Origin of the sequence: Streptomyces sp. APSN-46.1, from assembly GCF_022815725.1 — a bacterium.
Taxonomy (GTDB): Bacteria; Actinomycetota; Actinomycetes; order Streptomycetales; family Streptomycetaceae; genus Streptomyces.
The window spans coordinates 114,113-171,783 of the sequence record NZ_JALGRF010000013.1 but is presented as its reverse complement, the minus strand read 5'-3'; the positions used below and the strand labels follow the sequence as shown (position 1 = coordinate 171,783).

General features: G+C 71.4%; 44 protein-coding genes (1 of these 44 cut by a window edge). 21 read left to right on the top strand and 23 right to left on the bottom strand.

From position 1 onward, the window contains the following. On the top strand, positions 1 to 181 hold the 3' portion of the coding sequence (locus tag MTF65_RS26735) for a cytochrome P450 (RefSeq protein ID WP_243631519.1). It extends 1,073 nt beyond the left edge of the window; only the last 181 of its 1,254 coding nucleotides appear in the window; its start codon lies off the left edge, out of view; the stop codon is at positions 179 to 181. A gap of 86 nt (positions 182 to 267) precedes the next feature. Here the strand turns inward: MTF65_RS26735 and MTF65_RS26730 are convergent, their stop codons facing one another. The 6 genes from MTF65_RS26730 to MTF65_RS26705 all read right to left on the bottom strand — a co-directional run bounded on the left by MTF65_RS26730 (position 268) and on the right by MTF65_RS26705 (position 6,804). Next, entirely contained in the window at positions 268 to 1,455 is a 1,188-nt protein-coding gene (locus tag MTF65_RS26730; RefSeq protein WP_243631518.1) for a YncE family protein, read from the bottom strand. Beyond that, positions 1,452 to 2,228: a polysaccharide deacetylase family protein gene (locus MTF65_RS26725; protein WP_243631517.1), complete on the bottom strand. Its 777-nt coding sequence runs from the start codon at positions 2,226 to 2,228 to the stop codon at positions 1,452 to 1,454. Before MTF65_RS26725 ends, MTF65_RS26730 begins: the two co-directional genes overlap by 4 nt. Before the next feature lie 377 nt (positions 2,229 to 2,605). Beyond that, positions 2,606 to 3,109: an ATP-binding protein gene (locus tag MTF65_RS26720; protein WP_243631516.1), complete on the bottom strand. Its 504-nt coding sequence runs from the start codon at positions 3,107 to 3,109 to the stop codon at positions 2,606 to 2,608. Between the two features lie 258 nt (positions 3,110 to 3,367). After that, positions 3,368 to 4,135 carry an enoyl-CoA hydratase/isomerase family protein gene (locus MTF65_RS26715; RefSeq protein WP_243631515.1) on the bottom strand — a complete coding sequence of 256 codons (768 nt, stop codon included), beginning with the start codon at positions 4,133 to 4,135 and terminating at the stop codon, positions 3,368 to 3,370. A gap of 84 nt (positions 4,136 to 4,219) precedes the next feature. Continuing rightward, entirely contained in the window at positions 4,220 to 5,464 is a 1,245-nt protein-coding gene (locus tag MTF65_RS26710; RefSeq protein WP_374207303.1) for an Ig-like domain-containing protein, read from the bottom strand. A gap of 143 nt (positions 5,465 to 5,607) precedes the next feature. After that, positions 5,608 to 6,804: an Ig-like domain-containing protein gene (locus MTF65_RS26705; protein WP_279399551.1), complete on the bottom strand. Its 1,197-nt coding sequence runs from the start codon at positions 6,802 to 6,804 to the stop codon at positions 5,608 to 5,610. A gap of 384 nt (positions 6,805 to 7,188) precedes the next feature. Between MTF65_RS26705 and glgX the strand changes: the two genes are divergently transcribed. Continuing rightward, positions 7,189 to 9,393, top strand: coding sequence for a glycogen debranching protein GlgX (glgX, locus tag MTF65_RS26700; RefSeq protein WP_374207305.1), 2,205 nt, complete (start codon positions 7,189 to 7,191; stop codon positions 9,391 to 9,393). A 71-nt stretch (positions 9,394 to 9,464) separates the two neighbouring features. After that, positions 9,465 to 10,187, top strand: coding sequence for a CDP-alcohol phosphatidyltransferase family protein (locus MTF65_RS26695; RefSeq protein WP_243631513.1), 723 nt, complete (start codon positions 9,465 to 9,467; stop codon positions 10,185 to 10,187). On the opposite strand, the gene MTF65_RS26690 is transcribed toward MTF65_RS26695, so the two are convergent. After that, positions 10,168 to 10,665, bottom strand: coding sequence for an adenylyltransferase/cytidyltransferase family protein (locus MTF65_RS26690; RefSeq protein ID WP_243631512.1), 498 nt, complete (start codon positions 10,663 to 10,665; stop codon positions 10,168 to 10,170). The two genes, MTF65_RS26695 and MTF65_RS26690, sit on opposite strands and share 20 nt — an antisense overlap. 157 nt (positions 10,666 to 10,822) lie before the next feature. Between MTF65_RS26690 and MTF65_RS26685 the strand changes: the two genes are divergently transcribed. From MTF65_RS26685 to MTF65_RS26675, 3 genes are read left to right on the top strand one after another with little or no spacing between them, the layout of a single operon-like run. After that, positions 10,823 to 12,028: a glycosyltransferase family 4 protein gene (locus MTF65_RS26685; RefSeq protein WP_243631540.1), complete on the top strand. Its 1,206-nt coding sequence runs from the start codon at positions 10,823 to 10,825 to the stop codon at positions 12,026 to 12,028. Next, positions 12,025 to 13,782: a lipopolysaccharide biosynthesis protein gene (locus MTF65_RS26680; protein ID WP_243631511.1), complete on the top strand. Its 1,758-nt coding sequence runs from the start codon at positions 12,025 to 12,027 to the stop codon at positions 13,780 to 13,782. The genes MTF65_RS26685 and MTF65_RS26680 overlap by 4 nt, the downstream gene beginning before the upstream one ends. Beyond that, positions 13,779 to 14,990 carry a hypothetical protein gene (locus MTF65_RS26675; protein ID WP_243631510.1) on the top strand — a complete coding sequence of 404 codons (1,212 nt, stop codon included), beginning with the start codon at positions 13,779 to 13,781 and terminating at the stop codon, positions 14,988 to 14,990. Before MTF65_RS26680 ends, MTF65_RS26675 begins: the two co-directional genes overlap by 4 nt. A 181-nt stretch (positions 14,991 to 15,171) precedes the next feature. Here the strand turns inward: MTF65_RS26675 and MTF65_RS26670 are convergent, their stop codons facing one another. Beyond that, the gene (locus tag MTF65_RS26670; RefSeq protein ID WP_243631509.1) at positions 15,172 to 16,689 is read right to left on the bottom strand and encodes an O-antigen polysaccharide polymerase Wzy family protein; all 1,518 of its coding nucleotides are present in this window, start codon (positions 16,687 to 16,689) and stop codon (positions 15,172 to 15,174) included. 134 nt (positions 16,690 to 16,823) lie between these two features. Here MTF65_RS26670 and MTF65_RS26665 point away from each other — a divergent pair, with 134 nt between their 5' ends. Together MTF65_RS26665 and MTF65_RS26660 are read left to right on the top strand one after the other, a co-directional pair. Then, a complete protein-coding gene (locus MTF65_RS26665) occupies positions 16,824 to 17,375 on the top strand; it encodes a WcaF family extracellular polysaccharide biosynthesis acetyltransferase (RefSeq protein WP_243631508.1) in 552 nt (183 codons plus the stop codon). Further along, positions 17,372 to 18,499 carry a glycosyltransferase gene (locus tag MTF65_RS26660; RefSeq protein ID WP_243631507.1) on the top strand — a complete coding sequence of 376 codons (1,128 nt, stop codon included), beginning with the start codon at positions 17,372 to 17,374 and terminating at the stop codon, positions 18,497 to 18,499. The genes MTF65_RS26665 and MTF65_RS26660 overlap by 4 nt, the downstream gene beginning before the upstream one ends. 9 nt (positions 18,500 to 18,508) lie before the next feature. Here the strand turns inward: MTF65_RS26660 and MTF65_RS26655 are convergent, their stop codons facing one another. Beyond that, positions 18,509 to 19,852 carry a hypothetical protein gene (locus MTF65_RS26655; protein ID WP_243631506.1) on the bottom strand — a complete coding sequence of 448 codons (1,344 nt, stop codon included), beginning with the start codon at positions 19,850 to 19,852 and terminating at the stop codon, positions 18,509 to 18,511. 142 nt (positions 19,853 to 19,994) lie between these two features. On the opposite strand from MTF65_RS26655, the gene MTF65_RS26650 reads away from it, so the two are divergent. Then, positions 19,995 to 20,369 (top strand): DUF6415 family natural product biosynthesis protein, encoded by a 375-nt coding sequence (locus MTF65_RS26650; protein WP_243631505.1) that lies wholly within the window; start codon positions 19,995 to 19,997, stop codon positions 20,367 to 20,369. Between the two features lie 27 nt (positions 20,370 to 20,396). Here the strand turns inward: MTF65_RS26650 and MTF65_RS26645 are convergent, their stop codons facing one another. From MTF65_RS26645 to gmd, 3 genes are all read right to left on the bottom strand, one after another. Beyond that, positions 20,397 to 21,089 (bottom strand): hypothetical protein, encoded by a 693-nt coding sequence (locus MTF65_RS26645; protein ID WP_243631504.1) that lies wholly within the window; start codon positions 21,087 to 21,089, stop codon positions 20,397 to 20,399. Positions 21,090 to 21,184: 95 nt separating this feature from the next. Then, entirely contained in the window at positions 21,185 to 23,962 is a 2,778-nt protein-coding gene (locus MTF65_RS26640; RefSeq protein WP_243631503.1) for a LamG-like jellyroll fold domain-containing protein, read from the bottom strand. 254 nt (positions 23,963 to 24,216) lie between these two features. Further along, the gene (gene gmd, locus MTF65_RS26635) at positions 24,217 to 25,230 is read right to left on the bottom strand and encodes a GDP-mannose 4,6-dehydratase (protein ID WP_243631502.1); all 1,014 of its coding nucleotides are present in this window, start codon (positions 25,228 to 25,230) and stop codon (positions 24,217 to 24,219) included. A gap of 776 nt (positions 25,231 to 26,006) precedes the next feature. On the opposite strand from gmd, the gene MTF65_RS26630 reads away from it, so the two are divergent. Beyond that, positions 26,007 to 26,951 carry a GDP-L-fucose synthase gene (locus MTF65_RS26630; protein WP_243631501.1) on the top strand — a complete coding sequence of 315 codons (945 nt, stop codon included), beginning with the start codon at positions 26,007 to 26,009 and terminating at the stop codon, positions 26,949 to 26,951. A gap of 38 nt (positions 26,952 to 26,989) precedes the next feature. Here the strand turns inward: MTF65_RS26630 and MTF65_RS26625 are convergent, their stop codons facing one another. Beyond that, on the bottom strand, positions 26,990 to 28,477 hold the full coding sequence (locus MTF65_RS26625) for a sugar transferase (RefSeq protein WP_243631500.1): 1,488 nt from the start codon (positions 28,475 to 28,477) through the stop codon (positions 26,990 to 26,992). Positions 28,478 to 28,858: 381 nt separating this feature from the next. Here MTF65_RS26625 and MTF65_RS26620 point away from each other — a divergent pair, with 381 nt between their 5' ends. Next, positions 28,859 to 31,126 (top strand): M4 family metallopeptidase, encoded by a 2,268-nt coding sequence (locus MTF65_RS26620; protein ID WP_243631499.1) that lies wholly within the window; start codon positions 28,859 to 28,861, stop codon positions 31,124 to 31,126. A gap of 139 nt (positions 31,127 to 31,265) precedes the next feature. On the opposite strand, the gene MTF65_RS26615 is transcribed toward MTF65_RS26620, so the two are convergent. Together MTF65_RS26615 and glgP are read right to left on the bottom strand one after the other, a co-directional pair. Beyond that, positions 31,266 to 31,670 carry a hypothetical protein gene (locus MTF65_RS26615; protein ID WP_243631498.1) on the bottom strand — a complete coding sequence of 135 codons (405 nt, stop codon included), beginning with the start codon at positions 31,668 to 31,670 and terminating at the stop codon, positions 31,266 to 31,268. Between the two features lie 240 nt (positions 31,671 to 31,910). Further along, positions 31,911 to 34,553: an alpha-glucan family phosphorylase gene (glgP, locus tag MTF65_RS26610; protein WP_243631497.1), complete on the bottom strand. Its 2,643-nt coding sequence runs from the start codon at positions 34,551 to 34,553 to the stop codon at positions 31,911 to 31,913. Between the two features lie 625 nt (positions 34,554 to 35,178). Here glgP and MTF65_RS26605 point away from each other — a divergent pair. The 4 genes from MTF65_RS26605 to glgB all read left to right on the top strand — a co-directional run bounded on the left by MTF65_RS26605 (position 35,179) and on the right by glgB (position 42,845). After that, positions 35,179 to 37,173 carry an alpha-1,4-glucan--maltose-1-phosphate maltosyltransferase gene (locus MTF65_RS26605; protein ID WP_243631496.1) on the top strand — a complete coding sequence of 665 codons (1,995 nt, stop codon included), beginning with the start codon at positions 35,179 to 35,181 and terminating at the stop codon, positions 37,171 to 37,173. Next, positions 37,170 to 38,864: a maltose alpha-D-glucosyltransferase gene (treS, locus tag MTF65_RS26600; protein WP_243631495.1), complete on the top strand. Its 1,695-nt coding sequence runs from the start codon at positions 37,170 to 37,172 to the stop codon at positions 38,862 to 38,864. The genes MTF65_RS26605 and treS overlap by 4 nt, the downstream gene beginning before the upstream one ends. A 151-nt stretch (positions 38,865 to 39,015) precedes the next feature. Then, the gene (locus MTF65_RS26595; protein WP_243631494.1) at positions 39,016 to 40,494 is read left to right on the top strand and encodes a maltokinase N-terminal cap-like domain-containing protein; all 1,479 of its coding nucleotides are present in this window, start codon (positions 39,016 to 39,018) and stop codon (positions 40,492 to 40,494) included. After that, positions 40,491 to 42,845 carry a 1,4-alpha-glucan branching enzyme gene (glgB, locus tag MTF65_RS26590; RefSeq protein ID WP_243631493.1) on the top strand — a complete coding sequence of 785 codons (2,355 nt, stop codon included), beginning with the start codon at positions 40,491 to 40,493 and terminating at the stop codon, positions 42,843 to 42,845. Before MTF65_RS26595 ends, glgB begins: the two co-directional genes overlap by 4 nt. Here glgB and trxA read toward each other — a convergent pair. Together trxA and MTF65_RS26580 are read right to left on the bottom strand one after the other, a co-directional pair. Continuing rightward, on the bottom strand, positions 42,835 to 43,179 hold the full coding sequence (gene trxA / locus MTF65_RS26585) for a thioredoxin (protein WP_243631492.1): 345 nt from the start codon (positions 43,177 to 43,179) through the stop codon (positions 42,835 to 42,837). The two genes, glgB and trxA, sit on opposite strands and share 11 nt — an antisense overlap. A gap of 19 nt (positions 43,180 to 43,198) precedes the next feature. Continuing rightward, positions 43,199 to 43,591, bottom strand: coding sequence for a MerR family transcriptional regulator (locus MTF65_RS26580; protein WP_243631491.1), 393 nt, complete (start codon positions 43,589 to 43,591; stop codon positions 43,199 to 43,201). A 274-nt stretch (positions 43,592 to 43,865) separates the two neighbouring features. On the opposite strand from MTF65_RS26580, the gene MTF65_RS26575 reads away from it, so the two are divergent. After that, positions 43,866 to 44,555 (top strand): helix-turn-helix transcriptional regulator, encoded by a 690-nt coding sequence (locus MTF65_RS26575; RefSeq protein WP_243631490.1) that lies wholly within the window; start codon positions 43,866 to 43,868, stop codon positions 44,553 to 44,555. A gap of 34 nt (positions 44,556 to 44,589) precedes the next feature. On the opposite strand, the gene MTF65_RS26570 is transcribed toward MTF65_RS26575, so the two are convergent. After that, the gene (locus MTF65_RS26570) at positions 44,590 to 45,615 is read right to left on the bottom strand and encodes an ATP-dependent 6-phosphofructokinase (RefSeq protein WP_243631489.1); all 1,026 of its coding nucleotides are present in this window, start codon (positions 45,613 to 45,615) and stop codon (positions 44,590 to 44,592) included. Between the two features lie 233 nt (positions 45,616 to 45,848). On the opposite strand from MTF65_RS26570, the gene pta reads away from it, so the two are divergent. The 3 genes from pta (at position 45,849) to pyk (ending at position 50,710) form a co-directional block, all read left to right on the top strand. After that, the gene (gene pta, locus MTF65_RS26565) at positions 45,849 to 47,951 is read left to right on the top strand and encodes a phosphate acetyltransferase (RefSeq protein WP_243631488.1); all 2,103 of its coding nucleotides are present in this window, start codon (positions 45,849 to 45,851) and stop codon (positions 47,949 to 47,951) included. Positions 47,952 to 47,995: 44 nt separating this feature from the next. Beyond that, on the top strand, positions 47,996 to 49,210 hold the full coding sequence (locus MTF65_RS26560) for an acetate kinase (RefSeq protein ID WP_243631487.1): 1,215 nt from the start codon (positions 47,996 to 47,998) through the stop codon (positions 49,208 to 49,210). 63 nt (positions 49,211 to 49,273) lie between these two features. Further along, the gene (gene pyk / locus MTF65_RS26555; RefSeq protein WP_243631486.1) at positions 49,274 to 50,710 is read left to right on the top strand and encodes a pyruvate kinase; all 1,437 of its coding nucleotides are present in this window, start codon (positions 49,274 to 49,276) and stop codon (positions 50,708 to 50,710) included. Positions 50,711 to 50,807: 97 nt separating this feature from the next. Here the strand turns inward: pyk and MTF65_RS26550 are convergent, their stop codons facing one another. Together MTF65_RS26550 and MTF65_RS26545 are read right to left on the bottom strand one after the other, a co-directional pair. Continuing rightward, positions 50,808 to 51,479: a response regulator transcription factor gene (locus MTF65_RS26550; RefSeq protein ID WP_243631485.1), complete on the bottom strand. Its 672-nt coding sequence runs from the start codon at positions 51,477 to 51,479 to the stop codon at positions 50,808 to 50,810. Then, entirely contained in the window at positions 51,476 to 52,717 is a 1,242-nt protein-coding gene (locus MTF65_RS26545; protein ID WP_243631484.1) for a sensor histidine kinase, read from the bottom strand. The genes MTF65_RS26550 and MTF65_RS26545 overlap by 4 nt, the downstream gene beginning before the upstream one ends. A 131-nt stretch (positions 52,718 to 52,848) precedes the next feature. Between MTF65_RS26545 and MTF65_RS26540 the strand changes: the two genes are divergently transcribed. Further along, complete coding sequence (locus MTF65_RS26540; RefSeq protein ID WP_243631483.1) at positions 52,849 to 53,769, top strand: ABC transporter ATP-binding protein; 921 nt, start codon at positions 52,849 to 52,851, stop codon at positions 53,767 to 53,769. Then, the gene (locus MTF65_RS26535) at positions 53,766 to 54,557 is read left to right on the top strand and encodes an ABC transporter permease (RefSeq protein WP_243631482.1); all 792 of its coding nucleotides are present in this window, start codon (positions 53,766 to 53,768) and stop codon (positions 54,555 to 54,557) included. Before MTF65_RS26540 ends, MTF65_RS26535 begins: the two co-directional genes overlap by 4 nt. 60 nt (positions 54,558 to 54,617) lie before the next feature. Here MTF65_RS26535 and MTF65_RS26530 read toward each other — a convergent pair whose 3' ends face one another. The 3 genes from MTF65_RS26530 to MTF65_RS26520 all read right to left on the bottom strand — a co-directional run bounded on the left by MTF65_RS26530 (position 54,618) and on the right by MTF65_RS26520 (position 57,282). Further along, the gene (locus tag MTF65_RS26530) at positions 54,618 to 55,937 is read right to left on the bottom strand and encodes a hypothetical protein (protein WP_243631481.1); all 1,320 of its coding nucleotides are present in this window, start codon (positions 55,935 to 55,937) and stop codon (positions 54,618 to 54,620) included. Further along, positions 55,927 to 56,523 carry a DUF6114 domain-containing protein gene (locus tag MTF65_RS26525; RefSeq protein ID WP_243631480.1) on the bottom strand — a complete coding sequence of 199 codons (597 nt, stop codon included), beginning with the start codon at positions 56,521 to 56,523 and terminating at the stop codon, positions 55,927 to 55,929. Before MTF65_RS26525 ends, MTF65_RS26530 begins: the two co-directional genes overlap by 11 nt. A gap of 111 nt (positions 56,524 to 56,634) precedes the next feature. Continuing rightward, positions 56,635 to 57,282: a DUF6230 family protein gene (locus MTF65_RS26520; protein ID WP_243631479.1), complete on the bottom strand. Its 648-nt coding sequence runs from the start codon at positions 57,280 to 57,282 to the stop codon at positions 56,635 to 56,637. Positions 57,283 to 57,671 lie beyond the last annotated feature (389 nt).

Genomic DNA, 57,671 nt, shown 5'->3' with positions numbered 1-57,671 from the left:
CTTCGGCGCCGGCCGGCACTTCTGCCCGGCCTCCGCGCTGGGGCGGGCGCATGCCGAGATCGCGCTGGAGGTGCTGGTGGAGCGGCTGCCGGAGCTGCGGCTGGCGGTGCCGGCGGAGAATCTCGTCTGGCGCACGGGCTTCATCAAGCGGCTGCCGGAACGGCTCCCGGTCGCCTGGTAGGCGGTAGCCGGCAGGCGACAGGGCGACAGGCGGGCGAGTCCATGACGGTGTCCCGGGAGCTGTGCGAGCTCCCGGGGCACTCCGCCTTACCGGAAGATGCCGGTGTGCCCCAGCGAGTAGCGGCCGGGCTGCGGGTAGACGGCGAGCCCGTGGGGGCCGCCGCCCACCGGGATCCGGGCCAGTTGCTGACCGGAACGCGTGTCGATCGCGTAGACCTCGGAGTTGTAGCGGCCGGACAGCCACAGCACCTTGCCGTCGGCGGAGACCCCGCCCATGTCGGGGCTGCCTCCGCCCGGGAGTTCCCACTTCTTGGTGAGGTCCTTCGCCTTGAAGTCGAAGACCGAGATGGTGCCCTCGCCGCGGTTGGACACGTACATCTCCTTCGAGTCGCGGCTGATGTACAGGCCGTGGCAGCCCTTGCCGGTGGGCAGCAGCTTCGGGATGTCGAACTTCTCGCCGCTGAACACCCACATGCCGTGCGCCATCATGTCCGCGACGTAGAATGTCTTCCCGTCCGGGGAGATCTTGACGTCCTGCGGCATCGCGCCCTCGAACGGCAGTTTCTGCTGGCCGACGACCTCCATCCGCTCGGTGTCGACCTTGAGCAGTTCGCCGGAGAACTCGCAGCTCACGATGAAGTAACGGCCGTCGGCGGAGAAGTCCGCGTGATTGACGCCGAGGCAGGTCACCGGAACGGTCTTCACCCGGTCCATGGTGTGCGGATCGCGGAAGACCAGCTCGCGGTCCATGGAGGCCATCACGACGGCGTACTTGCCGTTCGGCGTGAAGTACAGGTTGTACGGGTCGTGCACCTCCACCGGCTCGCCGGCCTCGCCGGTGGCCGGGTCGATCGGGGTGAGCGTGTGGCCGCGGTTGTTGTTGACCCACAGGGTCTTCATGTCCCAGGACGGGACCACGTGCTGGGGCTGGACGCCGACCGGGATCGTGTCGATGACCTCGTACGTCGCCGGGTCGATGACGGACACCGTGTTGGAGGTGGTGTTCGGCACGTACACGCGGGAGGGGAAGTCCTTGACCACCGGGGAGAGTTTGTTCGGGCGGTCGGCCGCGTAGACGTCGTGGGGGTCGAGGAGGGGCGGCATCCCCGCCAGGCCGGGCGGCACGGCCGGGATCGCCTTGGCCGGCTCGGCCGGGCCCTTGGAGCCGAGCGCCTCGGTCATGTCCTTGTCGCCGGCTCCACAGCCGGCCAGGGCGGCGAGGACCAGTCCGGCGAGCAGCGCGGTGGCCTTCCGGGGAAGGCGGTTGGTCGTCATGAAGTCAGCAGCTCCGAGGTGGTCACCGCGCGCAGCTTGCGGCGCGCGAGTTCTTCGAGGAGGGGCGGCATCGCGGCGACCGTGTCCGCGTAGCCGAAGTGCAGGCTCACCACCGATCCGTTGCGGATCGTCCCGGTGACGGTGCGGACGACGGCCGCGGCGCCGGGCGAGGTGAAGTCGAGGGAGTCCACGTCGTACGAGAGGACGTGCGGGTAACCGGCCCGCTGGGCGAGGGTCCGCACGAGCGGGGTCGCGTACTGGGCCTGGGAGGGGCGGAACCAGGTGCCGATGGAGCCGGTGAGCCGCTTGAGCCGCTGCGCGCAGCCGGTGATCTCGGCGTAGGCCTCCGCCTCGGGCATGGTGTTGACGGCGAGGTGGCGCTGGGTGTGGTTGCCGAGTTCGTGGCCGCCGTCCAGGATCCGGCGGGCCATCTCCGGGTGGTCGTCGAGCCAGGCGCCGATGGCCAGGACGGTGACGCGCGCGCCCCCCTTCTCGGCCTCGGCGAGGACGGCCTTGGCGATGGCGGGGTCGCCGTTGCCGTGGAAGGTGAGGGCGACGCGGGGGCGGTCGCGGGGACCGTGCCCGATCTCCACGGGCTGCCCGGCGAAGCGGCGCGGGGCGGGGGCGGCGGCCGGCGCCTTGGCGGGTGCGGGGGCGGTGGCGGCGGGCGCGGGGGCGGTACGGCCGCCCGTGCCGCAGGCCGAGGTGAGGGCGCCGGCGGCGACCGCCGCCCCGGCGCGGAGAGCGGATCGTCGGTCCGGGTCACAGAGCACCTGCCCATTTAAGGGGGTGATGTCGCAAAAGATAACGATTGACCCAATTTAGAACCTTCGACGGATGCAGCCACACTGCCGGGCGTCCGCTATCCGATCAACGAATTACACCCAGCGGTCGATATTTATTCATCGATTACGAGGCGAGTGGCCCACCTCACCTAGGATTTAGGTGGAAACTCTTAGGGTATCCACACTTATGTCCGAGTTGAGACTTTTGGCATTTGAGGCCTCGTCTGCCATAGTCGGAACCACGGCTTCCCGTTGACCCGAGCGAAGTCTCCACGCCGAGGATCACACCCCCTTCGATCCTCGGCGCACCCATGAAACCCCCACAGCGCCCACCACGGCGACAGGGGGTTTCTGGCGTTCGAGGGCTAGCGGTCCGCGACCCGCATCTCGAACCAGGTGATCTTGCCGCGCGGCAGGAGGTCCGCACCCCAGCGGTCGGAGAGCTTGTCCACGAGGAACAGCCCCCGGCCGGTCGTGTCCAGTTCGTGGACCGGCATCAGGCAGGGCAGCCCGCGCGAGGGGTCGCGCACCTCGACGCGGATCCAGCCGCGCCGGCGCAGCATCCGTAACCCGAAGGACCGGGCCCCCGTATGCCGTACGGCGTTGCCGACGAGCTCGGAGACCAAGAGGACGGCGTGCTCGGCGATCTGGGGCGAGAGGCCCCACAGCCGGACCACCACGCACTGGGTGAGCCGGCGGGCCGTGCTCGCGGACTCGGGCATCGACGGCAACGTCACTTCCGCCTCGGCGGGATTCCCGTACAACTCCAGCGCCTTGAGGCCCTGTTCGTCCTCAAGAGCCGCCGTCAGCCGCCCGGCCGAAGCGCTGCTGCGCTGCCGCGGCTGTTCCACACCCTCCAGGCCCGCCATGCACCCATCATGGACGGCCGACCCACCCCTCCGGGCCGTTCCGCGGGAAAACGCCCTCCGGAAAACAGGCATTCCCGGAGGGCGTCGTGGCATATGCGTACGGCAACGAGGAGGCCATCGGGCATCCTGACCTGTAGTGACGTACCGCTCGAAGCCGATCACGGTGAGTGGATCACCATGACTCCTTAAGTCTCCCTTAAGGCCTGGCTAATCCACTCCCAGGGAGGACGGGGCAGGGGCCGGGTCAGAGGGCGCGGTTCAGAGAAACTTGGCCTTGCCCGGGCCCTCTTCGACGAAGCTGCGCATCCCGCGCTCGCGGTCCTCGGTGGCGAACAGGCCCGCGAACCAGTTGCGTTCGATGGTCAGGCCGGTGTCGATGTCGGCCTCCAGGCCGGCGTCCACGCACTCCTTGGCGGCGCGCAGCGCCAGCGCCGGGCCCTGGGCCAGCTTGGCGGCCCAGGCGTGCGCCTGCTCGTAGACCTCGGCGGCGGGCACGATCCGGTCCACCAGCCCGAGGCTGAGCGCCTCGTCGGCCTTGACCATACGGCCGGTGAAGATCAGGTCCTTGGCCTTGGAGGGGCCGATCAGCCGGGACAGCCGCTGGGTGCCGCCGGCGCCGGGGATCAGGCCGAGCAGGATCTCGGGCTGGCCGAGCTTGGCGTTGTCGGCGGCGATCCTGTAATCGGCGCAGAGCGCGAGCTCGCAACCGCCGCCCAGGGCGTAGCCGGTGACGGCCGCGACGACCGGCTTGGGAATGCGCGCCACGGCGGTGAAGGCGTCCTGCAGGCCTCGGGACCGGGCGACCATCGCCGCGTGGTCCATCACCTGCATCTCCTTGATGTCCGCGCCGGCCGCGAACACCTTCTCGCCGCCGTAGAGGATGACCGCGCGGACGTCGGCCCGGTCGGTGGCCTCCACCGCGAGCTCGCGCAGCCGGTCCTGGGTGGCGATGTCCAGGGCGTTCATGGGCGGCCGGTCCAGGCGGATGGTGCCGACGCCTTCGGAGACTTCGAGAGAGAGGGTCATACGGGCCAGGTTAGCGGCGGTTAACGGGAAGTGGCCCGGTGCTGTCGGTCACAGCGCCGGGCCACATCGATTGCCGGGAGGGGACTACTTGGTCCACTCCGCCCAGGACATGTTCCAGCCGTTGAGGCCGTTGTCCGGGGCGATCTGCTTGTCCTTGGAGTTCTTCACGATGACCACGTCACCGATCAGGGACTCGTTGAAGAACCACGCGGCGGGCTGGTCGCCGTCGCCCGCGCCGCGGACGTCCTTCAGGCCGACGCAGCCGTGGCTGACGTTCTCCGAGCCGAAGGTGCCGCCGGAGGCCCAGTAGTTGCCGTGGACGAAGGTGCCCGAGGTGGACAGGCGCATCGCGTGCGGGACGTCGGAGATGTCGTACTCGCCGCCGAAGCCGACGGTCGCGCCGTTCATCCGGGTCACCTTGTACTTCTCGCTGATGACCATCTGGCCGTTGTACGTGGTGGTGGCCGGGGCGCCCGCGGTGATCGGGATGTTCTTGAGCACCTGGCCGTCGCGGACGACCTGCATCTGCTTGCTGGACGCGTCGACGGTGGAGACCTGGGAGCGCCCGACGGTGAAGGTGACCGTACGGGTCTGCTTGCCGTAGACGCCGGGGCGGCCTTCGACACCGTCGAGGGCGAGCTTCACGGTGACCTTGGTGCCGGCCGCCCAGTAGTTCTCGGGGCGGAAGTCGAGGCGGTCGTTGCCGAACCAGTGGCCCTCGACCGGCACGGACGGCTCGGCCGTGACCGTGATGGCCTTCTCGACGGCCTCGGGGTTGGTGATGCCGCGGGTGAAGTTGATGGAGACCGGCATGCCCACGCCGACGGTCTGGCCGTCCTCGGGCGTGTAGTGGCCGACGAAGGTGTTCTTGGGGGTGAGGGTGGTGAAGGTGGTGTCCTTGGCGGACTCCCGGCCCGCCTCGTCCTTGGCCACCGCGTGCACCTTGTACTCCGTGGCGGAGGCGAGGTGGCGGGCGGGCTCCCAGCTCGCACCGTCCTCGGCGAGCTTGCCCTCGACCTCGTTGCCCTTGGTGTCGGCGACGTTCACCGCGGTGAGCTTGCCGCCGGTGCTCGATATCTTCAGGATGCCGCTGGTGGCGACCTCCTTGGCTCCGTCGTCCGGCTTGACGCTGACCACGGCCTTGGACGCCTCGGTACCGGTCTTGCCGGTGCCCCCGCCGCCCCCGCCGTTGTCGCCGCCGCTGCCACCGCTGTTGCCGCCGCCGCTGCACGCGCTGGTGAGCAGCAGGGCCGCCCCCAGAAGGAGGGCCGGCAGGCCGGTGCGGGCGCGGCCGCGTATCGGCTGCAGGTTCACTCTTGTTCTCCCCATGTCCCCATGTCCCCCGCGCGCGGACAGTCACGCGCTTGACGACAGGTAACCACACGGGCAGATCACGGTGAGCCACGGTCTTGTCACCATTCCGTCCCAACTGACGGCACGGACGAGGGCTCCTCCGGCTCCTCCGCTCAGTCTCAGGTGAGCGCCGAGCCGGCGACCCAGTCGGCCCAGGACATGTTCCAGCCGCCCAGCCCGTTGTTCGCGGCCACGGTCTTGTCCTGCGAGTTCAGGACCTCCACCACGTCCCCGACCAGCGTCCGGTCGAAGAACCATCCGGCCGGGGTGTCCGAGCCACCGCCCTTGTCGTCGCGCAGTCCGATGCAGCCGTGGCTGGTGTTGGAGGAGCCGAAGGTGTCCGGGCTGGCCCAGTAGTTGCCGTGCAGGAAGGTGCCGGAGCTGGTGAGCCGCATGGCGTGCGGGACGTCGGGGATGTCGTACTCGCCGCCGAAGCCGACGGTCTGGCCGTTCATACGGGTGACGTCGAAGAGCTCCATCACCACCATCTTCCCGTTGTACGTGGTGTTCTTGGGCGCCCCGGCGCTGATGGGCACGGTGGAGAGCAGTTCTCCGTCCCGGCGCACCTCCATGGTGTGCTCGGCCGCGTCCACGGTGGAGATCTGGGAGCGGCCGACGGTGAAGGTGATGGTCTTGTCCTGGATGCCGTACGAGTCGGGGGCGCCCTCGATGTCGCGGAGGCTCATCTTCACGGTGACCTTGGTGCCGGGCTTCCAGTACTCCCTGGGCCGGAAGTCGAGGCGGTCGTCGCCGAACCAGTGGCCCTCGACCTCCACGGCGGGGTCGGAGGTGACGGTGATCGCCCGTTCCACCGCGGCGCGGTGCTTGAGCGGCCGGCTGAACCGGAAGGAGACGATCATGCCGACGCCCACGGTGGAGCGGTTCTCGGGCTTGAAGTAGCCGATGAACCGCTCCTCGGGGACGAAGGTGGTGAAGGTGGTGTGCCGGGCCTGGCGGCGGTTGTGCCCGTCGAGGGCGACCGCGTCCACCGTGTACTTGGCGGCCAGCGCGAGCCGTCCGGACGCGAGGTCGGGGCTCCAGCTGAGGCCGTCGGCGGCGATGGCGCCGGGCACCTGCTCCTCCTGGACGTCCTCCACCTTGGTGACCACGACCCGCTCCAGCCGGCCCTCGGGCACGGATACGGTCAGCGGACCCTCGGCCGGCACCCCCTTGGCGTTGTCCTCGGGGGTGATCCGGATCGCCTCGACCGGCGATCGGGGTTTTCCGGGCAGCTGGATCTCGACCGGGGATCCGCCGCCCTCGGTGCATCCGGCCAGGCCGCCCAGCAGGCCCGCCCATGCCGCTACGGCGGCCAAGCCCGCCCCTGCCCGCCTCGTCAGAAGAGTCACGCCCCTCCAACGACCGGCCCCCTCCGGGGGAAACGTGAGCGCGCCGCACGTTCCGGGCAGAACTGTCCGGGCAGAACACAGGGAAGGACCAGACGGGGGCGGGCCCAGGCCGGGACGCCGGGGCCGCACTCCCCCGCCGGTACCCAGGAGCCGTGGAGGCGGGCAGTGTCGAGCGCAGCCGAGCATGAGGCGGTGGAAGCCGCCGAAGACGCGTCGAACGCGGGGAACGGGGTGCGGGGCGGCGCAGCCGCGCCCCTACCGCAGGTGACCGGACCGCCGCCGAACGGGCGGCGGAACGGTCATCCCAACGGCCGGTCGAACGGCCACGCGACGGGCCAGGCGACAGGCCAGGTGAAGGGCCTGGCGAAGGGCCAGCCGTTACGGGCCGCCGCGCGCCCGGGGCCACCGGTGTGGCCGGGGTCCTCGCACCCGTTGGGTGCCCGGTTCCACCACGGCCCGGACGGCACGGCGGGCACCAACTTCGCGCTGTGGGCCCAGGGCGCGGAGGCGGTGGAGCTGTGCCTCTTCGACGGCGAAGGCGCCGACAGCACGGAGACCCGGTGCGCGCTCACCGAGCTCACGCACGAGATCTGGCACGGCTTCGTGCCGGGTGTGCGCCCCGGGCAGCGCTACGGATTCCGGGTCCACGGCCGCTGGGACCCCTGGACGGGCGCCCGGTTCAATCCGGCGAAGCTGCTGCTCGACCCGTACGCGCGGGCGGTGGACGGCGAGTTCACGCTGCCGCCGGAGGTGTACGGGCACGTCCGGGACTGGCCGCAGCAGTACATCGCGGACACCGTGCGCGACGACCGGGACTCCGCCCCGCACGTCCCCAAGGGCGTGGTGGTCCACGATGACGACGACTGGGCGGACGACGTCCGGCCGAAGACGCCGTGGGCCGACTCGGTGATCTACGAGCTGCACGTGCGCGGCTTCACGATGCGCCATCCGGATATTCCCGAGGAGCTGCGCGGCACCTACGCGGGGCTCGCCCATCCGGCGGCGATCGAGCACCTGACGCGGCTCGGGGTGACGGCGGTCGAGCTGCTGCCGGTGCACCAGTTCGCCCACGAGGACCATCTGCTGCGGCGCGGCCTGCGCAATTACTGGGGCTACAACTCGATCGGCTACTTCGCCCCGCACGCGGGCTATTCGTCGAGCGGGACCACCGGGGGGCAGGTCGGCGAGTTCAAGCGGATGGTGCGGGCCCTGCACGCGGCCGGGATCGAGGTCATCCTCGACGTGGTCTACAACCACACGGCGGAGGCGGGCGAGCTGGGCCCGACGCTGTCGCTGCGCGGCATCGACAACCGGGGCTACTACCGGCTCCAGTCCGACCAGCGCCGGTACGCCGACTACACGGGCTGCGGGAACACCCTGCACGCCGGCCGCCCGCACGTCCTGCGCCTGATCACGGACTCCCTCCGGTACTGGGTGACCGAGATGGGCGTGGACGGCTTCCGCTTCGACCTGGCGGCGGCGCTGGCACGCTCGATGCACGACGTGGACATGCTCTCGCCGTTCCTGGCGGTGATCGCCCAGGACCCGGTGCTGCGGAGGGTGAAGCTGATCGCCGAGCCGTGGGACGTGGGCTCGGGCGGCTACCAGGTGGGCGCGTTCCCGCCGCTGTGGACGGAGTGGAACGACCGCTACCGGGATGCCGTACGGGATTTCTGGCGGGGCGCGCTGCCCGACGTACGGGATCTCGGGTACCGGCTGTCGGGGTCGAGCGACCTGTACGCGTGGGGCGGGCGGCGGCCGTACGCCTCGGTCAACTTCATCACCGCGCACGACGGTTTCACCCTGCGCGACCTGGTGTCGTACGAGCACAAGCACAACGAGGCGAACGGGGAGGCGGGCCGGGACGGCACGAACGACAACCGGTCGTGGAACTGCGGGGCGGAAGGGGAGGTGGACGACCCGCGGATCGGGGTCCTCAGGCGCCGCCAGCTGCGCAACCTGCTGACCACCCTGCTGCTCTCGACGGGGGTGCCGATGCTGGTGGCGGGCGACGAGTTCGGGCGTACGCAGGGCGGCAACAACAACGCGTACTGCCAGGACAACGAGACGGGGTGGGTGGACTGGTCGCTGCTGTCGGACCCGTCCTGGCAGCAGCTGTTCGCCCTGGCCCGCAGGCTGCTCGCGCTGCGGCACGAGCACCCGGTGCTGCGGCGGCGGGCGTTCTTCTCGGGGCGGCCGCAGGGCGCGGACGGGCTGCGGGACCTGGCCTGGTTCACCCCGGCGGGGGCGGAGATGACGGAGCGGGACTGGTACGCGCCGGCCGCCGCGCTGGGCCTGTACCTGTCGGGCCGGGACATCCCGGGCCGCGACGAGCGGGGCCGGAAGGTGACGGACGACAGCTTCCTGGCGCTGCTGCACGCCGGGGACCGGCCGGTGGCGTGGGTGCTGCCGGACGCGCCGTGGGCGTCGTCGTACGAGCTGGTGCTGGACACCTCCCGGGAAGACCAGTCCGCACCCCCGGCCACCCGCCACCTCGGCGGCGAAACCCTGACGGTCCCGGCCCGGGCGGTTCTGCTGCTGAAGGTGGTGAGTTGAGGGCTCCCTGCGATGATGTGACCTTCGTACGTACGCACGCGGCGTATGCATTTGTTCGAAGGGGCTTGTGGATGGCGAGTTTCGGGACCGCGCTGCGGGAGCTGCGCGGGGCGCAGAAGTCGGCGAAGGGGGTGTCGCTCTATTCGCGGTTCGTCAACCGGCCCGCCGGGCGGTACCTGGCCGCCGGGTCGTACGCCCTCGGGCTCACCCCGAACCAAGTGACGCTGATCAGCGCCGCCTTCAGCTTCGCCGCCGTCGCCGCGGTCGCGCTGAGCGCGCCCTCGTGGGGCCTCGGGATCACCGTGTGGGCGGCGCTCGCCGTCGGCTTCGCCTTCGACTCCGCCGACGGGCAGCTGGCCCGGCTGCGCGGGGGCGGCAGCGCGGCGGGCGAGTGGCTCGACCACGTCGTGGACTGCGCCAAGCTGACCGCGCTGCACACCTGCGTGCTGATCGCCTTCTACCGCTTCCCCGGTGAGTACGGGACCGCCGGGGACGGCTGGCTGCTGGTGCCGCTGGGCTTCCAGTTCGCCTCGGTCGTCACCTTCTTCGGGGGGCTGCTGACCGAGAAGCTGAAGCCGAAGCCCCCGCCGGGGAGCCCCGCCGCCGCGCCGTCGACCGTGCGCGCGGTGGCGTTGCTGCCCGTGGACTACGGCGTGTTCTGCCTGGTGTTCCTGCTGCTGGGCGGCGGGGAGCTGTTCCGCTGGGCGTACGCGGGGTTGGGCGCGGTCGCCGTGCTGTTCCTGCTGGCGTTCCTGGCGAAGTGGTTCCGGGAGCTCAGCGCCGTTCCGCGGTGACGGCCTCCGCGAGCGGTGCGGCCAGCGCGTCCAGCGCCCGGCGCAGCTGGGTGCTGGACGTGTGCACGGTGTAGGGGAAGTAGACGACATCGACGCCGACGGCGGCGAAGTCCCGTTCCAACTTGGCGCCCTTGGCCGTGCCGCGCCAGTCGTCGCCCTTGAAGAGGACGTCGAAGCGGACCTGCTTCCAGGTCTCCACCTTGTTCGGGACCGTCTCGACGAACGCGGCGTCCACGTACTTGACGCTGCGGACGATCTCCAGCCGCTCGACGAGCGGAATCATCGGGCGGCGGCCCTTGGCCAGTTCGGCCATCTCGTCGGAGACGACGCCGGCCACCAGGTAGTCGCACTGGCTCCGGGCGTGCCGAAGGATGTTCAGGTGCCCGATGTGGAACAGGTCGTACGCGCCGGGCGCATAGCCGACTCGGTACGGTCTGCGCGCGGTCGGGCCGAGGTCGGACATGTCCTGCTGCGTCATCAGTTACCCCCCAGCAGCCACACCCCCCGGTGTGGCGGATTAGCAGACAATAGCGTGCACGTTCCGCACCCTGCCGGTGAACGAATAGGGTGACGAGCGCATCATCCAGGGGGGAAGGGGACGTTCAGTGTCCAGATCCGGTCACCGGCGGCTGCTGCTGGTTTCCACCAATTACGCTCCCGAGCACGCGGGGATTGGCCCGTACGCCACCCAGATCGCGGAGCACTGGGCGGATCTCGGCCACGAGACCCACGTGCTGGCGGGGATGCCGCACTACCCCGCGTGGTCGCTCGAACCGGAGTACAAGGGGGCGCTCCGGCGCACGGAACAGCGCGCGGGGGTCACCGTGCACCGGCGTGCGCACACCGTGCCGACGCGTCAGACCGCCGTGCGGCGCGCCCTGTTCGAAGGATCGATCCTGCTGCACGGGGCCGCGGCCCCGCCCCGGATGCCGAAGCCCGACGCGGTCCTCGCCCAAATGCCCAGCCTGGCGGGCGGGGTGACGGCCGCTCGGCTCGCGGCGCGTTGGAAGGTGCCGTTCGTCCCGGTCGTCCAGGACCTGATGGGCGCCGCCGCCGCGCAGAGCGGGATCAGCGGCGGCGACAAGGCGGCCGCGATCGCCGGCCGCGCCGAGGCGTACGCGCTGAAGCGGGCCACGCTGGTCGGCGTCATCCACGAGACCTTCGTGGACCGCGTCGTCGGCATGGGTGTGGACCCGGAGCGGATCCGGCTCGTCCCCAACTGGTCCCACGTGCCGCTGCCGACCAAGCCGCGCGGCGAGACCCGGCGCCACCTCGGCTGGGCCCCCGGGCAGACGGTCGTCCTGCACTCCGGGAACATGGGCCTCAAGCAGGGGCTGGAGGTCCTGGTCGGCGCGGCGCGGCGGGATCCGAGCGTGCGCTTCGTCCTCATGGGTGACGGCAGCCAGCGCGGGGCCCTCGCCGACCTCGCGGCCGACGTACCGAATCTGGACATCATCCCCCCTGCCGCCGACGGCGAGTTCCCGGATATCCTCGCCGCGGCGGACGTCCTCGCGGTCACCCAGCACGCGGCCGTGATGGACATGAGCGTGCCGTCGAAACTCACCTCCTATTTCCAGGCGGGCCGGCCCGTCGTCGCCTCCGTCGCGGCGCTGGGCGGCACCGCCCAGGAGGTGGAGCGTTCGGGCGCCGGGGTGCTCGTACCGCCGGAGGACCCCGACGCCCTGCTGAAGGCCGTACGGGCCCTGGCCGAGGACCCCGAGGGCGCGGACCGGCTGGGAGCGGCCGGACCACGCCATGTGGCGGCGCACCTCAGCCGTGAGGCGGGCCTGGCCCGCATCGACGCACTGATGGACGAAGCACTTGGGGGGCCCAAGCCGTGATCGAGACGAACCGCCCGGCGGGGCCCCCGGCCGAGGACGAGCCCGATCTCCTCAGGGACCAGTTCCGCCAGCTCCTGCGCTACCGCCGGCTCATCGGGACCGGCATCGGGATCGGCCTGCTGGGCGGCGTCTACCTCGGCATCTCCACGGCCGACACCTACGTGGCCACGGCGGACGTCGTCCTGCGCGCGCCCACCGACGACCCGTTCAACCCGAGCCTCGCGCCCGACAAGGCGATCAACATCGGCTCGGAGCGGCAGGTCGCGCTCTCCAGCTCCACAGCCGCCGCGGCCGCGAAGAAACTCGGCGTGGATACGGCCGGCTTCGCCGCCCTGCGCAGCGGTCTCCAGGTGACGAACCCGCCGCAGACGATGGTGCTCCGCTTCACCTACACCGCGTCCTCCCCCAAGACGGCCGCCACCCGCGCCAACGCGATGACCGAGGCGTACCTGCTCAAGCGGCAGGAGGCCCTGGACGTCACGCGCGACACGATGGTCAAGGGGTACCAGGAGCAGCGCGACCCGGCCGTCAAGCAGCTGGACGAGGTCGTCAAGCAGATCAACTCCATGTCGGCCGGTGCGGGGCGCGACGCGGCGTACGCCTCCAAGACCGACCTGCAGAGCAAGGTCAACACCCTCAACACCAACATCGCCAAGCTCCAGGCCCTGGACATGACCCCGGGCCGGGTCACCAGCGCCGCCACCGCGCCCACCGCTCCCGACGGCCCGGGCCTGCCGATGTCGCTGGCGCTCGGCGCGGCCGTGGGCCTCGCGCTCGGCCTGCTCGCCGCCTGGGTCCGGCTCGTCTTCGACCCGGCGCCGCGCTCCGAGGGGGACGTCGCGCGGGCCCTGCGCGCGCCCGTACTGGGCTCCCTGCCCCGGGACAAGACCGGCGGCGGGCCGCTGCTCGCGGCCGGTGAGGAGGACCCCCGGCTCGCCGAGGAGTACCGCTCGGTGGCCTTCCGGCTCGCCTACGACTCCCGGTTCGCCGACCGGCGCCGGCTGCTCGTGGTCGCCCCGCGCGGCAGCAGCGAGACCGCCGCCGCGGTGGCCGTGAACCTGGCCGCCTCCTTCGCGGAGACCGGCAAGGACGTCCTGCTCATCGAGGCCGACCTGCGGACCCCGGTGCTGGCCAGCCAGCTGCCGACCGACGCGGGCGGGCGGCCCGGCTGGAGCCGGCTGCCGGGCGGCCCGTCCGCCGACGGGAACCCCGGGCAGCACGGGGAGTCCGACTGGCCCGACGGGCGCCAGCTCGTCGTGGACGCCGGGGAGTCGGGCGCCTTCGACCTGATCCCGGGCGAGCGGGTCCGCAACGTCGCCCGCGCCCTGACCTCGCCGCGCGCCACCCGGCTGGTCTCCGAGGCCGACTCCCCCAACTCCACGGTCGTCGTGCTCGCGCCGCCCGTGCTCTCCTACGCCGACGCGCTCGCCCTCGTAGACCGCGTCGACGGCGTCCTCGTCGTATGCGACCCGCGCGCCGTCCAGCGCACCGACCTGACCCGGATCCGCGAGCTGATCAGCGGGGCCGGCGGCACCGTGCTCGGCGCGGTGCTGCACGCGCCGCTGCCAGGCGAGAAGCGCGGCCGGGGCAAGAAGGGCGGCCGGGGGGCCACCGCCGCGGCCTCGGCGTCGCCCGCGGCCGGGCCCGCCGCCCAGCCGCTGCCGCGGGTGGACGCGGCCGAGCCGGAGCAGCACGTTCCCGGTGACGGCACCGACACCGTCGCCCTGCGTACGGTCCGTACGGGCCGCAGGTGAGCCGGCGCGGCCTCGCGGCGGTCTCCTCGATCCTGGACCAGGCCGCCTCCAGCGCCACGAACATCCTGGTGCTGGTGCTGGCCGCCCGGCTCTCGTCGGCGTCCGGCTTCGCCGACTTCTCGATGGTGTACGTGGTGTTCAGCGTGCTGCTGGGGCTGAACATGGCCTACGTCGGCCAGACGGTGGTGCTGGCGAAGGGCGACCGGCTGGGCGCCGTGTGCCGTTCGGCCGTTGCCTTCACGGGCGCCGCCTCGGCCGTCGTCGGTGCCGGGCTCGTGGCCGTGGGGCTGCTGCTGCCGGGGGCGGCGGGGCGGGCGTTCCTCGCGCTGGGCCTCGTACTGCCGTTGGTACTCGTACAGGACGGGCTGCGGTACTGCTTCTCCGCGCTGCGGGTTCCCGAGCGGGCGCTGGCCGCCGACGCGCTGCGGCTGGCGTGCGTGGTCGCGGCGCTGGCGGTGCAGCCCGAGGGGGCTTCGGCGGGGCGGCTGGTGCTGGTGTGGGGCGTCTCCGCGCTGCCGGCGCTCGGGCTGGGGCTGTGGCTGCTGCGGCCGTACGTGCGGGGCGCGGGCGTGGACCTGCGGCCGTATGTGCGGCGCGGGCACCTGGGGCAGCGGTTCGTGGTCGAGTTCGCCGTGGGCAACGGCTCCAGCCAGCTCGCGGTGCTCGGACTCGGCGTCTTCGGCACTCCGCTGGCGGTGGGTGCGCTGCGGGGTGCGACCACCCTGTTCGGGCCGCTGAACGTGCTGTTCAACTCGGCCAACGCGTTCGGGCCGCCCGTGCTGTCGCGGCTCGGCGGCAAGCGGGCCACGGTACGGGCGACCGTACTGCTGGGGCTGGTGCTGGCGGGGGTCGGCGGGGGCTGGGCGGCCGTCCTGTACGCGCTGCCCGACCGGGTGGGGCGGCAGCTGCTCGGCGACACCTGGGCGGCGGCGTCGGCTCTGCTGCCGGCGACGGGCGCGCAGTACGCGGTGATGGGGCTGGGGACGTGTGCGCTGCTGACGCTGCGGGTGCTTGCGCCGAAGGCGACGCTGTCGTTGCAGGTGGTCTTCTCGCTGGTGTCGGTGGGGCTGCTGTTGGGCGGGTACGCGGTGTGGGGGGTCGCCGGGGCCGCCTGGGGCCTGGCGGCGGGTTCCGCCCTGAAGGCGGCGGCCGGCTGGTCCCGTGTGGCCCGGCTGACACCGGCCGCCGAGTCGTTGCACGCGGCTTGACCCTGCCGGTCGTTGCTCCGCGCCGTTTCCCGGGCTCTGCCCGGACCCGCGCCTCAAACGCCGGCGGGGCTGAAATTGCCCTGCGGGCGGGCCAGCCGACGCCGGGGTAAATCCAGCCTCGCCGGCGTTTGAGGCGCGGGGGTCCGGGGGCGGAGCCCCCGGCAGCGGCGCCGCACGGCGGTCAGCGCAGGGTGGTGGACTTGTCCGTGCGGTAGGTCGCGACCAGCGCCAGGCAGAGGGCCGCGATCGCGACGCGGCCCGAGGCCTGGAGCAGCGGGCCGCGCAGCAGGATGAACGAGTACCCCGCGACCAGCGGGACCACCACCGAGATCAGGCTGCCCGGCGGCGAACGCCGCGTGGCGCGCTTGGCGTAGCGGCGGTCCACCCGCGCGGCCGCGTACCCGATGGCCAGCAGCCCCGCCCCCATCCCCAGCGGGCCGAAGTCCAGCCACAGCTCCGCCCAGATCGGGGACGAGAGGTTCGTGTTCACCGTGCCCATCCACTGCCCGACCATCACCCCCGTGTCCCGCGGCTTCCCCGGCCACACCGCGCGCGGCACCGCGAAGAAGACCGACCCCGCGAGCTGGCGCCCGTAGAAGTGTCCGGGCCCGGATTCCGAGAAGGTGATGGTGTTCGCGAACATGCCGATCTGGTCGTAGTCCTTGAGCGCCATCGGCTCCAGGAACGAGGTCGTCTCGACCGGCTTGTAGTTCTTCTCGTCGTACCGGAAGCGGTCCGCGAACGGGAACACGAGCAGCGCGACCACCACCGCCATCGACAGTGCCACCCGGTACATCGCCGCACTCACCGGGAAGACGGTGAAGAGCATCGCGAACATGACCGTGAGGAACCAGTAACGCGGGTTCGAGATCGGGTTGTTGACCACCAGGTTCAGCGCCGCCAGAGCGCCCCAGGTGACGATGACCGACACCTTGCGGCGGGCGTACTCCGAGGTGATCAGCCAGCGCGTGTACAGCAGCAGCGCGAGCAGCGCCGGTACGGTGCCGAAGCCGCGGAGCAGGGCCTGGCCGGCCTGGCCGTCGCCGTTGGAGACGCCCGCTTCCTCGATGCCCGCGATGATCTCCTGCCGGCTGGAGAAGAACACGGCCGGGCCGCCGAGTTTCATGACGAAGGCCGCGCTGCACAGGAACGCCAGGGCGGTGAGCAGCTGGAGGCGGCGCCGGTGCGCCATGACCGGGCGCTCCGGCTTCTGGGAGCCGCCCGCGCGGCCCGCCGGCCGGTGGCGGGCGAGCAGCACGCCGACGTCGAACGCCGTGCAGCCGAGCAGGACCAGGCCGGTGGCGAGGGTGAGGTCGGAACGCGGGCCGACGACGGGGGTCGGGACCCGGCCCAGGACGGCCTGGGCGAGCGGGGCCACGCCCATCGCCATGTAGACGAAGAGCCAGAACGAGCCCTGGAGCAGCTTGCGGCGGCTGGTCAGGACCATCGCGGAGAGCCGGGCCCCCGCGTACATGGTGAGCAGGAGCTGGAGCCAGAAGGCAGCGTCGCGCTGGCCGTCGCCGGACTGGACGGCGACGAACAGCGGCAGGAAGACGGTGAATCCGAGGGCCAGCGGCACGGACAGCGCGCGGGAGAGCAGGGTGCGCGGGGTGGTGACGCGGCCCCACCTGTTCTCGTCGTCGAGGCCGGGGAAGTCGGGGAGAACGGGTGTCGGACGCGTAACTGCGGGCTCGCGCATGTCCGTTGCCACTGCTGCCCCCACCCCGTCCGCCTGCTCCGCGCGCAGTCTAGTCTGGGCGGACGGCGCCCGGGGAGGCGCCGGCCGGGGGCCCCCGACGAAGCCGGGGGAGGGCCGATCACGAGGGGCGACCGTTGCGGGATCTTCCTGCCTTCACGCTGGCCGGGTACGACAAGGGACGCGGGCTGCTGACGCAGGCGCTCTGGTTCGCCGTGATGAACACGCTGTTCATGGCGTGGTTCTGCCCGGCCCGGCTGCGCGTCGCGCTGCTGCGGGCGTTCGGGGCGAAGATCGGCGAGGGCGTGCTGATCCGGCACAGGGTACGTGTGCTGTGGCCGTGGAAGCTCACCGTCGGGGACCACACCTGGATCGGCGAGGGCGCCTGGCTGCTGAACCTGGAGCCGGTGACGATCGGTTCGCACGTGTGCGTCTCGCAGGAGGCCCTGCTGTGCACCGGCTCGCACGACCACCGGGCCGCCGACTTCCGCTACCGCAACGCGCCGATCACCGTCGAGGACGGTGCGTGGGTGGCGGTACGGGCGACCGTGCTGGCGGGTGTGACCATCGGCCGGTGCGCGGTGGCGGGCGCCGGGTCGGTCGTCCACAGAAACCTTCCTCCGCTGACCCTGCAGACGATGGACGGGCAGCGCCGCCCGGTCGAGGAGCCCAAGGAGGAGCCCAATTGAGAGTCCTGCACGCCGTTACGCTGCATTCCCCCTCGCACGCCTTCGGCGGCCCGGTCCGGGTCGCGCTGAACCTGGCCAAGGGGCTGCGGGACCGGGGCCACGAGGCGCGGCTGCTGGCGCTCGGCGAGGGCTTCCCGGAGCCGTGGCCCACGTCCGTCGAGGGTGTCCCGGCGAAGCTCTTCCCGGCCCGGCGGCTGCTTCCGCTGGGCTTCAGCGGGATGACCTCGCCGGCCCTGCTGGCCTCGGCGGGACGGCTGGTACGGGACGCGGACGTCGTCCATGTGCACCTGGCGCGGGACCTGGTGACGCTGCCCGTGGCCCTGGCGGCGCTGCGGGCGCGCAAGCCGCTGGTGCTCCAGACCCACGGCATGGTGGACCCGAGCGAGAAGCTGCTGGCCAAGGTGCTGGACGCGGTGGCGGTACGCCGGCTGCTGCGCGGCGCGGACGCCCTGCTGTACCTGACCCCGCACGAGCGGGAGGGTCTGGACGCGGTGGTGGGCCGTTCCCTGCCCCAGGCGGTCCGGCTGGTGAACGGCACCCCCGCCCAGGACGAGCGCCCCGCCCTCTCCGGTCCGCCGCGCCTCCTGTACTCGGCGCGCCTCCAGGCCCGTAAGCGGCCGGTGGACTTCGTGGACGCGGCCCCGGCGATCCTCGCCGCGCACCCGGACGCGGAGTTCGTGGTGGCGGGCCCGGACGAGGGCGAGGCGGCCGCGGTCCGCGACCGGATCGCCGCACTCGGCCTGTCGGACCGCTTCACGGTCCCGGGCGCCCTCTCCGGCGCCGAGGTGCTGACGGAGCTGCGCCGGGCCCACGTCTACGTCCTGCCGTCGGTGGAGGAACCGTTCCCGATGTCGGTGCTGGAGGCCCTCGCGGTCGGCGTGCCCTCGGTGGTGACGCACTCCAACGGCCTGGCGCGCGACATCGCCGCCGCCGGCGCGGGCCTGGCGGTAGACCCCGGCCCGGCGGGTGTGGCCGCGGCCGTACTGTCCCTGCTGGACCCCCCGTGCAACGCCTCGGCCTCCCGCGCGGCCCGCGAACTGGCCGCCGCCTCCTACTCGATGGACGCTGTCCTGGACACCTTGCTCCCCGTATACGAGAAGGCGGCGGCGACGCACACCGTCTGACCCGCGGGGTCAGCCTTTCAGGGCTCCCACGAGTTGGGCACGCTCACGCAGTTCCCGAACGGCTCGGACGCTGCCGTGGGGACGAAGGCGCAGGTTCATCACCTCGAAGTGCTCGTCGCCTCGAGCGGATGAGAGGACCTCGTACTCGTCGAGGAATCGGCCCCATGACGCGCATGCGGCCTCCACGTATCCGATGGACAGCTGCCGCTGGGCCAGCAGGCCGTAGGCGTGCAAGCGCCCCTGGCGTTCTTGGGCGGGCTGTACGCGGATGGACTCCTGCAATGTGCGGACCGATCCGGGTACGTCCTTCGTCTCGTTCTGCACGTGCGCGACGTGGAAGAGGTAGGCGGTCCGGTCGTAGCCACCGACCGACTCCCGCCGGTCGTCCGCGCGCGCGAGTGCCTCCTCCGCCTCACGGAGCCTCGCGAAGGCCTGCCGCTTGTCGCCGACCATGGCAGCCCCGTGTGCCTGTTGTCCGCGCAGGAACGCGACGAGCCGTGGGCCCGCCGCGGGTGCGGCCTCCGCTGCCGAGTCCGCGAGCTCCAAAGCGCGTCGCCCGTAGCCGAGGTTGGAGGCCTGGAGGGACATGCCGCGCAGGGTGCGGCAGTAGGTGACGTGCTCTTCAGCCTCTCCGGCCAGCTTCAGCGCGGACAGGTAGTAATCCTGGCCGAGGCGGTGCTGCCGCTCGTACATGGCCATCCACCCGGTGAGGTACACAAGGTCGGAGGCAGCGGCGAGCATGCTTCGGCGTACTGGAGCGGCTGCCTCGGCTTTCAGCCACGGGCCGACCGTGTTGACGAGGAACGCGGCGGCCATGGGCCGCGCGTGGCCCGCGCCGAGTTCGTCGAGGATGTCAGCGATACGGTCGGTCATGGCCTGAATGGCGGCGACCTGCGCCTGCCCGACGCGGGTGGTGGCCTTTCCGGGCCTTATCGGGTCGGGGCTGTCGGCTCTGGCGAGCGTCGGGAACAACGGGATGGCGAGCGCTGCGGAGAACACGCCGGCGGCGATCACGCGGCGCCGGGACGGATCCATGTCGGCCCTCCCGAGGTCTACGAGGTCTCGGACGGTGTCGGCGGCTTCAGGACCGTCCGGAGGCGTGAGCCCTGCCTCCGCGTAGGTGACCGGTCGGCCGAGCTTCCGCTCGAATGCCTCGATGATCAGGGCCCTGACCGGCGGCCGGGGTTGGTGGCCCGAGATCCACTGAGAGACGGCGGGCTGGCTGTACGTGAGGGCGAGTCCGGCCTCAGCTCCGACGCGGTTGACGATCGAAGCGAACTGGCTGCGCGACCATCTGGCCTGTTCGAGGAGCTTGGCCAAGCCGGTGTTGGGCGTGCGTGAAGGTCGCGCCATGAGCAGCTCCCGAGTGCATGGCTTGCATACGTCTCCGACTCTCCAACGGTACTCGTGGAGGGGACGCGTGCGGTTACCTCTTCACACCCAGCAGTGACCGAGCGGGAGTTGCCCGCCGGAATCGACGTCAGGGAGCACCGCCATGTCCAGTACGCGCGCCGACCTCAACACCGGCACCGCCCTCGTGACGAAGGTCCTCGTCCCGTACAACCAGAAACCCGGTGAGGGCGAGATCGCCGGACTCGTCGATGCCCTGCTGAGCCACGGGGAGTTCCTCCTCGCCGATGTCGCCCAGGTGCCCGAGGCGGCCGCCGCGCTGGACGACTGGCACACGCTCGCCACCGGCGGTCCCGAGGACAACCCGATGGGTAATTGGAACTACGCCCGGGGCCTGGCCCGCACCATCCGAACCCTCCACCGCGTCCTCGTCTCCCGGACCGGCGACCGGCTCGCGTTCGTCAGCCGGCCCGGGCTTCCACCGCTTGCCCCGGAGCGGGCCGCAGGGCATCCGCTGTGAGCGAGTGGGTGCGTCAGGCCGTCTCCGTCAGGAAACGGGCACCCAGGCGTAGCAGCCCGTTGAGGTGAACTGCGAGGTGCCCGAGGGGATCGTGGCGGTGATCTTGTCGCCTGGGTTTACGGGGGTTTCCGGGCCCGAGGTGAGGACGGTGCCGTCCTTGGACTTGGCTTCCCATGTGCAGGTGGTGCTCTGGGTCAGCGCCCGGTACGTGCCCGCCGCGGGCGACTGGCGGGTGCCGTCGGGGAAGCCCTTCTCGGAGGCTGCCAGGATCGGCTTCTGCTCCGGGCACAGGTGCGTGATCGCGTCCTTCGCGCCGGGGATCTCCCCGGCGATGACGGCCCCGGTGGCCGCGTCCTGGTCGCGCTTCGCGGTGCGCGCCACCCGCTGGCAGGACTCCTGGCCGCTCTGCAGGACCGCCGCCGGGTCCGTCTTCTCCGGGACCCGGCCGCTCAGGTACTGCTTCTCGTTGGGCGTGAAGCTGCCCGTCTTCGGGGTGAGCTTCGCGTCCGGCAGGACCGGGCCCGTCGGCTTGGCGCCGGGCGACGGCGTCCCGGTGGTCGCGGCCGCCGGGGAGTCCGCCGGGTCGGGGACCGGCGAGGCGGCGGGGGGCTTCGGCTTCGCCGCCGAGGCGGAGTCGGCCTTGTCGGCGTCGGAACCGCAGGCGGTCAGCGTCAGGGCAGCGGCCAGCAGAACAGCAGCCGCTGCGGAGCGTCGGTACATCAGGTGGCTCCCGTACTCACTGGGGGTGGTAGGCCGGTGGGGCCCGGCCGCGACAGCCGGGCCCCACCGTGTCCGTCAGAGGACCGGACGGACGGTTACGGCGCGCCGAAGGTGAGGACCAGCTGCGGAACGCCGTCCGCCGCCGTCGCCTCCGAGGACCAGATCCACAGCGCGTCGGTGCCCGTGCTCGTCAGGCCCAGGCTGTACGTGGTGCCCAGCACCGCGGAGACCGCGGCGGTGTCCAGCTCGACGTTGTGGACCGCCGAGCCGTCCGGCACCCCCGCGATGGAGCCGAGCGGGGTGGTGCCGAGGGTGGGCTTGGTGTTGAAGGTCGTGCCCTCACCGCTCCAGGTACCGGTGACCGGAACCGCGGAGACGGTGTCGGCCGTACCGGCACCGGCCTGCGTCGTGGTCTTGAACTGCAGCGACGCGGCCTTCAGGACCTGCCCGGCCGGCGCGGCCGGCAGGGTGAAGCGCAGGTACGTCTCGTACGCGGAGGTGCCGCGCACCGCGAGCGAGGCGGACGTGCCGTAGGCGGTGCTCGGGGCGCCCTGGTTGATGTAGGTGTCCTCGGTCGTGTTGACCTTGGAGACCGCGTCGATCGGGGCCTTCGCCAGGTCGAAGTGGTTCTTGACCTGGGTCTGCGTCAGGGCCGTCGGGTAGACGGCCGTCTCGTCGATCTGGCCGGCGAAGAAGTTGCTGGTCGGCCTGGTCGGCCAGCCGGAGAGGTTGTCTCCGCCGACGTGCCAGAAGCCGGCGTACGTCCCGCTGCTCGTCGCGTTCAGCGTGCCCTTGGACTGGCCGTCCACGTACAGGGCGATGCCGCCGGGGCCCTGCGTGCCGACGACGTGGTGCCACTTGTTGTCGTTGTACGTGTCGAGCAGACCGGTGGAGACGGTCCGGGTGGAGCCGTTGTGGACGCCGAAGACCAGACGACCGGTGTTGGTCATGTAGATCTGCTTGTCGTACGAGCCGCTGTTGCGGGTCGTGTTGTTGCCGAAGCCGATCAGCTTGCCGCCGCGCGTCGTACCGGTCTTGAACCAGGTCTCCAGCGTGAAGGTGCTGCCGACCGTCTGGCGGTGGTCGCTGTACACCTGCTGGCTGGTGCCGTTGAAGCCCATCGCCGTGCTGGTGCCGGTGACGGCACCCGGGCTCTGGCGCAGGGCCGGGGCGTTCAGCTGGATGCCGCTGGTGTTGCCGCTGACCGAGGAGTCGGCGACGTAGGGGCTGACGGTGTCGTCGTAGCGCCAGTACAGGTTGGCGCCGTCCGCGCGGACCTGGTTCGGGTACGACTGGACCGAGGTCGGGACCGTGACGGAGACGGAGGCCGACAGGGCGCTGGTGTTGCCCGCGCCGTCGGTCGCGGTCACCCGGTAGGTGTAGGACTGGCCGGCCTTGACCGTGGTGTCGTTCCAGGAGGCCTGCGGGCGCTGCCACTCCAGGGAGTCCGCCGTCACCGTGGCGATCGGCGAGGCCGAGCCGTTGCGGTAGACGCGGTACGTCAGCTTGCTGTCGTCGGCGTCGTAGCTGGTGCGCCAGCGGACCTGGGCCTCGCCGGGCTTGACGCTGGCGGCGCTGGCCACCGGGGTCGTCGGGGCGCCGATGTCGCCGGTGGAGGCGAAGCGGGTCAGTGCCTGCTGCTCCCTGCCGTTGATGAGGGTGAACTCACCGCCGACCCAGAGGTACTTGACGTCGTCCTTGGACGCGACGGCCATGACGCGCGGGCCGATGCCCTCGCCGAGGCCGTCGTTCGCGGTGGGGTGCCAGCCGAGCTTGCCCGGGCCGCGCACGAAGCCGTCCACGGGCGCCGGGGCGACGCCTTCGTGGTCGGTCGGCTGGGCCAGCAGGAAGTGCCGCTTGCCGTCGGGGTACTCGCCTTCGAGGGAGCAGTCGTGCGCGTGCGAGGAGCTGTAGAGGACTCCCTCGTACGGCAGGACGAACTGGGTGGCGCCGAGGCAGCGGTCGCGCCACTTCTCGTTGAAGTCGGTGCCGAGGCCGAGGCGGCCGTCGAAGACACCGCCGCCGGAGCCCTCGTTGCCGGCGTAGTAGCCCGTCGAGTCGGCCGAGATGTCCTTGACCACGGAGTTCGACGGGATGTTGGTGTACGTCTTGGTGACGGCACCGGTGGTGGCGTTCACGACGGCCAGCGCGTGCGTGGACGCGCCGTTGACGGTGAAGAAGTCACCGCCCAGCAGGACGTTCTTGCCGTCGTTGCTGACCTCGATGGCGCGGCCCGGCTCGTCGGCGTTGGCGACGAAGGGCGTGAGCGCACCGGAGGTGGCGTCGACCGCGGCGAAGCGCTCGCGGGTCTGGCCCTCGACAGTGCCGAAGTCGCCGGCCGCGTACAGCGTGTCGTCGGTGACGGTCAGCGCGCGCACGGTGGCGGGGAAGCCCGGGTGGAACGAGGCCTTGGGGGTGCAGCTCTCGATGTCGATCGCGGCGACGTTGGAGACCGGGGTGCCGTTGACCGCACCGAAGTAGCCGCCCGCGTAGAGGGTCTTGCTGTCCTTCGACACGACCAGGGTGCGCACGGTCGCGGTGCCGTCGCCGATGGTGAAGGCGAGCTTGCAGGAGGTGGGGTTGCCCGTCGCGGCGTCGAGCGCGACGAAGTTCACGGCCTCCTGCTCGGTGCCGCTGCCGGCGCCCACGGGCGGGCGGACGGCGGAGAAGGTGCCACCGGCGAAGACGGTGCCGTTGGCCTGGGCCATCGACCAGACGATCCCGTTCGGCTGCCAGGTCGGCAGCTCGTCGGCGGTGAAGGCCACGGGCGGCGTGATGGCGGACGCCTGGGGCATCAGCACCAGGCCTATACCGGTGCCGGCACCGGCCAGTGACAGGACGAGGGCAGCAGTCAGCCCTCTGGATCTACGCATGAGCCCCCCAGGGCAATTGCCCGGTTTTGATGGCTGGAACTATCCGAACAGCCATATGTACTGGCGCAGACTAGGGCTCATGCGAGGGCCCGGTCACCTCACTTGACCCATTGCATACCAACTTGGAATCAACAGGGTTCAGCATGGAGGGCGCACGACGGACATACGGCAGGTGTGCACCGGCCACTCCCACGGAGAACTGTGGGAATGGGGAATGGCCGGGACACGGCAAATCGTAGGGGAAATATAAGGTCTCAGCGGTCGATACGGACGGTCGCACCCGCCAGTTGATCCTCGACCTGCCGGATGTCGGCGTCCACCATGATCTGCGCCAACTCCGCGACCAGGACCGTCGGCTTCCAGCCAAGGATGTCCTGGGCCTTGCTCGCGTCACCGATCAGGGCGTCGACCTCGCTGGGGCGCTCGTACTTGGGGTCGTAGCGCACGTGCTCGTTCCAGTCGAGGCCGGCGTGCCCGAAGGAGGACTCGACGAACTCGCGGACGGTGGCGGCGACTCCGGTCGCCACGACGTAGTCGGTGGGCTCGTCCTGCTGGAGCATGCGCCACATGGCGTCCACGTACTCGGGGGCGTAGCCCCAGTCGCGGACGGCGTCGAGGTTGCCGAGGTAGAGGTGGTCCTGGAGACCGGCCTTGATGCGGGCGACGGCACGGGTGATCTTGCGGGTCACGAAGGTCTCGCCGCGGCGCGGGGACTCGTGGTTGAACAGGATCCCGTTGACGGCGAACATGTCGTACGCCTCGCGGTAGTTCACGGTGGTCCAGTACGCGAAGACCTTGGCGGCGCCGTACGGGCTGCGCGGGTGGAACGGGGTGCGCTCGTTCTGGGGGGGCGGGGTGGCGCCGTACATCTCGGAGGAAGAGGCCTGGTAGATACGGGTGTTCACGCCGCTGGCCCGGATGGACTCCAGAAGCCGCAGCGCGCCGAGGCCGGTCACGTCGCCGGTGTAGAGCGGGGCGTCGAACGACACCCGCACATGCGACTGGGCACCGAGGTTGTAGACCTCGTCGGGACGTATCTCGCGGAGCAGGTTCACCATGGCGACGCCGTCGGAGAGGTCGGCGTGGTGCAGTACGAAGGAGCGGTTCGCGGTCTGCGGGTCCTGGTAGATGTGGTCGATCCGCTCCGTGTTGAAGCTGGAGGACCGCCGCACCAGGCCGTGCACCGTGTAGCCCTTGGAGAGCAGCAGCTCGGAGAGGTACGAGCCGTCCTGCCCGGTGACGCCGGTGATCAGTGCGGTCTTGCCCATGTAGGTCCCCCTGGAAATGGTTGCGGTCTGGTCTGACAAGTGGTCATTGCCCTGGCCGTTGCCCTGGCCGGGCGGGTAACGCGACCCCGGTGCGACTCGGTTGGCCCGGTCAAGGCTGGTCCGTTGCCCTGGCCGGACAAGTAACGCCACCCGGGTGCGGTTCCGTTGGCCCGCCCGGCCCGGGCCGCTGCCCTGGCCGGGCGGGTAACGCGACCCGAGTGCCGCTCCGTTGGCCCGGTTCGGCCGGGGTGCCACCACGCGCTGGCGGCAGCGCCGTTCGCCCTGGCCGGGCCGGTAACGCCACCTGGGTGCGGTTCCGTTGGTCCGGGCCTGACAGGCGGCGCCACACGGGGTGCGAGGCGACGGCTGTCGGCGGCCCGGCAAGTCGGCTCGGGCCGGAACCCGACGTTGGACGCGTACCGTACACGCCCGGCCCACGGCCCCGAGGCGGACAAGAACCGTCCGGGCCCGGCCCGCCAGGGCCGAACTCCGCGCGGGGCAACGGCCGTCCGCGCGCCGACGAGCCCCACCCCCGCCAGAGCCAACACGGCCGCCGGCCCCCAACGGAAGCCAGCCGGGCGGGACCCCAGGCCCCACTCCGCTCCGGCCCACCGGAACCCGGCCGGGGCCGGACCCACGGGTGCCCGCCCAGGGCAACAGCCGCCCACCGGCCCGCAGGGGCGGTGGGATCCCGGCCGGGCGCCGGGGGACGGGGGTGGGTAGGGGGTGGCGCCATCCCAGCGAAACCGCGGCAGCGGACTGGCATGATCGGCGGTATGACAAGTTCGCTGCCGCTCCTGCCCCCGCAAGCCCGCGTCTTCGTCGCCGGTCACCGCGGCCTCGTGGGGTCCGCGGTCGTCCGGCGCCTCACCGCCGACGGCCATGAGGTGCTCACCCGCAGCCGCGCCGAGCTCGACCTGCGGGACGCCGCCGCGACCGAGGCGTACCTGAAGGAGGTCCGCCCCGACGCCGTCGTGCTGGCCGCCGCCAAAGTCGGCGGCATCATGGCCAACAGCACGTACCCGGTGCAGTTCCTGGAGGAGAACCTGCGGATCCAGCTCAGCGTGATCGGCGGCGCGCACGCCGCCGGCGTGGGCCGGCTGCTGTTCCTGGGTTCCTCCTGCATCTACCCGAAGCTCGCGCCCCAGCCCATCCGCGAGGACGCCCTGCTGACCGGGCCACTGGAGCCCACCAACGAGGCCTACGCCCTCGCCAAGATCGCCGGCATCGTCCAGGTCCAGTCGTACCGCAAGCAGTACGGGGCCTCGTACATCTCCGCCATGCCGACGAACCTCTACGGCCCGGGCGACAACTTCGACCTCCAGAGCTCGCACGTGCTGCCCGCCCTGATCCGGCGCTTCCACGAGGCCGCCGCCGAGGGGCGCGACGAGGTCACCCTGTGGGGCTCCGGGACCCCCCGCCGGGAGTTCCTGCACGTGGACGATCTCGCCGCCGCCTGCGCCGTGCTGCTGAACACGTACGACGGCGACGAGCCCGTCAACATCGGCTGCGGCCAGGACCTGACCATCAAGGCCCTGGCCGAGACCGTCGCCGAGGTGACCGGCTTCCAGGGCCGGCTCGCCTGGGACACGTCCAAGCCGGACGGGACCCCGCGCAAGCTGCTCGACGTGTCCCGCCTGACCTCGCTCGGCTGGCAGCCGGGCATCCCGCTGCGGGACGGGATCGCCGCCACGTATGCGTGGTGGCTCGCACAGGGCTGATCGCACCGATCGCATGGAGCGCATGGGGCCGCCGCCGCTCAGTACGCTCCGCGACCGTCGACGACGGCGCGGAGGGTACGGCCCATGACGTCGACATCGCTGGTGAAGGACCAGTTGTCCACATACTGGAGATCGAGCTGAATCGTTTCGTCCCAGGACAGGTCCGACCGCCCGCTGATCTGCCACAGCCCGGTCATCCCGGGCCGCACCGTGAGCCGGCGCAGCTCGACCTCGTCGTACTGGGCCACCTCCTCCGGCAGCGGCGGGCGCGGCCCGACCAGCGACATGCTGCCGGTCAGTACGTTGAACAGCTGCGGCAGTTCGTCCATCGAGGTGCGGCGCAGCAGCCGCCCCACCCGGGTCACCCGGGGGTCGCGCCGCATCTTGAACATCGGGCCGTCGTTCTCGTTGGACCCGGAGAGCTCGGCCTTGAGCTCGTCGGCGTCCACCACCATGGTGCGGAACTTCCACATCACGAACGGGGCCCCGTCGCGGCCGATCCGGTGCTGGCTGTAGAAGGCCGGGCCGCGCGAGCCGAAACGTATCGCCAGGACGACGGCGAGGAAGAACGGCGACAGCGCCAGCAGGCCGAACGCGGCCCCGGTGCGGTCCAGCGCCGACTTGAGCAGGGTCTGCACCCCGCGCCGCACGGGCGGCGCGATCCGCAGGACGGCGAGCCCGCCGACGGACAGCGTCTCCAGCCGCTTGACGGAAGTCTCCACCAGCCCCGGGAACACGGCCAGTTCCAGCCCGGCGTCGTGCAGGGCCCAGGCGACCCGGCGCAGTCGCTCCCCCGCGATCCGCGCCCCGGGGGCCACGAGCACCAGGTCGGCGTGGTGGGTGCGGACGGCGCCGAGCACGGCGGCGGAGTCCTCGTTCGGCGCGGCGGGCAGGTCCGCCCCGAGCCGGGCCGCGACGGGCACCCCGCTCTCCAGGGAGCCGGCGCCGACCGGGACCACGCCGACGACGACGTAGGGGTGGTCGGTCCGCGCGGCGAGGTGCGCGATGACGTCCTCGGCGGCCTCGGGTTCACCGACCACCAGCACCCGGCTGACCGCCTGCGCCTCGCGGCGCGCGGCGGAGAGGTGGCGGTAGGTGAGCTTGCGGCACGCGACGGTGACGCACAGGGCGGGCAGCAGCGCCCCGAGGGCGGCCAGCCGCGGGGTGCTCTCGTCGGCCACCACGCGGGCGACGGCCAGGACACCGATCAGAATCAGCCAGTCATGCAACACGGGGAGCACACCCCGGGATTCACCGAGCGCCCGGGCCGCGTAACGTCGCCGCAGCGCCTGCACCCCGGTCCACACCAGGGCGGCGAAGGCAGCGCAGTACACGGGCCGGACCTGCTGCGCGGCCTCGAACACCAGCCCCACGGGGACGGCCGCGCCGAGGAAATCGGCCGTGACCGCGGCGGGCAGGTACCAGCGGGCCTTGTCGCCGAGGCGGCGCGCGGGCGCGGCGGCGGGCCCTGCCGGCTCCGCGGCCGCCCCGGCCACGGTTTGCGCAGGAAAACGGACATGCCTCATGGACCCCCCTGGCACGTGGTCTACATCAGTGGCGCGCGCCCGTGGCTTCCCCAAACGACGGGCATCTGTCGCACCGGGAAACAGTACGACAAACACCCGTACGGTACGTGCCGTTCGGGTTAACGAGAGCCCTTGTTGCCCCAGAGTTAACAACCGGTACAAGACATTCCCGAGCTCGGGGCCGGCCGTGCCACACAAAGGTGAATGGTCCGGATACCGGATACGTCTCGTCGGACAACGGACCGTTTCCGGCCAACCTTTTGACGCGGCCCTGACATTCGATGCGGTAGGTGGCACTCTTCGATCCGTTCATCGCACCAGCCTGCTCTGCCCGGAGGCCCACCCAGCCGTCCGGAACCCCCCTTGCAGAAGGAGTCTGCGTTGAGTCACACCCCCCACAGGCGTAGCACCGCCGTCGGCGCGCTCATAGCCGCCGCCGCGCTGCTCGCCGTAGGTGTACAGGCAGGCAACGCCACCGCCGACGCCGACGCGTCCGCGGCTCCCAAGGCCGCCCAGTCCAACCCGGGCGCGGCCGCCCGCTCACTCAGCGCCTCGGAGCGTGCGACGCTCATCAACGAGGCCAACTCCACCACCGCGCAGGCGGCGAAGGCCCTCCGCCTCGGCGGCCTGGAGAAGCTCGTCGTCCGCGATGTCGTCCAGGATGCGGACGGCACCACGCACACCACGTACGAGCGCACGTACGACGGTCTGCCCGTGCTCGGCGGCGACCTGACCGTCCACGCCAAGGGCGGCGTCACCAAGAGCGTCACCAAGGCGACCCAGCACGAGATCAAGGTCGCGGACACCAGCCCGTCGGTCACCGCGGCGGCCGCCGAGAAACAGGCCGTCTCCGCCGCCAACGCCGAGGGCGCGAAGGAGGCCAAGGCCTCCAAGAGCGCCCGCAAGGTGATCTGGGCGGCCGAGGGCACCCCCGTCCTCGCGTTCGAGACCGTCGTCGGCGGCCTCCAGCACGACGGCACTCCCAACGAGCTGCACGTGGTGACCAACGCCAAGACCGGCGCCAAGATCTCCGAGTGGCAGAAGATCGAGACCGGCACCGGCAACACCATGTACAGCGGCCAGGTGACGATCGGGACCTCGCAGTCGGGCAGCAACTTCACGCTGAGCGACGCCACCCGCGGCGGCCACAAGACGAACAACCTCAACCGGGGCACCTCGGGCACCGGCACGCTGTTCTCCGGCCCCGACGACATCTGGGGCAACGGCCTTCCGGCCAACCTGGAGACGGCCGCCGCCGACGCGCACTACGGCGCGCAGGTGACGTGGGACTACTACAAGAACGTGCACGGCCGCAACGGCCTGCGCAACGACGGGGTCTCCCCGTACAGCCGCGTCCACTACGGCAACAACTACGTGAACGCCTTCTGGGACGACAGCTGCTTCTGCATGACCTACGGCGACGGTGACGGCAACGCCAAGCCGCTCACCTCCACCGACGTGGCCGCGCACGAGATGACCCACGGTCTGACCTCGGTCACCGGCAACATGACCTACAGCGGTGAGCCCGGCGGTCTGAACGAAGCCACCTCCGACATCATGGCGGCGGCGGTCGAGTTCTACGCCAACAACCCGCAGGACGTCGGCGACTACCTGGTCGGCGAGAAGATCGACATCCGCGGCAACGGCACCCCGCTGCGCTACATGGACAAGCCGAGCAAGGACGGCTCCTCCAAGGACGCGTGGTACTCGGGCATCGGCGGCATCGACGTCCACTACTCCTCGGGCCCGGCCAACCACTGGTACTACCTGGCCTCCGAGGGCTCCGGCGCCAAGGTCATCAACGGCGTGAGCTACGACTCGCCGACCTCCGACGGCCTCCCGGTCACCGCGATCGGCCGCGACGCCGCGTCCAAGATCTGGTTCCGCGCGCTGACGGTGGGCTACTTCAAGTCGAACACCAACTACGCGGACGCCCGCGTGCAGACGCTGAGGGCCGCCGCCGACCTGTACGGCCAGGGCTCGGCCACGTACAACAACGTCGCCAACGCGTGGGCCGCCATCAACGTCGGCCCCCGCATCAACGACGGCGTCACCGTCACCGCGATCGCCAACCAGAACACCCAGGTCAACACCGCGGCGAGCCTCCAGGTCCAGGCCACCAGCACCAACCCGGGTGCGCTGAGCTACGCGGCGACCGGCCTGCCGGCCGGGCTGTCGATCAACTCCTCCACCGGCCTGATCTCCGGCACGCCCACCGTCACGGGCACGTCCAACGTGACCGTCACGGTGACCGACTCGGCGGCCAAGACGGGGACGGCGTCCTTCACCTGGACGGTCGGCACCAACCAGCAGAACGTGTTCGAGAACACGGCCGACTACCAGATCGCGGACAACTCGACGGTCGAGTCCCCGATCACCGTGACCCGCACGGGCAACGCCCCGAGCACCCTCAAGGTGGACGTGAACATCGTCCACACCTACGTCGGTGACCTGAAGGTGGACCTCGTCGCCCCCGACGGCACCCTCTACAACCTGCGCAACCGCTCCGGCGGCAGCGCGGACAACATCGTCCAGAGCTTCACCGTGAACGCCTCCTCCGAGGTCGCCAACGGCGTCTGGAAGCTCCGGGTGGCGGACCTCGCCAGCCTGGACACCGGCTACATCAACAGCTGGAAGCTCACCTTCTGACCCCACCGGGCCGGAGCTGAGCCGACACACCACGGGGCCGCCCGGGAGGAAACCTCCCCGGGCGGCCCTGTTCCATTCCGCGTTCCATTCCGCGCCGCGGACGGCAGCCGGCGGCCGGCAGCCGGCGGCCGCCCTCCGGTCAGCCGAGGGAACGGAAGACGGTGCGGTCGTGGTGCCCCCAGTGCTCCGCCGGCCTGAAGAGCACGGAGGCGACCTCCACGTTCCGCACCCCCTCACCCGGCTCCAGCGTCCGCTCCGTGTCACCGCCGCAGGACGCGTCCTCGAAGAGCACCGCCAGCGACTCCGTATCGTTCACCACGGCGAAGGCGGGGTCGTCCGAGGAGGTACTCGTCAGCCGGTAGCAGGTGTCGTTGTCCGCGGGGTGGAGCCGCGCCTGGCGTACGTTGCCCCTCTCGTCGACGAACCGGTAGTGCAACTCACCGAGGACGCGGCCGTCGTGGTCGCCGGCCGACGACGGGCCGGCGGCGGGCAGAACGATCGCGAGGGCGCCGACGAGCGCTGCGGCGGCGGTGCGAAGACGCATGAGGGAGTCCGTTTCTCGGGTTCCGCGGATGCGGGTCGGGTGGCATCCGCGGGAAGCGTAGGAAGGGACGGCCGCGCCGAAACGATTCGCCATGCTGAGCGCGTTCGAAGGTTCACCCCTGAGGCCTGCCCGCACCGGCCGGACGGCCGAGCCGGACGGCCGAGCCGGGTTGCCGCTCCCCGCGGCAGCGGTGCGGGGGCGGGCGGCCGCTCGGCCGCCCGCCCCCCGGGCCACTGCCCGCTAACGCAGTACGACCCCGTGCCCGGCCCCCGCGTCCCCGGCCGCCGGGGCCGCGAGCAGCCCGAGTTCGGCCGGAGTCGCCAGCAGCGGGTGCGCGGGCAGGATCCGTACGGTGTAGCCGAACGGACCCGTACGGTCCAGGGCGAGCGGGCCCTCGTACACCCACCGCCCCTCCAGGTCCGGCCCGGCGGACGGCTTGAGCGGGAACACCCGCCCGTCCCGGATCACGTCCTGCGCGTCCACCCGTCCCGCGACGGCCTGCACCTCCACGTCCTCCGGCGCGAGCGCGTCCAGCGACACCTGCACCCGCAGCGTGAGGGTGGCCCCCAGCTCGGCGGTGCCGCCCACCGGAGCCGCGGCCAGCGCCTCCACGTGCTCGACGCCGACGCGCGGCCATGCCGCCCGGACCCGGCCCTTCCACCAGGCGAGGTCCCGTGCGGAGTCCGGGGTCAACGCCCGGTGCGCGAGCGCGGCCGGGGCGTAGAGCCGCTCCACGTACTCCCGCACCATCCGCCCCGCGAGCACCTTCGGCCCCAGCGAGACGAGGGTCCGCCGGACCATCTCGATCCACCGCACGGGCAGTCCGGCGCGCCCGGCCCGGTCGTAGAAGCGGGGCGCGACCCGTTCCTCGATCAGCTCGTAGAGGGCGTTCGCCTCCAGGTCGTCGCGCCGCTCCTCGTCCGTCCCGATCCCGTCGGCCGTGGGGATGGCCCAGCCGAAGTCGGGCTCGAACCACTCGTCCCACCAGCCGTCCAGCACGGACAGGTTGAGGCAGCCGTTCAGGGCGGCCTTCATCCCGCTGGTCCCGCAGGCCTCCAGCGGCCGCAGCGGGTTGTTCAGCCAGATGTCGCAGCCCGGGTAGAGCTTCTGCGCCATCGCCATGCCGTAGTCGGGCAGGAACACGATGCGGTGCCGCACCCGAGGGTCGTCCGCGAACCGCACCAGCTCCTGTACGAGCCGCTTCCCGCCGTCGTCCGCCGGATGCGCCTTGCCCGCGACCACGATCTGCACCGGCCGGTCCGGGTCCAGCAGCAGCCTGCGCAGCCGCTCGGGATCGCGCAGCATCAGCGTCAGCCGCTTGTACGAGGGCACCCGCCGGGCGAACCCGATGGTGAGCACGTCCGGATCGAGTACGGAGTCCACCCAGCCGAGTTCGGCCGCTCCGGCCCCGCGCTGCTGCCAGGAGACGCGCAGCCGGTCCCGTACCTCCTGCACCAGCTGCTCGCGGAGCACCCGCCGCAGATCCCAGATGTCCTGGTCCGCGATGTCCGCGACGGCGTCCCAGCGCTCGGAGCCGCCGACGGACAGCGCGTCCTCGGTGCGCCCGGCCCCGATCTGGCGCACCCCGAGCCGGACCACCTCGGGGGCCACCCAGGTCGGCGCGTGCACTCCGTTGGTGACGGAGGTGATCGGTACGTCGCCGGGGTCGAATCCCGGCCAGAGCCCGGCGAACATCCCCCGGCTGACGGCCCCGTGCAGGGTGGACACCCCGTTGGCGCGCTGGGCGAGGCGCAGCCCCATGACGGCCATGTTGAACACCCCGGGGTCGCCGCCCGGGTAGGACTCGGCGCCCAGTTCTAGGATCCGGTCGACCGGGACGCCGGGGAGCTCTCCGCCCTCCCCGAAGTGCCGGGCGACCAGGGAGCGCTCGAAGCGGTCGATGCCGGCGGGGACGGGGGTGTGCGTGGTGAACACGGTCCCGGCGCGGACGGCCTCGACGGCGGCGTCGAAGCCGAGTTCCAGCTCCCCTCCCAGTTCCCTTATGCGCTCCAGGCCGAGGAATCCGGCATGTCCCTCGTTCGTGTGGAACACCTCGGGCGCGGGATGACCGGTCATGGCGCAGTACGTCCGCACCGCGCGCACGCCGCCGATGCCGAGCAGCATCTCCTGGAGCAGCCGGTGGTCGCTGCCGCCGCCGTAGAGCCGGTCGGTCACCTCGCGGGCGGGCGCGTCGTTGTCCTCGACGTCGGAGTCGAGGAGCAGCAGCGGGATCCGCCCGACGCGGGCCTGCCAGATGTGCGCGTGCAACGGCCTGCCGCCGGGGAGGCTCAGGGACACCCGGGCGGGTGTCCCGTCCGCCTCCCGTACCAGCGAGAGCGGGAGCTCGTTCGGGTCGAGGACGGGGTAGTGCTCCTGCTGCCAGCCGTCGCGGGAGAGCGACTGGCGGAAGTACCCGTGCCGGTACAGCAGCCCCACGCCGATGAGCGGGACGCCGAGGTCGCTGGCGGCCTTGAGGTGGTCCCCGGCGAGGATCCCGAGCCCGCCGGAGTACTGGGGGAGGGCGGCGGTGATGCCGAATTCGGGGGAGAAATAGGCGATTGCGGCGGGGAGTTCCGCGCCGTTCTCATGATTCTGGTACCACCTCCCGCCGCCCATGTAGTCATCGAGCTCGGCGGTGACGACGGCGAGCCGGCGCAGGAACCGCCGGTCGCCGGCCAGTTCCTCCAGCCGGGCGGCGGACACCGCGCCGAGCAGCCTGACGGGATCGCCGCCGGCGGCCTGCCAGCCGTCGGGGTCTACCGATTGGAAGAGTTCGCGTGTTTCCGCGTGCCAAGACCAGCGCAGGTTGCGCGCGAGATCGGCGAGCGGCATCAGAGGTTCCGGGAGGACGGGGCGCACGGTGAATCGACGGATAGCCTTCACAGGTCCACCTTCGCAGGGGATTACGGATCGGAGCGGCTGCACCACGCTGTGCACCCGCGCGACCTCCGGAAGGCTAGCCGCGCGCCCGCCGCCGGGCCATGCCGCGTACCCCGCCGCCGGTCCGGTCGCCGCCGGGCCATGCCGCCCGCCGGTCGGGCCGTCGGATCAGCCGTCGATCGCACCGCGCGGGCCCCCGCGTCAACACGAGCCGTTCCGGCCAACTCCGCTGATTCGGGCTACGGGAACAGCCGGTCCGGAGGGGTCGGTGGGGCGGGTGTGACAGGGGTGTTCCGGCGCACATCGAGTAGTCCGCGCCGACTTGACGGAGCCTCGGCGGATGTCGAGCCGGGCCTTGGTATTGCCCGTGCCCCTACGTACGAGTAGTTAACCAAGCACCCGGATTGGGCGGGACGAGAGTGGGAAGGGCTCCCCGGGTACACGCACGGCAACCCCGCCCCACACCTCTCCCGCCACCCGAGTGAACGCGGACAGGAGCGGCCATGCCCGCAGCCACGCCGTCCACGGAGCGGCTAGAAACAGAGCGAACAGAGCGTGCACTACCAGCCCTTCCATCGGCTGGCCTGTTGTCACCGAGCCCCGCGAACTGCCCCCAGGTGATCCCATCATGATCGGTCGCATTCCCGTGCTGGACGTCCGCCCCGCCGTCGACTGCGGCGTCAGACCCGCCAAGGCGGTCGTCGACGAGGTCTTCGAGATCTCGGCCACCGTATTCCGCGAGGGCCACGACGCCGTCGCCGCGCATGTCGTGCTCCGCGATCCCAGCGGGCGGCTGCGGCCCCCCGTGCCGATGTACGAACTCGCCCCCGGCACCGACCGGTGGGGGGCCCGGGTGTCCGCCGAGGTCGAGGGGAGGTGGACGTACACCGTCGAGGCGTGGAGCGACCCCGTGGCCACCTGGCGGGCCCACGCGGCGATCAAGATCCCGGCCGGGATCGACGTCGGGCTCACCCTGCTGGAGGGCGCCGAGCTCTACCAGCGGGCCGGCTCCAAGATTCCCAAGAAGGACGGGCGCGCGCACGTGCTGGCCGCCGCCGAGGCCCTGCGCGACGAGGACCGTGAGGTCTCCGTACGGTACGCGGCCGCGCTCGCGCCCCCGGTGGACGCGGCGCTCGCGAGGAAGCCGTTCCGGGAGCTGGTCACCGCCTCGAAGGCGCTGCCGCTCCTCGTCGAGCGCAAGCGGGCCCTCTTCGGCTCCTGGTACGAGATGTTCCCCCGCTCCGAGGGGGCCGTCGTCGAGCCGGGCGGGGCGCCGGTCAGCGGAACCTTCCGGACGGCCGCCGAGCGGCTGCCGGCGATCGCCGCGATGGGCTTCGACGTCGTGTACCTGCCGCCCGTCCACCCGATCGGGAGCACCTTCCGAAAGGGCCCCAACAACACCCTGTCAGCGGGGAGTTGGAATCCGGGCGTGCCGTGGGCCATCGGCTCCACGGAGGGCGGCCACGACGCCGTCCACCCCGACCTGGGCACCATCGAGGACTTCGACGCCTTCGTCGCCCGGGCCCGCGAGCTCCGCATGGAGATCGCCCTCGACTTCGCCCTCCAGTGCTCCCCCGACCACCCGTGGGTGGAGAAGCACCCCGAGTGGTTCCGGCACCGGGCCGACGGGACGATCGCGTACGCCGAGAACCCGCCGAAGAAGTACCAGGACATCTACCCGATCCACTTCGACACCGACATGGCCGGCATCGTCGAGGAGACCGTCCGGATCCTGCGCCACTGGATGGACCACGGCGTCCGCATCTTCCGGGTGGACAATCCGCACACCAAGCCGGTCGTGTTCTGGCAGAAGGTGATCGCGGACATCAACAAGTCCGACCCCGATGTGATCTTCCTGGCGGAGGCCTTCACCCGTCCCGCCATGATGCGCGCGCTCGCCTCGGTCGGCTTCCAGCAGTCGTACACGTACTTCACCTGGCGCAACACCAAGGCCGAGCTGACCGAGTACCTGACCGAGCTCGCCGACACCCGCTCGGCCTCCGTCATGCGACCGAATTTCTTCGTCAATACGCCCGACATCCTGCACGAGTACCTCCAGCGGGGCGGCCGCCCGGCCTTCGAGGTGCGGGCCGTCCTCGCCGCCACCCTCTCCCCCGCCTGGGGCGTCTACGCCGGATACGAGCTCTGCGAGAACGAGCCGGTCAGGGAGGGCAGCGAGGAGTACCTGAACTCCGAGAAGTACGAGTTCCGGCCACGCGACTGGGCCGCCGCCGACCGCGAGGGCCGCACCATCGCCCCGCTGATCACCGCCCTGAACCGGATGCGCCGCCGCAACCCGGCGCTCCAGCAGCTGCGCGACATCCACTTCCACTCGACCGACAACGACCAGGTGATCGCCTATTCGAAGCACGCCGGAGGCAATTCCGTACTGGTGGTCGTCAACCTCGATCCGCACCACACCCAGGAGGCGACGGTCTCGTTGGACATGCCGGCACTCGGCCTCGACTGGCACGGGTCCCTCGCGGTGCGCGACGAGCTCACCGGCGAGACCTACCACTGGGGCAGGGCCAACTACGTGCGCCTAGAGCCGGGCCGCACGCCCGCGCACGTACTGGCGGCTCTGCGACCGTCCCCGCCCACCGGAGGGTCACCCATCACATGATGATCAACGATCCCGTCCACGACACGTTCGAGGACACCCCCGCGAAGGACCGCGACCCCGACTGGTTCAAGCGGGCGGTCTTCTACGAGGTCCTCGTCCGGTCCTTCCAAGACAGCAACGGCGACGGCGTGGGGGACCTCAAAGGACTCACCGCCAAGCTGGACTACCTCCAGTGGCTCGGCGTCGACTGCCTCTGGCTGCCGCCGTTCTTCGCCTCACCCCTGCGCGACGGGGGCTACGACGTCTCCGACTACACCTCGGTACTTCCCGAGTTCGGCGACCTCGCCGACTTCGTCGAGTTCGTGGACGCCGCCCACCAGCGCGGCATGCGGGTGATCATCGACTTCGTCATGAACCACACCAGCGACCAGCACGAGTGGTTCCAGCAGTCGCGCAAGGACCCGGACGGCCCGTACGGCGACTACTACATGTGGGCCGACAACGACAAGCAGTACCAGGACGCCCGCATCATCTTCGTGGACACCGAGACGTCGAACTGGACGTACGACCCGGTGCGCAAGCAGTACTACTGGCACCGCTTCTTCTCGCACCAGCCCGACCTCAACTACGAGAACCCGGCCGTGGTGGAGGAGATCGTCTCCGCGCTGCGCTTCTGGCTCGACCTCGGCATCGACGGCTTCCGGCTCGACGCCGTGCCCTACCTGTACGCGGAGGAGGGCACCAACTGCGAGAACCTGCCGCGCACGCACGCCCTCCTCAAGCGGGTCCGGGCCGAGATCGACGCGCACTACCCCGACACCGTCCTGCTCGCCGAGGCCAACCAGTGGCCCGAGGACGTCGTCGACTACTTCGGGGACTTCGCGAAGGGCGGGGACGAGTGCCACATGGCCTTCCACTTCCCCGTGATGCCGCGCATCTTCATGGCCGTACGCCGTGAGTCCCGCTACCCCGTCTCCGAAATCCTGGCCAAGACCCCGGCGATCCCGGACCGCTGCCAGTGGGGCATCTTCCTGCGCAACCACGACGAGCTCACCCTCGAAATGGTCACGGACGAAGAGCGCGACTACATGTACGCCGAGTACGCCAAGGACCCGCGGATGCGGGCCAACATCGGCATCCGGCGCCGGCTCGCCCCGCTCCTGGACAACGACCGCAACCAGATGGAGCTGTTCACCGCCCTGCTCCTGTCGCTGCCGGGCTCGCCGGTGCTCTACTACGGCGACGAGATCGGCATGGGCGACAACATCTGGCTGGGCGACCGCGACGGCGTCCGCACGCCCATGCAGTGGACCCCGGACCGCAACGCCGGTTTCTCCTCCTGCGATCCGGGCAGGCTCAACCTGCCCGTCATCATGGACCCGGTCTACGGGTACCAGGTCACCAATGTCGAGGCCGCGATGGCATCGCCCTCCTCACTGCTGCACTGGACCCGCAGGCTGATCGAGGTCCGCAAGGCGAACCCCGCCTTCGGACTCGGCTCGTACACCGAACTGCCGTCGTCGAACCCGGCGGTGCTCGCCTTCCTGCGCGAGTTCGGGGACGACCTGGTGCTGTGCGTGCACAACTTCTCGCGTTTCGCGCAGCCCACCGAGCTGGATCTGCGGTCGTTCAACGGGCGGGTCCCGGTGGAGCTCACGGGTGACGTGCGCTTCCCGCCGATCGGCGAGTGGCCGTACCTGCTCACGCTCGCGGGGCACGGCTTCTACTGGTTCCGCCTGCGCAACGAGTAGCCGCAGCACGGGGCGGGCGCCGCGAACGGGTCAACCGCCCGCCCCTGTACGAACCATCCTGGCCCGACACCCACCCATCACCGGACAGCAACCCTCGCCATCCGGAACACTCTGCGCATTCTGTGACGGCCCGGGGAAAGGACTCGACGCCATGTCGGAGGCTGCATCCGCCCGGAGCCGCCAGGGAAGCCTGGCCGCGGTCCCGCTCGGACCGCTGGAACCCATGCTGCGCGCCTGGCTGCCGAGGCAGCGCTGGTTCGCCGGCAAGGGTCGCGCGATCCACCGGCTACGGCTGGTCTCGGCCGTCGAACTGCTGCCGCCCGAGGCCTCGCCCGGGCTGCTGCACCTGCTCGTCGGAGTGGACGCCGACGGCAGTTCGGACTGCTACCAGCTGCTGCTCGGAGTACGCCCGAACCTGCCCCCGGCGCTCGCGCCCGCGCTGATCGGGTACGCCGAGCAGGGCCCGTACACCGGGCAGGCCGTGTACGAGGGGCTCGGCGATCCGCGGCTCGCGGCGCTGCTGCTGGAACGGTTGCGCTCCCCCGGTACCCTCGGCCCGCTCCGCTTCGACCGGGACCCGGCGGCGCTGATCCCGCCCTCGCCCGCGCCCCGGCCGCTGTCCGGGGAGCAGACCAACTCCTCGCTGATCTACGGGGATTCGTACATCCTGAAGGTGTTCCGACGGGTCGGCCCCGGGGTCAACCCCGACCTGGAACTCCCCAGAGCCCTGGCCGCCGCGGGCTGCGCCCGGGTGCCGGCGCCGGTCGCCTGGTACGAGGCGGAGCTGCCGGGGGCCGAGCCGCTGACGCTGGGCGTGCTCCAGCCGTATCTGCGGGGCTCCGACGACGGGTGGCAGCTGGCGCTGCGCCGGCTCGGTGCCGGGGCCGATTTCACCACCGAGGCGCACGCGCTGGGCCGGGCCACCGCCGAGGTGCACAGCGCGCTGGCCGCCGCCCTGCCCACCCTCGCGCTCGACCCGGAACAGACGGCCCGGCTGGCCGCCGGGATGACGGCGCGGCTGGCGGCCACCGCCCGCGAGGTACCGGGGCTGCGGCCCTACGAGACGGGGCTGCGCGGGGCGTTCGACGCGCTGGCCGCCTCCCGCGGGGCCGGGGTGCCCGCCCAGCGGATCCACGGGGACCTGCACCTGGGCCAGACGCTGCGCACCGCGGACGGCAGCTGGGCGCTGATCGACTTCGAGGGCGAGCCGGCCCGGCCGCTGGCCGACCGCCGCCGCCCCGAGCCGGCGGTCCGCGACATCGCCGGGATACTGCGCTCCTTCGACTACGCCGCCCGCTCGCACCGGCCGTTCGCCCCCGCCTGGGCGGACGACTGCCGGGCCGCGTTCTGCGAGGGCTACGCCCGCACCGTCGGGCGGGATCCTCGTGAGGACCCGGTGCTGCTGCGCGCGTACGAGACCGACAAGGCGGTGTACGAGGCCCGTTACGAGTCCCGGCACCGTCCCGACTGGCTGCACGTCCCGATGGCCGCGATCCGCCGGCTGTCCGAACCGCAGCGGCCGGCGACGCACCGGGTGCCGCCGACCCCGCCGACCCCGCCCGCTCCCGGTTCCCTCGCCCCGCACCCGCCGCATCCCCATCCGAAGCCCCCGAGGAGGCCGCTCTCGTGAGCGCCGCACGTCAGCCGACACCGACCGTCCGGGCCGAAGCCGTGGCCGCGACCGCGACCTCGACCGCGACTTCGACCGCTCCCTCGACCGCTCCCGTTCCGGAGCCCGCCCGGAAAGCCCGTACGCCCCGTACGCCCCGTACGCCGCGGGCCCGCCGGACCACCCCGTCGCCCCGGGTCCGGCCGGCGCCAGCGCTCGGCGGGGAGGAACGGGCCCGGCTGCTGGAGGGCCGCCACCATGATCCGCACGCGGTGCTGGGGGCCCACGCCCGGCACGGCGGCGTGGTCTTCCGGATGCTGCGCCCGTTCGCCAAGGCGGTCACGGTCGTCGCCGAGGGGCTGCGGGCCGAACTGTCCGACGAGGGAGACGGGCTGTTCTCGGGGCTGCTGCCGCTGACCGGGGTGCCGGACTACCGGCTGCTGGTGGCGTACGACGGCGACGAGATCGAGGTCCACGACCCGTACCGGTTCCTGCCGGCGCTCGGCGACCTGGACCTGCACCTCATCGGGGAGGGCCGGCACGAGGAGCTGTGGACGGCGCTCGGCGCCCAGCCGATGGAGCACCACGGCGTGGCCGGCACCCGGTTCACGGTGTGGGCGCCGAACGCGCAGGGGGTCCGGGTCGCCGGGGACTTCTCGTACTGGGACTCGGTGGCCCACCCGATGCGCTCGCTCGGCGCGAGCGGGGTGTGGGAGCTGTTCCTGCCGGGGGTCGGCGAGGGCGCGCTGTACAAGTACGACATCACGCGCCCGGACGGCAGCCACACGCTGCGCGCCGATCCGATGGCGAGAGCCGCGGAGGTCCCGCCGGCCACCGCCTCGGTGGTCACCGCCTCGCGGTTCGTGTGGCAGGACGCGGAGTGGATGGCCACGCGCGGGGAACGCCCCACGCACCAGGCCCCGTTCTCGGTGTACGAGGTGCACCTGGCCTCCTGGCGGCCGGGGCTCTCGTACCGCGAGCTGGCCGATCAGCTCCCGGCGTACGTGAAGGAGCTCGGCTTCACGCACGTGGAGCTGATGCCGGTCGCCGAGCACCCCTTCGGCGGCTCGTGGGGCTACCAGGTGACCGGGTTCTACGCGCCGACCTCGCGACTGGGCGGCCCGGACGACTTCCGGCTCCTCGTGGACTCGCTGCACCGGGCGGGGATCGGGGTGATCGTCGACTGGGTGCCCGCGCACTTCCCGCGCGACGAGTGGGCGCTGGCCGAGTTCGACGGGCGGCCGCTGTACGAGCACCACGACCCGCGCCGGGCCGCGCACCCGGACTGGGGGACGCTGGAGTTCGACTACGGCCGCAAGGAGGTCCGCAACTTCCTCGTCGCCAACGCCGTGTACTGGTGCCAGGAGTTCCACGTGGACGGGCTGCGGGTGGACGCGGTGGCCTCGATGCTCTACCTGGACTACTCGCGCGGCGAGGGGCAGTGGACGCCGAACGAGCACGGCGGCCGGGAGAACCTGGACGCGGTGGCGCTGCTCCAGGAGATGAACGCGACGGTGTACCGGCGCTGCCCGGGCGTGGTGACCATCGCGGAGGAGTCCACGGCGTGGAACGGGGTGACCCGGCCGACGGACGCGGGGGGTCTGGGCTTCGGGCTGAAGTGGAACATGGGCTGGATGCACGACACCCTGCGCTACATGTCGAAGGAGCCGGTGCACCGCAAGTACCACCACCACGACATGACGTTCGGGATGGTCTACGCGTTCAGCGAGAACTACGTGCTGCCGATCTCGCACGACGAGGTGGTCCACGGCAAGGGCTCGCTGGTGTCGAAGATCCCCGGGGACGACTGGTGGCAGCGACGGGCCGGGCACCGGGCGTACCTCGGTTTCATGTGGGCGCATCCGGGCAAGCAACTGCTGTTCATGGGGCAGGAGTTCGCCCAGGGCTCGGAGTGGTCGGAGGCCCACGGGCCCGACTGGTGGCTGCTGGACTCCTCGTACTCGGCGGCCGGCGACCACCGGGGCGTACGGACGCTCGTGGGCGACCTGAACCGCGCCTACACGGCGGCGCCCGCACTGTGGGAGCAGGACGGCGTGCCGGCGGGCTTCGCGTGGGTGGAGGCGGACGCGGCGGAGGACAACGTGTTCGCCTTCCTGCGGTACGCCCTGGACGGCTCGCCGCTGCTGGCGGTGTCCAACTTCTCGCCGGTGGTGCGGCACGAGTACCGGCTCGGGGTGCCGCGGGAGATCCCGCGGTGGCGGGAGGTCCTCAACACGGACGACGAGCGGTACGGGGGCAGCGGGGTGCGCCATCCGCGGCCGCTGCGCCCCGAGCCGGTGCCGGCCCAGGGGCGTCCGGTGAGTCTGCGGATGACGCTCCCGCCGATGGCGACGGTCTGGCTCAGGCCGTAGCCAGCTGCTCCTCCAGTTCCTGGAGGAGCTTGCGCTTGGGCCGCGCCCCGACCATCTGGCGCACGGGCTCGCCGTCGCGGAAGACGAGCAGGGTCGGCATGGACAGCACCCCGTACCGGGTGACGGTGGCGGGGTTGCTGTCCGCGTCGATCTGGACCACCTTGAGGCGGTCGGCCTCCTCGGCGGCGACCGCGGACAGCACGGGCGCGAGCTGGCGGCACGGCCCGCACCAGTCGGCGGTGAACTCCACCAGCACCGGCCGGCCGCGCTCCCCGAGCACCTCGGTCTCGAAGTCCGCGTCGGTCACTTCCGCGACACCCTTGGCGTGGATCATGTGTCTCTTCCCCTCTCGTTCAACCGGTCATCTCACAGCGCGGCGCGGCCGCCTCCCCGGCGGCCTCCTCGGCGGCGGACAGCTGCCGCGCGACCTGCTCCCGTGCGTCGGCCAGCTGGCCGATCAGCCCGTCGAGTTCGGCGAGCTTGCGCCGGTAGACGGCGAGCGAGGAGGGACAGGAGTCCCCCGCCGGGTGCCCGGCGCGCAGGCAGTCGACGAAGGGGCGGGTCTCCTCCAGCTCGAAGCCGACGTCCTGGAGCATCCGGATCTGCCGGAGCATCCGCAGGTCGCCCTCGTCGTACGTGCGGTAGCCGTTGTCGTCGCGGCGCGCGGGCAGCAGCCCCCGGGACTCGTAGTACCGCAGGGTCCGCGTGCTGGTCCCGGCCCGCTCCGCCAGTTCGCCGATTCGCATGGGCCGACCGTAATCCTTGACGCCGACGTCAAGGCAAGCCCGGAGAGGCAGCCCGGGGCTCGGCGCCTGTGACGGGGATCACTCGACCGGCCGGGCGGTACCCCTGCGACGGGCTGGCCGAATCCGTACGCTTGGAATTGGATCTTCCATGGATCCGATTACCGGACAGTCGCCGGGAAAACCGGCAAATCGCCGGAACTCCATAGGACTTTCCTACGAGTTGTAACCTTGTTTGTTCGGTCTGTAGTCGCCGGACCTCGGCCACTTCTACGGTATGGGCGTGCACTCCAGCCCTCCTTTCAATGCCCCCGCCGCGCGGCGCCTGCGCGCGGCCCTGGGCATGGCTCCTGGTCATGTCGCCTATGGCCTGCGCGCCCAGTACGGTCTGATCGTCGCGCCCGAAACCGTGATGGCGTGGGAACGTGGCGAGATATCGCCCACGTCCGCCGAGCTCACCGCGCTCGCCGGCGTGCTCTGGTGCGCCCCCGGGGAACTGCTCGCCGAGCCGGTCACCCTGCGGGAGCACCGCCTGGCGCGGGGGATGTCCTCCGAGGAACTGTCCCGGCGGATCGGGCTGGAGGAGAACGCCTACCAGAAGATGGAGGACACCGGCCGCTGGAAGGGCAACGAACGGCAGTCCGTCGCGCTGGCGACGACGCTGGGGCTGACGCTGGCCCAGTTCGTGGCCGCCACCGGCAAGCGGGAGGAGCTCGCCGAGCTCCTACGCAGTGCGGTGACCACGCGCTGGCAGGCGTACGTGAAGCCGCTGTCCAAGTTGCTGCCCGTACCCAGGGAGCAGCTGGAGCGGGTGGTGGAGCGGCTCTACGTCGAGTACCAGTCGCGGATGGCGGCCACCCTGAGCTGGGGCGGAGGCATCGGCGAGGCGGGGACGGGCGACTCCGGGCGGGAGTACCTCGCGGAGATCGTGGACCGGTTCTGGGCCATCGCCGGCGGGGCCCGGTAGACGAGTCCCGGTAGGCGAGTCCCGGCGGGCCGTGTCAGAAGACCGACTCGGCCTCGTAGATGCGGTTGTCCGGAACGGTCTTGAGCGTGGTGACCGCCTCGGCCAGCGGGGCCATCACGATGTCGGTGCCGCGCAGCGCGGTCATGTTGCCGAAGTCGCCGCGGTGGACGGCCTCGACGGCGTGCCAGCCGAAGCGGGTCGCGAGGACGCGGTCGTACGCGGTCGGGGTACCGCCGCGCTGGACGTGGCCGAGGATGACCGGGCGGGCCTCCTTGCCCAGGCGCCGCTCCAGCTCGACGGCGAGGCGGTTGCCGATGCCGGCGAAGCGCTCGTGGCCGTACGCGTCGATCTCGCCCTTCTCGTACGGCATGGAGCCCTCGGCCGGGTGCGCGCCCTCGGCGACGCAGATGACGGCGAACTTCTTGCCGCGGGAGAAGCGCTCTTCCACCATCTTCACCAGGTCGTCCACCTCGAAGGGGCGCTCCGGCAGGCAGATCCCGTGGGCGCCGCCGGCCATGCCGGACTCCAGGGCGATCCAGCCCGCGTGCCGGCCCATGACCTCGACGACCATGACGCGCTGGTGCGACTCGGCGGTGGTCTTGAGGCGGTCGATGGCTTCGGTGGCGACCATGACGGCGGTGTCGAAACCGAAGGTGCGGTCGGTGGAGGAGATGTCGTTGTCGATGGTCTTCGGCACTCCGACGACGGGCATCCCGGCGTCCGACAGCATCCGGGCGGCGGTCAGGGTGCCCTCTCCGCCGATCGGGATCAGGGCGTCGATGCCGTAGCGCGTCGCCAATTCCTGGGCGTTCTCGGCGGCTTCGTGCAGCCGGGCGCGCTCCATGCGGGCGGAACCGAGGATCGTGCCGCCGCGGGCGAGGATGCCGCTGACGGCGTTGATGTCGAGGGGCCGGAAATGGCCGTCCAGAAGGCCCTTGAAGCCGTCTTCGAAACCGATGACTTCGTCCCCGTGTCCGACCATGGCGCGGTGTACGACCGACCGGATGACAGCGTTCAGGCCCGGACAGTCGCCGCCTGCGGTGAGAACTCCGATACGCATCGTGCTGTGTCTCCTGCCGTACATATGAAGAGCGTCATGGTGAAGCGTGTCCGATTCTTCCACGGGCCCGGGGTGCCGCGCGTCTTCTGCTGCTCCGCCCGCCGGGTCCTCCGACCCTCCCGACCAGGACGTTTCCCAGGGGGCGCCCTATCCACTGACAGAGGTATTGTCAAGAGATCGAGGCACACCAATCAGACATTCGCAGCATTCGCAGCATGGGACGGAGAGCACGCGTGACGCGCAGCGTGTACGTGACCGGTATCGAGCGGGGGGACGGCCGGCAGGTCGTCGAGCTGGGGATCATGGAGCTGCTGACCCGCCGGACGGGCCGGGTCGGCGTCTACCGTCCGTTGCTGCACGACGCACCGGACCGGCTCTTCGACCTGCTCAAGGCCCGCTACCGGATCGACCAGGACGCCGCGACGGCCTACGGCATGGAGTACCACGAGGCCTCCGTCGTCCTCGCCGAGAAGGGTACCGACGAGCTGGTCTCCCGGCTCGTCGACCGCTACCACCGGGTGGCCCGCGACTACGAGGTCATGCTGGTCCTCGGCACCGACTACGCGGAGACCAACCTTCCCGACGAGCTGGCGCTGAACGCCCGCCTCGCCAACGAGCTGGGGGCGGTCGTCGTTCCCGTCGTAGGCGGCACCAAGCGGCCGGCCGAGGCCGTGCGCGCCGAGGCCCGCAACGCGTACCGGGCGTACGAGGGCCTGGGCTGCCACGTCGTCGCGATGGTAGTCAACCGGGTGGCCGCGGAGGACCGCGAGGCCATAGCCGAGCGGCTCGGCGCCCGCCTCCCCGTGCCCTGCTACGTCCTGCCGGACGACAAGTCGCTGTCCGCGCCGACGGTCGCGCAGATCACCCGGGAGCTGGGCGGCGAGGTGCTGCTCGGCGACGGGGCCGGGCTGGCCCGCGACGCCCTGGACTTCGTCTTCGGCGGTGCCATGCTGCCGAACTTCCTGGGCGCCCTGACCCCCGGCTGCCTGGTCGTCACCCCCGGCGACCGCTCCGATCTGGTCATCGGCGCGCTGGCGGCGCACTCCTCCGGCACCCCGCCGATCGCCGGGGTGCTGCTGACCCTGAACGAGCGCCCGGGCAAGGACATCCTGACGCTGGCCTCGAAGCTGGCGCCGGGCACCCCGGTGGTCTCGGTGGCCGGCAACAGCTTCCCGACCGCCGCCGAACTCTTCTCGCTGCAGAGCCGGTTGAACTCCGCGACCCCGCGCAAGCTGGAGACCGCGCTCGGCCTGTTCGAGCGGCACGTGGACACCGCCGAGCTGCGCGACCTGCTGGCGGTGGCCCGCTCGGAGCGGGTCACCCCGATGATGTTCGAGCACGAGCTGCTGGAGCGGGCCCGCTCCGAGCGCCGCCGGGTCGTGCTGCCCGAGGGCACCGAGGAGCGCGTACTGCGCGCCGCGGACGTGGTGCTGCGCCGGGGGGTCTGCGAGCTGACCCTGCTCGGCGAGGAACAGGCGATCCTGAAGAAGGCCGCCGACCTCGGCATCGACATCTCGGGCGCGCAACTCATCGACCCGGAGACCTCCCCGCTGCGGGAACGATTCGCCGAGTACTACGCCGGGGTCCGCGCCCACAAGGGCATGACCGTCGAGCTGGCCCACGACGTGGTCACCGACGTCAACTACTTCGGCACGCTGATGGTCCAGCAGGGCCTGGCCGACGGCATGGTCTCCGGCTCGGTGCACTCCACCGCCGCCACCATCCGCCCGGCCTTCGAGATCATCAAGACGAAACCGGAAGCGTCCATCGTCTCCTCGGTCTTCTTCATGTGCCTGGCCGACCAGGTCCTCGTCTACGGGGACTGCGCGGTCAACCCGGACCCGGGCGCCGAGCAGCTCGCGGACATCGCCGTCCAGTCGGCGGCCACCGCGGCCGCCTTCGGTGTCGAGCCGCGGATCGCGATGCTCTCGTACTCGACGGGCACCTCGGGCAGCGGCGCCGACGTGGACAAGGTCCGCAAGGCCACCGAGCTCGTCCGGGCGCAGCGGCCCGATCTGCTGATCGAGGGCCCGATCCAGTACGACGCGGCCGTGGAGCCCTCGGTCGCCGCGACCAAGCTGCCCGGGTCGGAGGTGGCCGGGCGCGCGACCGTGCTGATCTTCCCCGACCTCAACACGGGCAACAACACGTACAAGGCCGTGCAGCGTTCGGCGGGGGCCGTCGCGGTCGGCCCGGTCCTCCAGGGCCTGCGCAAGCCGGTCAACGACCTCTCGCGCGGCGCGCTCGTCCAGGACATCGTCACCACCGTCGCGATCACCGCGATCCAGGCGCAGGGCGCGCCGGCGCCGGCACCGGCACCGGCACCCACCGCCTGACCCGGCCCCGACCTCTCCCCCACCGAACAGGAAAGACCCCCATCGTGACCGCATCGCGCGTACTCGTCCTCAACTCCGGCTCCTCGTCGGTGAAGTACCAGCTGCTCGACATGGCGGACTCCTCCCGCCTCGCCGTCGGTCTGGTGGAGCGCATCGGGGAAGAGACCTCGCGTCTCGTGCACGAGACGCCGGCCGGGCCCGGCCGCGAGGGCGGCGAACGCGAGCGGCTCGGCCGGATCGCCGACCACGAGGCCGCGCTCCGGGCCGTCGCGGCGGAACTCGCCGCCGACGGGCTGGGTCTGGACTCTCCCGAACTGGCCGCCGTGGGACACCGGGTGGTGCACGGCGGCACCCGGTTCACGCGGCCGACGCTCATCGACGACGAGGTGCTGGCGGAGATCAGGAGCCTGATCCCGCTGGCTCCGCTGCACAACCCGGCGAACGTGACGGGGATCGAGGTGGCGCGTGCGCTGCGCGCGGACCTCCCGCAGGTCGCGGTCTTCGACACGGCCTTCCACTCGACGATGCCGGAGCACGTGGCGCGGTACGCGATCGACGCCGCGACGGCGGACAAGTACGCCATCCGGCGGTACGGCTTCCACGGCACCTCCCACGCGTACGTCTCCCGGGCCACGGCCGCGCTCCTCGGCCGGCCGGTGGAGGACGTGAACGTGATCGTTCTGCACCTGGGCAACGGCGCCTCGGCCTCGGCCGTGCGCGGCGGGGTCTGTGTGGAGACGTCGATGGGCCTGACTCCGCTGGAGGGTCTGGTCATGGGGACCCGTTCGGGGGACCTGGATCCGGCGGTCGTCTTCCACCTGGCGCGGGTGGGCGGCTTCTCGGTGGATGAGATCGATTCGCTCCTGAACAAGAAGAGCGGTCTGCTGGGCATGTGCGGCGACAACGACATGCGCGAGGTACTGCGGCGCGCGGGCGAGGGAGACCAGGCGGCGAAGGTCGCCTTCGACGCGTACGTCCACCGCTTGAAGAAGTACATCGGCGCCTACTCGGCGGTCCTGGGCAGGGTGGACGCGGTGGCGTTCACGGCCGGGGTCGGGGAGAACGCCCACCAGGTGCGGGCGGCCGCCGTGGACGGACTGGACGGGCTGGGGCTGGTGCTGGACCCGGAGGCGAACGCCGTACGGTCCCGGGAGCCGCGGCTGGTCTCGGCCCGGGACGCGCGGGTCGCGGTGGCCGTGGTGCCGACGGACGAGGAACTGGAGATCGCCGCACAGGCGTACGCGCTGGTTACCGGTTAGTCACTTTGGACTTTCCGCCAGACGGAATATTCCGCTACGAAACAAACCGATAGGATCCGCTCCATGCGCCGTTCCAAAATCGTCTGCACGCTGGGCCCCGCCGTCGACTCGTATGAGCAGCTGAAAGCGCTCATCGAGGCAGGCATGAACGTGGCCCGATTCAACTTCAGCCACGGATCCCAGGCAGAACACCAGGAGCGGTACGACCGCGTCCGGAAGGTCTCCGAGGACACCGGGCGCGCCGTCGGCGTCCTCGCCGACCTCCAGGGCCCGAAGATCCGTCTGGAGACCTTCGCCGAGGGTCCCGTCGAGCTGGTGCGCGGTGACGAGTTCACCATCACCACCGAGGACGTGCCGGGTGACAAGTCCATCTGCGGCACCACGTACAAGGGCCTGCCGGGGGACGTCGCCAAGGGCGACCAGATCCTGATCAACGACGGCAACGTCGAGCTGCGGGTGACCGAGGTCGACGGCCTCCGGGTCCGGACCATCGTCATCGAGGGCGGTGTCATCTCGGACCACAAGGGCATCAACCTGCCCGGTGCGGCCGTGAACGTCCCCGCCCTGTCGGAGAAGGACGTAGACGACCTGCGCTTCGCCCTGCGGATGGGCTGCGACATGGTCGCCCTGTCCTTCGTCCGCGACGCCAACGACGTCAAGGACGTCCACAAGGTCATGGACGAGGAGGGCCGTCGGGTCCCCGTCATCGCCAAGGTCGAGAAGCCGCAGGCCGTGGAGAACATGGCGGCCGTGGTCGACGCCTTCGACGCGGTCATGGTGGCCCGTGGTGACCTGGCCGTCGAGTACCCGCTCGAAAAGGTTCCGATGGTCCAGAAGCGGCTCATCGAGATGTGCCGCCGCAACGCCAAGCCGGTGATCGTCGCGACCCAGATGATGGAGTCGATGATCACCAACTCCCGTCCGACGCGCGCGGAGGCGTCCGACGTCGCCAACGCTATCCTCGACGGCGCGGACGCGGTCATGCTGTCGGCCGAGTCCTCGGTGGGTGCCTACCCGATCGAGACCGTCAAGACGATGTCGAAGATCGTCACGGCGGCCGAGGAGGAGCTCCTCTCCAAGGGCCTCCAGCCGCTGGTCCCGGGCAAGAAGCCCCGTACCCAGGGCGGCTCCGTCGCCCGCGCGGCCTGCGAGATCGCGGACTTCCTCGACGGCAAGGCACTCATCGCCTTCACCCAGTCCGGGGACACGGCCCGCCGCCTGTCGCGCTACCGCGCCACGCAGCAGATCCTGGCCTTCACCACGGACGTCAACACCCGCAACCAGCTCACCCTGAGCTGGGGCGTCGACTCGTACGTCGTCCCGCACGTGGACACCACCGACGCGATGGTGGACCTGGTGGACGGCGAGCTGCTCAAGCTCAACCGCTACAACCAGGGCGACACCATGATCATCACCGCCGGCTCGCCCCCCGGCGTCCCGGGCACGACCAACATGGTCCGCGTCCACCACCTGGGCGGCGACACCGCCCCCCAGGCCTGATCGAACTCTGCCGCACAGAGACCGAGGGCGGCACCCGGGATCCGACGAGGATCCGGGGTGCCGCCCTCGGTGCGTTCCCGGGGCCCGGAGGCGCGGCTCAGCGAGGCGGCGTGACGAGCCCCATCTCATAGGCGGTGATCACGAGCTGGACCCGGTCCCGGGCGCCCAGCTTGGCGAACAGCCGTGACACGTGCGACTTGGCGGTGGCCACCGTGATGAAGAGGTCCTCCGCGATCTCGGTGTTCGACCGGCCGCGCCCGACCAGGGTCAGGACTTCCCGTTCCCGCTCGGTGATGCCCTCGACCGGCCGGGGGGAGCGCTCCGGGGCAGCCCCGGGGCGCCCGACGAAGTCCGCGATCAGACGGCGCGTCACGCCCGGCGCGATCAGTGCGTCGCCGGCGGCGACCACGCGGATCGCCGCGAGGATGTCGTCCAGCGCCATGTCCTTGACCACGAAGCCGCTCGCGCCGGCCCGGAGCGCGCCGTAGACGTGTTCGTCCTCGTCGAAGGTGGTCAGCACGAGGACGCGGGTCGTCGCCGGGCCGGCGGTGATCAGGCGAGTGGCCTCGATGCCGTCCATGACGGGCATCCGGATGTCCATCACCACGACGTCGGGGCTGACATCCCTGACCAGCTGGACCGCTTCGGCGCCGGTGGCGGCCTCACCGACGACCACCAGGTCGGGGTGGTCGGCCATGATCATGCGCAGGCCGGACCGCACCAGCGGCTGGTCGTCGGCGAGCAGGACGCGTACGGGGTTGCCGGTCATCGGACCTCCACCGGCACTCCGACGGGTTCGGGCAGCGGCAATCGGGCCGTCACCCGGAAGCCGCCCTCGGGACGCGGTCCGGCGCTGAGGTGGCCGTGCAGCAGCCCGACCCGCTCCCGCATGCCCACGAGGCCGAAGCCGTGGGCCGAGCCGGTCCCGGTGGCGCCGCGCCCGTCGTCGACGACCTCCACGGACAGCTCCTCGTCCCCGTAGTCGATGGCCACCCGGCAACGCCCGGTGCCCGCGTGGCGGACCACGTTGGTCAGCGACTCCTGGACGATACGGTAGGCGGACAGGTCGATGTCGGCCGGCAACGGACGCTGCTCCCCGCTGCGGCACACGTCGACGCGTACCCCCGCGGCGGCCGTGGCCGCCGCCAGCCGGTCGATGTCCGCCAGACCCGGCGAGGGCGCGAGCGGTGCCTGCCCCGAGGCCACCGCGCCCTGGTCGGCTTGGTCGGCCCGTGCGGCCTGGTCGGCCCGGTCGGCCTGACGGAGCGCCACCAGCGTGCGCCGAAGGCCCGACAGGGTCTCTCTGCTGGTGGCCTCGATGGCGCGCAGTGCCTCGCGGGCCGCTGCGGGCTGTGTCTGGATGACCCGGCTCCCCGCCCCGGCCTGGATGGCGATGATGCCGATGCTGTGCGCGACCATGTCGTGCAACTCCCGTGCGATCCGCAGCCGTTCGGCGGTAACGGCCTCGGCCACCTCCTGCGAACGCAGCGCCACCGCGTGCTCGCGGCGCTCGCGGCTCAGCAGACCGACCGCGCAGGACGCGGCCATCGCCAGGAGGGCGATCACGACGTTGACCGTCAGGTTGTCCCCGTGTGAGAACGCGCCGACGACCGAGAGCTGCACGGCGAACGTGATGGCCACGGCGACGATCGAAGCCCGGCGGGTGCAGGTGGCGACAATGACGCCCAGGAAGAGGTCGACCGCCAGATACGACAGGAACCGACCCTGATACGACACCGCCAGGCTCTCGTAGGGGGAGCTCGGAGTGCCCACCACCACGGCGGTGGATCCGAAGAGCGCCATGGCCAGAGCCGGCAGCGGCGTCCGGCGCAGCACACCGACGAGCAGGCTCACCGCCAGCACCGCCCCGACGGCGTGGATCGTGCCCGAAGCCTGATTCGCGCCCCCCACCAGCAGAACCACCATGCAGAGGTACAGGACACCCCCCGCCCAGGCCATGACCTTCGAACGGCGCGCAGGCAAGGGGGTGGTCGGCGTGGCGTCCATGCCGCGAGACTAACCAGCCGCCGCCCGCGCGGCATCGGCCCGGGGACGTACGCCCGCGGGCGGACCCGGTCGCGCGATTGCCGCCCACGGCCCCATGACCGGACGGGGGGCCTCCCGGCAGCGTTGCCCTGGTGATCGAAGTCAACGAACTCACCAAGCGCTACGGCGGCAAGACCGCCGTCGACCGTCTGTCCTTCACCGTGCGGCCGGGCCAGGTCACCGGATTCCTCGGCCCCAACGGAGCCGGCAAGTCCACCACCCTGCGGATGATCCTCGGCCTGGACGCGCCCACCGCCGGCGCCGCCACCGTCAGCGGCATCCCCTTCCGCAGCCACCCGCGCGGACTGCGGCATGTCGGCGCCCTCCTCGACGCCAACCAGGTCCACGGCGGACGCAGCGCCATGGCCCACCTCTCCGCCCTGGCCCGCAGCAACGGCATCCCGCCGCCCCGGGTGGACGAGGTGCTGCACGAGGTGGGCCTGGCCGAGGCGGCGACCCGACGCATCGGCGGATTCTCGCTCGGCATGAAGCAGCGGCTCGGGATCGCGACCGCCCTGCTCGGCGACCCGCCCGTGCTGATGTTCGACGAGCCGGTCAACGGCATGGACCCGGAGGGCGTTCTCTGGATGCGCCGCCTCTTCCGGCGCCTGGCCGCCGAGGGCCGCACGGTCTTCCTCTCCAGCCACCTGATGTCGGAGATGGAGAACACCGCCGACCACCTCGTCGTCATCGGCCGGGGCCGGCTCATCGCCGCCGAGTCGGTACAGGACTTCGCGGCCCGCGGCACCCGGCTCAGCATCGTGGTGGGCACACCGCGGGCCGCCGAGCTGGCGGCGGTGCTGACCGCCGCGGGCGCGTCGGTCGAGCCGGAGGGCTCGGCGGGCGCCGAGAAGCTCGCCGTGACCGGGCTGTCGGCGGACCGGATCGGAGCGCTCGCCTTCGAGAACCGGATCCCGCTGAGCGAGCTGACCACGCGGACCGCCTCACTGGAGGAGGCGTTCATGGAACTCACCGCCGACAGCGTCGAATACCCGGCAGGACAGCCCCGATGACCCACCTCGCCTCCGTCCGCTTCCGTGACCTGCTCGCCTCCGAGTGGATCAAAATGCGGTCCCTGCGCTCCACGCCGTGGACGATCGCCCTCACCGTCCTGTTCGTCATCGGGTCCTCCGCCGTGGCCACGCTCGCGGACAACGCCGCCCGCTCCGGCCCCGCTGATTTCCTCTCCTACGACGCCTATCCGCCGGCCGGCTACTGGACGCTGATGCTCGTCTCCAGCAGCACGGGCGCCCTCACAGTCGTGAGCGAGTACAGCAGCGGGCTGATCCGCACCACCACCGTGGCCGTCCCGGCCCGCAGCTCGGTCCTGCTGGCCAAGGCGGCCGTCACCGCCGCGCTGTGGACCGCGGTCGGCACGGCCGCCTCCACCGGTTCCTTCCTGGTCTCCCAGGCCATCCTGGACGGGCACCATGCCGACGTTCCGATCACCCACCCCGGGGTGTTCCGGGCGCTGGCGGCATCCGCGTTGCTGGCTCCGGTCTGTGCCCTGGTCGGTCTGGGCCTCGGCGTTCTGCTCCGGCATGCCGCCGGGACCATGGTCACCAGCGTCTTCACCCTGCTGATGCTGCCCACCATGTTCTCGGAGAGCAACCGCTGGTCGGCGGACATCAAACACGCGCTGGTGTCGGCCGCCTGGAACCGCCTGGTCCAAACCTGGGAGCCGGATCCCGGATCCCTGGGCTACACCGCCACGGTCCCCGGCTCCTGGATCGTGTACGCGCTCTGGCCGCTGATCACGGTCGCACTCGCCGTGGTCGTCGTACGGCGCCGCGACCTGTGAACGCACCTGTGGCCCGGGCCTCAAGGGAGGCACGGGCCACTGACCGGGTGGGGCGGGGGACTACTCCGGCGGGCCGATGTAGTTCTTGAGGCCCGGGACGGTGAGGGTGCCGCCGAACTGGCCGGCCTGGACGACCTTCACGTCCGTGAAGAACGCGAACGGGACGTTCAGCGGCGGCGGGCTGTTCGGGGTGAACTCGATCGGGATCAGACCGAAGAGGTTGCCCTTGAGGCTCTCGGTGTACATCGTCACCTTGCCGCCGCGGATCTTGGACGTGGAGCCCGGACGGGACTTCAGGTGGGCGACGTTCCCGCTCTTGCCGACCGTCTGGTAGAGGTCCTTGATGTCGAGCGAGTCCGCGGTGAACTTCAGGACCTTCTTGATCTTGCCGCCCGCCGTCTTCACCTCGACGATGCCCTCGTAGTCGAGGCCGTAGAGGGTCAGCAGCGAGCTGTCGAGGTACCAGGGCTCGTCCGGCAGGAGCGGGATCCCCGTCTCCAGTTCGGCGTCGGCGAGCGCCTTGGCGTCGTACGTCGGGCAGGGGAAGGGTTCCTTCCCGTCCGCGTCCTTCGTCGCCTCGGGCGTGGCCTTGGTCTCGTCGGCCTTGGTCTCGCCGGCCTTGGGCTTCGACGTGGCCGCCTTGCCCGTCTCGTCCTTGGCGGTCGTGGCGGTGTCCTTGACCTCCTTGGAGAGCTCCGAGACCGGGACGCCCGCCTTCTTCGCGGCCTCGCGGATCGCGTCCGCGGCCGGGTCCTTGGCCGGGGTGGTGGCGGACGGCGTGGGCGTCGGGGTGGCCGTCGCCTTCGCGTCCGTGAGGGGCCTGCCGAGCGAGTCCACGAGGCCCTTGAGCTTGTCGCCCAGCCCCAGCGGATCCAGCGGGTTGGTGGTCGGGGACGCCGACGCCGACGGGGACGCGGTCGGAGCCGGGGCGGCCTGCTTCGCCGCCGGAGGCGGGTCGGCCGGCTTGGTTGCCGAGGTGCTCGCGGACGTGCTCGCGGACGGCTTCGGCGCCGCCGGGGTCACGCCGGGCTTCGGCTTCGTCGTCGCGGACGCGCTCGGCGAGGGGGTCGCACCGGGCGACGTACTCGGCGAAGGCGTCTTGGACGGCGACGGGGAGGCGGACTCCGCGGGTTCTTCGGAGCGCGTCACACACGGCCCGGGCGCGAAGGGGATCTCCTTGTCGTCGGCCACGGCCAGCTTCGGGGCGATGCCCATCCCGACGAAGACCGCGGTCGGCATGGCGGCCAGCGCCATCGTCTTGCCGACGGGTATCTGAATCTTGTTCAGCAGCGACTTCCTGGGCGCCGCGTGGCGCGGGCCCCTACTCTCACGGGACTCTGCGCCTGGGGCCACACCCCGCTGCGTCTCGTCACCCCGCACTGTTCCTCCCGCCATCGGCGTGGGCAGTCGTCTCGCTCGCGTGTGCCGTTTCCGTCTCGCGGGGGGCCGGGATGCCCTGGAAGCCGCCCGCCATCGCCTCGGCCTTGGCCATGTCAACGGCCGCGGACGCGGCCTCGGTCGCCTCGGCGGGCGACTCGACCGGCGCCTCGTCCGCCGGCCTGCCGGGGACCCACGCCAGGGAGAGGCCGCCGCCGATCATGGCGGCGATGAAGCCGGCGAAGAACCCGCCGAGGTTGGACACCGGCAGGGACACCAGGGCCAGCAGGATCGAGGCGACCCCGGCGAAGACCCGGATGCCGTGCTGGAACCAGAGCGCCAGGCCCAGCGTGATCAGCAGGACGCCGATGATCAGCGAACCGGAACCGGTCGTCGTGGCCATCGCCATGGTGACGTTGCCCAGCCGCACGTCCCCGTAGGGGAAATAGATGATGGGGACGCCGGCGAGGAGCATGAAAAACCCGGCCCAGAAGGGACGGCGGCCCCGCCAGGCGTAGAAGTGGTAATACGCCACGGTGAGCAGTGCGTCATCCGAGCGGCGAACGTAGACCGGGGCCTGGGGGTTCATGGACAACAGCTCCCTGGAAACGGTGGTACGGAAATTCTGTGAAGCCCCGGACGGGCGGCGACGGCGACGGCTGCCGCGTCGGACGCCCGTCCGGTCAAGCGGCGGGAGCGGTCACTTGACTTCCGCGTCCGTGTAGCACGGCTGGTCCCCGCTCAGCAGGCGCAACTTCAGGTTGGGCAGCTTGAAGGTGCCCGCCGTGGTCGCCCACGCCTTCTGCTTGACGTTCGTCAGAATCGCCTTGTCGGCGCGCTGCGAGAACGCGTACGGGCTGGCGACCGTACCGGCCTGCGGCTTGGTCTTGTGGCTCGCGTCGCCGACCGCGACACCGATGTCCAGGTTCCTGAACTCGGCGTCGGTGTCCAGCTCGGCAACATCCAGGTAGATGTTGTCGGCGACGGCCGGCTTGCCCTTGTGGCCCGTGCGCAGCTGCAGCGTGATGTTGCCGAGCGGCGTCGGGGTCACCAGCGACTGGCACATGTTGGTGATCTCGGCGTGGCTGAACCCGGAGATGGTGACCGGGTGGTCAACCTCCTTGCCGGTCTTCAGGTCGTGCCCCTTGGCGATACCGCCGTACTGGATGAGGTTGTCACCGTCGAGCTTGTCGGCCGAGACCTTGAAGTCCTGGCCGGAGACGCTGAAGGACGCCGCGAGGGCACCCTGCGCCAGTCCCACACCGACCGCGGCGGTGGCCGCGATGCTCGGCACCATGACGAGCGCGAAGCGCTTCCATCTGGTCCCGCCACGAACCTGAGAACTCATTTCGTTCCTCCTTCTCGGACGTACATCTCCGGTCCGGGCCGTGCCCGTCCTGGGATGGGAGAAGTGCTACGTCCTCGGGAAGGAGCGCAGGCGGCCGAGCCGCGGCGCCAGGCCGCGTCCGGTACACCGGCGATCACCCCCGAGCGACAACCACTGGGCCACGCGTTCGCGCAACCTGGGGGGACAGGCCCTGCCGGTGCGGCAGAGACCCCCCTGTCCCACGGCCGGTGTCACTGCCACCGGCCGGCTCGGTGGGGACCCTCCACCGCGGCTCCGGATGAGCGGCTCCGCGGGAAGGACCGAGCGTCGCCGATCGTGGTCCATTCCCGGCCGGGGCACAAGGGGGTTCGTTACTGGCGGGTAACGGGTGGATAACCGCGATACGACTC

Bases quoted from the DNA above. Each gene is read 5' to 3' on its own strand.
- treS (WP_243631495.1), top strand. From the start codon at position 37,170: ATGATGATCAACGATCCCGTCCACGACACGTTCGAGGACACCCCCGCG.
- MTF65_RS26645 (WP_243631504.1), bottom strand. From the start codon at position 21,089: ATGTACCGACGCTCCGCAGCGGCTGCTGTTCTGCTGGCCGCTGCCCTG.
- trxA (WP_243631492.1), bottom strand. From the start codon at position 43,179: ATGATCCACGCCAAGGGTGTCGCGGAAGTGACCGACGCGGACTTCGAG.
- MTF65_RS26670 (WP_243631509.1), bottom strand. From the start codon at position 16,689: ATGCGCGAGCCCGCAGTTACGCGTCCGACACCCGTTCTCCCCGACTTC.
- pyk (WP_243631486.1), top strand. From the start codon at position 49,274: ATGCGCCGTTCCAAAATCGTCTGCACGCTGGGCCCCGCCGTCGACTCG.
- MTF65_RS26720 (WP_243631516.1), bottom strand. From the start codon at position 3,109: ATGGCGGGCCTGGAGGGTGTGGAACAGCCGCGGCAGCGCAGCAGCGCT.
- MTF65_RS26535 (WP_243631482.1), top strand. From the start codon at position 53,766: ATGACCCACCTCGCCTCCGTCCGCTTCCGTGACCTGCTCGCCTCCGAG.
- MTF65_RS26695 (WP_243631513.1), top strand. From the start codon at position 9,465: ATGGCGAGTTTCGGGACCGCGCTGCGGGAGCTGCGCGGGGCGCAGAAG.
- MTF65_RS26520 (WP_243631479.1), bottom strand. From the start codon at position 57,282: ATGAGTTCTCAGGTTCGTGGCGGGACCAGATGGAAGCGCTTCGCGCTC.
- MTF65_RS26710 (WP_374207303.1), bottom strand. From the start codon at position 5,464: ATGGGGAGAACAAGAGTGAACCTGCAGCCGATACGCGGCCGCGCCCGC.
- MTF65_RS26650 (WP_243631505.1), top strand. From the start codon at position 19,995: ATGTCCAGTACGCGCGCCGACCTCAACACCGGCACCGCCCTCGTGACG.
- MTF65_RS26595 (WP_243631494.1), top strand. From the start codon at position 39,016: ATGTCGGAGGCTGCATCCGCCCGGAGCCGCCAGGGAAGCCTGGCCGCG.
- MTF65_RS26580 (WP_243631491.1), bottom strand. From the start codon at position 43,591: ATGCGAATCGGCGAACTGGCGGAGCGGGCCGGGACCAGCACGCGGACC.
- MTF65_RS26605 (WP_243631496.1), top strand. From the start codon at position 35,179: ATGATCGGTCGCATTCCCGTGCTGGACGTCCGCCCCGCCGTCGACTGC.
- MTF65_RS26730 (WP_243631518.1), bottom strand. From the start codon at position 1,455: ATGACGACCAACCGCCTTCCCCGGAAGGCCACCGCGCTGCTCGCCGGA.
- MTF65_RS26615 (WP_243631498.1), bottom strand. From the start codon at position 31,670: ATGCGTCTTCGCACCGCCGCCGCAGCGCTCGTCGGCGCCCTCGCGATC.
- gmd (WP_243631502.1), bottom strand. From the start codon at position 25,230: ATGGGCAAGACCGCACTGATCACCGGCGTCACCGGGCAGGACGGCTCG.
- MTF65_RS26655 (WP_243631506.1), bottom strand. From the start codon at position 19,852: ATGGCGCGACCTTCACGCACGCCCAACACCGGCTTGGCCAAGCTCCTC.
- MTF65_RS26575 (WP_243631490.1), top strand. From the start codon at position 43,866: ATGGGCGTGCACTCCAGCCCTCCTTTCAATGCCCCCGCCGCGCGGCGC.
- MTF65_RS26630 (WP_243631501.1), top strand. From the start codon at position 26,007: ATGACAAGTTCGCTGCCGCTCCTGCCCCCGCAAGCCCGCGTCTTCGTC.
- MTF65_RS26545 (WP_243631484.1), bottom strand. From the start codon at position 52,717: ATGGACGCCACGCCGACCACCCCCTTGCCTGCGCGCCGTTCGAAGGTC.
- MTF65_RS26690 (WP_243631512.1), bottom strand. From the start codon at position 10,665: ATGACGCAGCAGGACATGTCCGACCTCGGCCCGACCGCGCGCAGACCG.
- MTF65_RS26625 (WP_243631500.1), bottom strand. From the start codon at position 28,477: ATGAGGCATGTCCGTTTTCCTGCGCAAACCGTGGCCGGGGCGGCCGCG.
- MTF65_RS26570 (WP_243631489.1), bottom strand. From the start codon at position 45,615: ATGCGTATCGGAGTTCTCACCGCAGGCGGCGACTGTCCGGGCCTGAAC.
- MTF65_RS26715 (WP_243631515.1), bottom strand. From the start codon at position 4,135: ATGACCCTCTCTCTCGAAGTCTCCGAAGGCGTCGGCACCATCCGCCTG.
- MTF65_RS26525 (WP_243631480.1), bottom strand. From the start codon at position 56,523: ATGAACCCCCAGGCCCCGGTCTACGTTCGCCGCTCGGATGACGCACTG.
- MTF65_RS26550 (WP_243631485.1), bottom strand. From the start codon at position 51,479: ATGACCGGCAACCCCGTACGCGTCCTGCTCGCCGACGACCAGCCGCTG.
- MTF65_RS26640 (WP_243631503.1), bottom strand. From the start codon at position 23,962: ATGCGTAGATCCAGAGGGCTGACTGCTGCCCTCGTCCTGTCACTGGCC.